Source organism: Streptomyces sp. JW3, from assembly GCF_052216785.1.
Taxonomy (GTDB): domain Bacteria; phylum Actinomycetota; class Actinomycetes; order Streptomycetales; family Streptomycetaceae; genus Streptomyces.
This window is the reverse complement of sequence record NZ_JBQOUX010000049.1, coordinates 1-53945: the sequence shown is the minus strand read 5'-3', so window position 1 is coordinate 53945 and position 53945 is coordinate 1. Positions and strand designations below refer to the sequence as shown.

At 71.1% G+C, this 53945-nt stretch carries 51 protein-coding genes, 2 tRNA genes and 1 riboswitch; of the genes, 31 read left to right on the top strand and 22 right to left on the bottom strand.

From position 1 onward, the window contains the following. Positions 1–154: 154 nt before the first annotated feature. Positions 155–397, bottom strand: a complete 243-nt coding sequence (locus ACTT8P_RS20765) for a mycoredoxin (protein WP_161168532.1) — start codon at positions 395–397, stop codon at positions 155–157. A 180-nt stretch (positions 398–577) separates the two neighbouring features. Between ACTT8P_RS20765 and ACTT8P_RS20760 the strand changes: the two genes are divergently transcribed. The 4 genes from ACTT8P_RS20760 (at position 578) to ACTT8P_RS20745 (ending at position 4129) form a co-directional block, all read left to right on the top strand. Continuing rightward, positions 578–2788, top strand: a complete 2211-nt coding sequence (locus ACTT8P_RS20760) for an ATP-dependent DNA helicase UvrD2 (RefSeq protein WP_442833179.1) — start codon at positions 578–580, stop codon at positions 2786–2788. 164 nt (positions 2789–2952) lie between these two features. Next, positions 2953–3270, top strand: a complete 318-nt coding sequence (locus ACTT8P_RS20755) for a hypothetical protein (RefSeq protein ID WP_442833178.1) — start codon at positions 2953–2955, stop codon at positions 3268–3270. Positions 3271–3440: 170 nt separating this feature from the next. Further along, positions 3441–3809, top strand: a complete 369-nt coding sequence (locus ACTT8P_RS20750; protein ID WP_361161301.1) for a WhiB family transcriptional regulator — start codon at positions 3441–3443, stop codon at positions 3807–3809. Continuing rightward, complete coding sequence (locus ACTT8P_RS20745; protein WP_442833177.1) at positions 3806–4129, top strand: hypothetical protein; 324 nt, start codon at positions 3806–3808, stop codon at positions 4127–4129. The genes ACTT8P_RS20750 and ACTT8P_RS20745 overlap by 4 nt, the downstream gene beginning before the upstream one ends. 171 nt (positions 4130–4300) lie before the next feature. On the opposite strand, the gene ACTT8P_RS20740 is transcribed toward ACTT8P_RS20745, so the two are convergent. Together ACTT8P_RS20740 and ACTT8P_RS20735 are read right to left on the bottom strand one after the other, a co-directional pair. Then, positions 4301–5731, bottom strand: coding sequence for an ABC1 kinase family protein (locus ACTT8P_RS20740; RefSeq protein ID WP_442833176.1), 1431 nt, complete (start codon positions 5729–5731; stop codon positions 4301–4303). Beyond that, a complete protein-coding gene (locus ACTT8P_RS20735; protein WP_442833175.1) occupies positions 5724–7055 on the bottom strand; it encodes a ThiF family adenylyltransferase in 1332 nt (443 codons plus the stop codon). Before ACTT8P_RS20735 ends, ACTT8P_RS20740 begins: the two co-directional genes overlap by 8 nt. Positions 7056–7299: 244 nt before the next feature. On the opposite strand from ACTT8P_RS20735, the gene ACTT8P_RS20730 reads away from it, so the two are divergent. The 4 genes from ACTT8P_RS20730 to ACTT8P_RS20715 all read left to right on the top strand — a co-directional run bounded on the left by ACTT8P_RS20730 (position 7300) and on the right by ACTT8P_RS20715 (position 11210). Further along, positions 7300–7899 carry a M48 metallopeptidase family protein gene (locus ACTT8P_RS20730; RefSeq protein WP_442833174.1) on the top strand — a complete coding sequence of 200 codons (600 nt, stop codon included), beginning with the start codon at positions 7300–7302 and terminating at the stop codon, positions 7897–7899. A 138-nt stretch (positions 7900–8037) separates the two neighbouring features. Further along, positions 8038–9744, top strand: a complete 1707-nt coding sequence (locus tag ACTT8P_RS20725) for a TerD family protein (protein ID WP_442833173.1) — start codon at positions 8038–8040, stop codon at positions 9742–9744. A 13-nt stretch (positions 9745–9757) separates the two neighbouring features. Beyond that, positions 9758–10438 carry an AIM24 family protein gene (locus ACTT8P_RS20720; RefSeq protein WP_442833172.1) on the top strand — a complete coding sequence of 227 codons (681 nt, stop codon included), beginning with the start codon at positions 9758–9760 and terminating at the stop codon, positions 10436–10438. A gap of 16 nt (positions 10439–10454) precedes the next feature. Continuing rightward, positions 10455–11210, top strand: coding sequence for an AIM24 family protein (locus ACTT8P_RS20715; protein ID WP_442833171.1), 756 nt, complete (start codon positions 10455–10457; stop codon positions 11208–11210). A gap of 105 nt (positions 11211–11315) precedes the next feature. On the opposite strand, the gene ACTT8P_RS20710 is transcribed toward ACTT8P_RS20715, so the two are convergent. Continuing rightward, entirely contained in the window at positions 11316–11831 is a 516-nt protein-coding gene (locus ACTT8P_RS20710) for an NUDIX hydrolase (protein WP_442833170.1), read from the bottom strand. Further along, entirely contained in the window at positions 11828–13267 is a 1440-nt protein-coding gene (locus ACTT8P_RS20705; RefSeq protein WP_442833169.1) for a zinc-dependent metalloprotease, read from the bottom strand. Before ACTT8P_RS20705 ends, ACTT8P_RS20710 begins: the two co-directional genes overlap by 4 nt. 192 nt (positions 13268–13459) lie before the next feature. On the opposite strand from ACTT8P_RS20705, the gene ACTT8P_RS20700 reads away from it, so the two are divergent. The 4 genes from ACTT8P_RS20700 to ACTT8P_RS20685 all read left to right on the top strand — a co-directional run bounded on the left by ACTT8P_RS20700 (position 13460) and on the right by ACTT8P_RS20685 (position 16710). Continuing rightward, positions 13460–14581 (top strand): SDR family oxidoreductase, encoded by a 1122-nt coding sequence (locus ACTT8P_RS20700; protein ID WP_442833168.1) that lies wholly within the window; start codon positions 13460–13462, stop codon positions 14579–14581. A 127-nt stretch (positions 14582–14708) separates the two neighbouring features. Then, positions 14709–15167: a molybdenum cofactor biosynthesis protein MoaE gene (locus ACTT8P_RS20695; RefSeq protein ID WP_442833167.1), complete on the top strand. Its 459-nt coding sequence runs from the start codon at positions 14709–14711 to the stop codon at positions 15165–15167. 220 nt (positions 15168–15387) lie between these two features. Continuing rightward, positions 15388–15552 (top strand): hypothetical protein, encoded by a 165-nt coding sequence (locus tag ACTT8P_RS20690; protein ID WP_442833166.1) that lies wholly within the window; start codon positions 15388–15390, stop codon positions 15550–15552. A 63-nt stretch (positions 15553–15615) separates the two neighbouring features. Beyond that, complete coding sequence (locus ACTT8P_RS20685) at positions 15616–16710, top strand: YlbL family protein (RefSeq protein ID WP_442833165.1); 1095 nt, start codon at positions 15616–15618, stop codon at positions 16708–16710. A 3-nt stretch (positions 16711–16713) separates the two neighbouring features. Here ACTT8P_RS20685 and ACTT8P_RS20680 read toward each other — a convergent pair whose 3' ends face one another. Next, positions 16714–17256 (bottom strand): PPA1309 family protein, encoded by a 543-nt coding sequence (locus tag ACTT8P_RS20680; protein WP_442833164.1) that lies wholly within the window; start codon positions 17254–17256, stop codon positions 16714–16716. A gap of 166 nt (positions 17257–17422) precedes the next feature. Here ACTT8P_RS20680 and ACTT8P_RS20675 point away from each other — a divergent pair, with 166 nt between their 5' ends. The 4 genes from ACTT8P_RS20675 to ACTT8P_RS20660 all read left to right on the top strand — a co-directional run bounded on the left by ACTT8P_RS20675 (position 17423) and on the right by ACTT8P_RS20660 (position 22646). Continuing rightward, positions 17423–20374: a UPF0182 family membrane protein gene (locus ACTT8P_RS20675; RefSeq protein ID WP_442833183.1), complete on the top strand. Its 2952-nt coding sequence runs from the start codon at positions 17423–17425 to the stop codon at positions 20372–20374. A gap of 52 nt (positions 20375–20426) precedes the next feature. Then, a tRNA-Met gene (locus ACTT8P_RS20670) sits at positions 20427–20500 on the top strand. A 207-nt stretch (positions 20501–20707) separates the two neighbouring features. Further along, positions 20708–22519 carry a tetratricopeptide repeat protein gene (locus ACTT8P_RS20665; protein WP_442833163.1) on the top strand — a complete coding sequence of 604 codons (1812 nt, stop codon included), beginning with the start codon at positions 20708–20710 and terminating at the stop codon, positions 22517–22519. Between the two features lie 53 nt (positions 22520–22572). Next, positions 22573–22646 (top strand) — tRNA-Met (locus ACTT8P_RS20660). A 119-nt stretch (positions 22647–22765) separates the two neighbouring features. Here the strand turns inward: ACTT8P_RS20660 and ACTT8P_RS20655 are convergent. Beyond that, complete coding sequence (locus ACTT8P_RS20655) at positions 22766–23182, bottom strand: Fur family transcriptional regulator (protein WP_442833162.1); 417 nt, start codon at positions 23180–23182, stop codon at positions 22766–22768. 143 nt (positions 23183–23325) lie between these two features. On the opposite strand from ACTT8P_RS20655, the gene ACTT8P_RS20650 reads away from it, so the two are divergent. Continuing rightward, on the top strand, positions 23326–24777 hold the full coding sequence (locus tag ACTT8P_RS20650; RefSeq protein WP_442833161.1) for a catalase: 1452 nt from the start codon (positions 23326–23328) through the stop codon (positions 24775–24777). 74 nt (positions 24778–24851) lie between these two features. Here the strand turns inward: ACTT8P_RS20650 and ACTT8P_RS20645 are convergent, their stop codons facing one another. Together ACTT8P_RS20645 and hisN are read right to left on the bottom strand one after the other, a co-directional pair. Then, positions 24852–25238 carry a CBS domain-containing protein gene (locus ACTT8P_RS20645; protein WP_442833160.1) on the bottom strand — a complete coding sequence of 129 codons (387 nt, stop codon included), beginning with the start codon at positions 25236–25238 and terminating at the stop codon, positions 24852–24854. A gap of 104 nt (positions 25239–25342) precedes the next feature. Further along, entirely contained in the window at positions 25343–26143 is an 801-nt protein-coding gene (gene hisN / locus ACTT8P_RS20640; protein ID WP_442833159.1) for a histidinol-phosphatase, read from the bottom strand. Positions 26144–26324: 181 nt separating this feature from the next. Here hisN and ACTT8P_RS20635 point away from each other — a divergent pair, with 181 nt between their 5' ends. Further along, complete coding sequence (locus tag ACTT8P_RS20635) at positions 26325–26972, top strand: TetR/AcrR family transcriptional regulator (RefSeq protein ID WP_442833182.1); 648 nt, start codon at positions 26325–26327, stop codon at positions 26970–26972. Positions 26973–26999: 27 nt separating this feature from the next. Here ACTT8P_RS20635 and ACTT8P_RS20630 read toward each other — a convergent pair whose 3' ends face one another. From ACTT8P_RS20630 to ACTT8P_RS20615, 4 genes are all read right to left on the bottom strand, one after another. Then, complete coding sequence (locus tag ACTT8P_RS20630) at positions 27000–27323, bottom strand: DMT family transporter (RefSeq protein WP_442833158.1); 324 nt, start codon at positions 27321–27323, stop codon at positions 27000–27002. A 123-nt stretch (positions 27324–27446) separates the two neighbouring features. Continuing rightward, positions 27447–28457 carry a ribosome small subunit-dependent GTPase A gene (gene rsgA / locus ACTT8P_RS20625; protein WP_442833157.1) on the bottom strand — a complete coding sequence of 337 codons (1011 nt, stop codon included), beginning with the start codon at positions 28455–28457 and terminating at the stop codon, positions 27447–27449. A gap of 17 nt (positions 28458–28474) precedes the next feature. Beyond that, a complete protein-coding gene (gene aroA / locus ACTT8P_RS20620; RefSeq protein WP_442833156.1) occupies positions 28475–29791 on the bottom strand; it encodes a 3-phosphoshikimate 1-carboxyvinyltransferase in 1317 nt (438 codons plus the stop codon). Between the two features lie 135 nt (positions 29792–29926). Beyond that, positions 29927–30640 carry a M50 family metallopeptidase gene (locus ACTT8P_RS20615; RefSeq protein WP_442833155.1) on the bottom strand — a complete coding sequence of 238 codons (714 nt, stop codon included), beginning with the start codon at positions 30638–30640 and terminating at the stop codon, positions 29927–29929. A 61-nt stretch (positions 30641–30701) separates the two neighbouring features. Between ACTT8P_RS20615 and ACTT8P_RS20610 the strand changes: the two genes are divergently transcribed. From ACTT8P_RS20610 to ACTT8P_RS20575, 8 genes are all read left to right on the top strand, one after another. After that, on the top strand, positions 30702–31520 hold the full coding sequence (locus ACTT8P_RS20610; RefSeq protein WP_442833154.1) for an SOS response-associated peptidase: 819 nt from the start codon (positions 30702–30704) through the stop codon (positions 31518–31520). 1 nt (position 31521) lies between these two features. Continuing rightward, entirely contained in the window at positions 31522–32160 is a 639-nt protein-coding gene (locus ACTT8P_RS20605) for an alpha/beta hydrolase family protein (RefSeq protein ID WP_442833153.1), read from the top strand. Between the two features lie 257 nt (positions 32161–32417). Continuing rightward, positions 32418–33104, top strand: a complete 687-nt coding sequence (gene sigR, locus ACTT8P_RS20600) for an RNA polymerase sigma factor SigR (protein WP_442833181.1) — start codon at positions 32418–32420, stop codon at positions 33102–33104. Beyond that, entirely contained in the window at positions 33101–33412 is a 312-nt protein-coding gene (rsrA, locus tag ACTT8P_RS20595) for a mycothiol system anti-sigma-R factor (RefSeq protein WP_442833152.1), read from the top strand. Before sigR ends, rsrA begins: the two co-directional genes overlap by 4 nt. A gap of 210 nt (positions 33413–33622) precedes the next feature. Beyond that, positions 33623–34603, top strand: a complete 981-nt coding sequence (locus tag ACTT8P_RS20590) for a tetratricopeptide repeat protein (protein ID WP_442833151.1) — start codon at positions 33623–33625, stop codon at positions 34601–34603. A 139-nt stretch (positions 34604–34742) separates the two neighbouring features. Next, on the top strand, positions 34743–35393 hold the full coding sequence (gene def / locus ACTT8P_RS20585; protein ID WP_442833150.1) for a peptide deformylase: 651 nt from the start codon (positions 34743–34745) through the stop codon (positions 35391–35393). Positions 35394–35660: 267 nt separating this feature from the next. Further along, complete coding sequence (gene cyc1, locus ACTT8P_RS20580) at positions 35661–36746, top strand: epi-isozizaene synthase (RefSeq protein ID WP_442833149.1); 1086 nt, start codon at positions 35661–35663, stop codon at positions 36744–36746. Beyond that, positions 36743–38119, top strand: a complete 1377-nt coding sequence (locus ACTT8P_RS20575) for a bifunctional albaflavenone monooxygenase/terpene synthase (RefSeq protein WP_442833148.1) — start codon at positions 36743–36745, stop codon at positions 38117–38119. Before cyc1 ends, ACTT8P_RS20575 begins: the two co-directional genes overlap by 4 nt. Positions 38120–38135: 16 nt before the next feature. On the opposite strand, the gene ACTT8P_RS20570 is transcribed toward ACTT8P_RS20575, so the two are convergent. Further along, positions 38136–39101 carry a GlxA family transcriptional regulator gene (locus tag ACTT8P_RS20570; protein WP_442833147.1) on the bottom strand — a complete coding sequence of 322 codons (966 nt, stop codon included), beginning with the start codon at positions 39099–39101 and terminating at the stop codon, positions 38136–38138. A gap of 92 nt (positions 39102–39193) precedes the next feature. Here ACTT8P_RS20570 and ACTT8P_RS20565 point away from each other — a divergent pair, with 92 nt between their 5' ends. Beyond that, positions 39194–39409, top strand: coding sequence for a hypothetical protein (locus ACTT8P_RS20565; RefSeq protein WP_442833146.1), 216 nt, complete (start codon positions 39194–39196; stop codon positions 39407–39409). Here the strand turns inward: ACTT8P_RS20565 and ACTT8P_RS20560 are convergent. The 8 genes from ACTT8P_RS20560 to ACTT8P_RS20525 all read right to left on the bottom strand — a co-directional run bounded on the left by ACTT8P_RS20560 (position 39322) and on the right by ACTT8P_RS20525 (position 48779). Then, positions 39322–40335: a ribonucleotide-diphosphate reductase subunit beta gene (locus tag ACTT8P_RS20560; protein ID WP_442833145.1), complete on the bottom strand. Its 1014-nt coding sequence runs from the start codon at positions 40333–40335 to the stop codon at positions 39322–39324. The genes ACTT8P_RS20565 and ACTT8P_RS20560 overlap by 88 nt on opposite strands. Then, on the bottom strand, positions 40335–42707 hold the full coding sequence (locus tag ACTT8P_RS20555; RefSeq protein ID WP_442833144.1) for a ribonucleoside-diphosphate reductase subunit alpha: 2373 nt from the start codon (positions 42705–42707) through the stop codon (positions 40335–40337). The genes ACTT8P_RS20560 and ACTT8P_RS20555 overlap by 1 nt, the downstream gene beginning before the upstream one ends. Positions 42708–42832: 125 nt before the next feature. After that, a riboswitch (cobalamin riboswitch) is annotated at positions 42833–42991 on the bottom strand. Continuing rightward, positions 42986–43504 (bottom strand): GNAT family N-acetyltransferase, encoded by a 519-nt coding sequence (locus ACTT8P_RS20550; RefSeq protein WP_442833143.1) that lies wholly within the window; start codon positions 43502–43504, stop codon positions 42986–42988. (Overlaps the previous riboswitch by 6 nt.) A 129-nt stretch (positions 43505–43633) precedes the next feature. Beyond that, positions 43634–45244, bottom strand: a complete 1611-nt coding sequence (gene mctP, locus ACTT8P_RS20545; protein WP_442833142.1) for a monocarboxylate uptake permease MctP — start codon at positions 45242–45244, stop codon at positions 43634–43636. Continuing rightward, entirely contained in the window at positions 45241–45498 is a 258-nt protein-coding gene (locus ACTT8P_RS20540) for a DUF3311 domain-containing protein (protein ID WP_442833141.1), read from the bottom strand. The genes mctP and ACTT8P_RS20540 overlap by 4 nt, the downstream gene beginning before the upstream one ends. Before the next feature lie 119 nt (positions 45499–45617). Further along, positions 45618–45797 (bottom strand): YbdD/YjiX family protein, encoded by a 180-nt coding sequence (locus ACTT8P_RS20535; RefSeq protein WP_442833180.1) that lies wholly within the window; start codon positions 45795–45797, stop codon positions 45618–45620. Beyond that, positions 45790–47916, bottom strand: coding sequence for a carbon starvation CstA family protein (locus ACTT8P_RS20530; protein WP_442833140.1), 2127 nt, complete (start codon positions 47914–47916; stop codon positions 45790–45792). Before ACTT8P_RS20530 ends, ACTT8P_RS20535 begins: the two co-directional genes overlap by 8 nt. Positions 47917–48014: 98 nt before the next feature. Beyond that, entirely contained in the window at positions 48015–48779 is a 765-nt protein-coding gene (locus tag ACTT8P_RS20525; protein WP_442833139.1) for a GntR family transcriptional regulator, read from the bottom strand. A gap of 460 nt (positions 48780–49239) precedes the next feature. On the opposite strand from ACTT8P_RS20525, the gene ACTT8P_RS20520 reads away from it, so the two are divergent. The 4 genes from ACTT8P_RS20520 (at position 49240) to ACTT8P_RS20505 (ending at position 53909) form a co-directional block, all read left to right on the top strand. Beyond that, positions 49240–50502, top strand: coding sequence for an extracellular solute-binding protein (locus tag ACTT8P_RS20520; protein ID WP_442833138.1), 1263 nt, complete (start codon positions 49240–49242; stop codon positions 50500–50502). Positions 50503–50605: 103 nt separating this feature from the next. Next, on the top strand, positions 50606–51589 hold the full coding sequence (locus ACTT8P_RS20515) for a carbohydrate ABC transporter permease (RefSeq protein ID WP_442833137.1): 984 nt from the start codon (positions 50606–50608) through the stop codon (positions 51587–51589). Then, positions 51586–52416 carry a carbohydrate ABC transporter permease gene (locus ACTT8P_RS20510; protein ID WP_442833136.1) on the top strand — a complete coding sequence of 277 codons (831 nt, stop codon included), beginning with the start codon at positions 51586–51588 and terminating at the stop codon, positions 52414–52416. Before ACTT8P_RS20515 ends, ACTT8P_RS20510 begins: the two co-directional genes overlap by 4 nt. An 8-nt stretch (positions 52417–52424) precedes the next feature. Beyond that, a complete protein-coding gene (locus ACTT8P_RS20505) occupies positions 52425–53909 on the top strand; it encodes a glycoside hydrolase family 3 protein (RefSeq protein WP_442833135.1) in 1485 nt (494 codons plus the stop codon). Positions 53910–53945 lie beyond the last annotated feature (36 nt).

The following is a 53945-nucleotide window of genomic DNA, read 5'->3' as shown; positions in this document are numbered from 1 at the left end:
GATGCCTGGATCACCGGAACACCCCGAGCCGGAACCCGCGTCTCTCGGTTCGAACGACTGCGTCCCGCTGCCTGACGGCAGCGGGACGCAACAAGGAACCATTTACCAACAGTGTCCGCCCGGGACGGCCCCCTCAGCCACGCGTGGGCCCCGCTCAGGCGCCGATCTTCTGCTTCACCTGCGCCAGCGACGGGTTGGTGAGCGTCGAGCCGTCGGGGAAGAGCACGGTCGGCACCGTCTGATTGCCGCCGTTCGCCTTCTCCACGAACGCCGCCGAGTCCGGGTCCTGCTCGATGTTGATCTCGGTGTACGCGATGCCCTCCCGGTCCATCTGGCTCTTCAGCCGACGGCAGTAGCCGCACCACGTGGTGCTGTACATCGTCACAGTGCCCGGCATGTCCCTCATTCTCCTTCAGCGGCTCGGGGTGCGTTCGCTCGCACTCCACCAACGTCCGTGACGGCGCCCCCATTCCCATGCGACGCCCGACCCGAACCAGTCCCCGCATTAATACGACCGCGAGGGCCCGCCTGTGGACAACCGGCGCACCCGTCCCGGCCGACCTGGCAGCATGGCTGTGTGACAGCAGCAACGCACTCCTCCCTCTTCCCGCGGGTACCGGACTCGGCCGACGCGGTGCTCGACGGACTCGATCCCGAGCAGCGCGAAGTGGCCACTGCCCTGCGCGGCCCGGTGTGCGTACTGGCGGGCGCGGGCACCGGCAAGACCCGGGCCATCACCCACCGCATCGCCTACGGGGTGCGGGCCGGCATCCTCCAGCCCACCACCGTGCTCGCCGTCACCTTCACCAACCGCGCCGCCGGGGAGATGCGCGGCCGGCTGCGCCAGCTCGGCGCCGCCGGTGTCCAGGCCCGCACCTTCCACTCGGCGGCGCTGCGCCAGCTCCAGTACTTCTGGCCGAAAGCGATCGGCGGCGCCCTGCCCCGGATCGTCGACCGCAAGATCCAGCTGGTCGCCGACGCCGCCGCGGCCTGCCGCATCCGCCTGGACCGGGGCGAGCTGCGGGACGTCACCGCCGAGATCGAGTGGTCCAAGGTCACCCAGACCGTGCCGGACGACTACGCCCCTGCGGCGGCCAAGGCCGGCCGTGAGACGCCCCGCGACCCCGCCGAGATCGCGCAGCTCTACCTGGCCTACGAGGAGCTCAAGCGCGGCCGCGGGTTGATCGACTTCGAGGACGTGCTGCTGCTGACCGTGGGGGTCCTCCAGGACCGGCAGGACGTGGCCCAGCAGGTCCGCGCCCAGTACCAGCACTTCGTGGTCGACGAGTACCAGGACGTCAGCCCGCTCCAGCAGCGGCTGCTGGATCTGTGGCTCGGCGACCGCGACGACCTGTGCGTGGTCGGCGACGCCAGCCAGACGATCTACTCGTTCACAGGAGCAACCCCCGACCATCTGCTCGACTTCCGGCTCCGCCACCCCGGTGCCACGGTCGTCAAGCTGGTCCGTGACTACCGTTCCACGCCCCAGGTCGTGCACCTCGCCAACGGCCTGCTCGCCCAGGCCCGGGGCCGCGCCGCCGACCACCGTCTGGAGCTGCTCTCCCAGCGCCCGGCCGGACCCGAGCCCGGCTACACCGAGTACCCCGACGAGCCCGCCGAGGCCGAGGGCGCCGCCCGCCGCATCCGCGAACTGATCGACTCCGGCGTCCGGCCCGCCGAGATCGCCGTGCTGTTCCGCACCAACTCCCAGTCGGAGATCTACGAGCAGGCCCTCGCCGACGCCGGGGTGCCCTACCAGCTGCGCGGCGCGGAACGGTTCTTCGACCGCCCTGAGGTGCGCAGAGCCGGCACGGCCCTGCGCGCCGCGGCCCGCTTCGGCGGCAACGACGCCCTCCTCGACGACACGGTCGACCTGCCGTCCCAGGTCCGTGCCGTGCTGTCGGGGGAGGGCTGGACCACCGAACCGCCGGCCGGCTCCGGCGCGGTCCGCGAGCGCTGGGAGTCACTGGCCGCCCTGGTGAACCTCGCGCAGGACTTCGCCGCCGCCAAGCCCGGCGCCACCCTCGGTGACCTCGTCGCCGAACTCGACGAGCGGACGGCCGCGCAGCACGCCCCCACCGTGCAGGGCGTCACCCTCGCCTCCCTGCACTCGGCCAAGGGCCTGGAGTGGGACGCCGTCTTCCTGGTCGGCCTGGCCGAGGGCATGATGCCGATCACCTACGCAAAGACCGACGAACAGATAGAGGAGGAGCGCCGCCTCCTTTACGTCGGTGTCACCCGCGCCCGCGAACGCCTGCACCTGTCCTGGTCACAGGCCCGCTCGCCCGGCGGCCGGGCGAGTCGCCGCCCCAGCCGTTTCCTCGACGGACTGCGCCCCGGTTCGGTCGGCGCCGGCGGACGGGTGGCGGCCGGCGGCGCCGGGGGAGTGGAACACGGCCGCGCCAGCCTCACAAGCCGCTCCGCGCTCGCTCCGGCGCCACGGCGCACCCAGCGCGCCCCGGCCCGCTGCAAGGTCTGCGGGCGCACGCTCACCGACGCCGGCGAGATGAAGCTGATGCGCTGCGAGGACTGCCCCTCCGACATGGACGAGGGTGTCTACGAGCGGCTGCGCGACTGGCGCGCGGTGCAGGCGGGGCTGAGCGGCCAGCCCGCCTACTGCGTCTTCACCGACAAGACGCTGATGGCGATCGCCGAGAACGTCCCGGAGGACGCACGGGAGCTGGCCCGCATCCCGGGCGTCGGAGCCCGCAAGCTCACCCGCTACGGAGCCGATGTCCTGGCCATCTGCGCCGGTCAGGAGGTCGACGGGCCGGACGGCGACGACTGATCCCAACTCGTCGAAAAAATAGTTTGCGCATGCCCCGGCAATCCCCATAGGTTCTTGGACACGGGAGCAGCGGCCTTCCCGAAGGCCCTGAATCCGTGTTGTACTTGCATATCCGCGGATCGGTTCACGCCGATCCCCCGAGACGCCGAGAGGAGGCGAGTCCAGTGATCAGCATCAACACCATCTCTGTCAGCAAATTGACCGATCGCTCGACCGTCTCCCTGTCCATGCTCGGCGCCTCCGGCTCGGGCACCGGTCTGTGCGGCATTCCTGCCGTCCGTCCGGCGTCCTCCCCTGTTCTCTCGGACCTGCCCGTCCGTGAGCGCAATGAGCGACCGACCAAGGCACTGGAAGCGGCAGTAATGGCACAGGCACATGCCTATGCCTTTGCGGCGGCCGGTGCCGGATTCCGGAAGCAGACGACGCAGCAGCACCTGATGTGGGCCTTCCGTGGGCCAGAACCCTGGAGTGATCCAGCCTGATTCGATCAGGCCGGCGCCTTCAGGGCCGCGGAACCCCACCCGGGATCCGCGGCCCTTCTGTTTGTCCCGAACGGGGACGACAGCGCGAAGGGGCCTCGGGACAACCAGAGAACCCGGTACCAAGCCGCCCCGGCCGACCGGCCGGACCGACCAGACGAGGAAGACGAACCGTGCAACTCGAAGCGCACGCCCCGTCCGTACCACCTTCCGGCACCATCCCCAAGCCCGGCTCCACGGAGGACCCCGCCTTGACCCCGCTCACCGCGCTCACCGCGCTCGACGAAGCCATCGAGAACCTCGGCGTGCCCGTCCCGTGCCGTTCCTACGACCCGGAGGTCTTCTTCGCCGAGTCGCCGGCGGACGTCGAGTACGCCAAGTCCCTCTGCCGTACCTGCCCGCTGGTCGAGGCCTGCCTCGCCGGTGCCAAGGAGCGGCGTGAGCCCTGGGGTGTCTGGGGTGGGGAGCTGTTCGTCCAGGGTGTCGTCGTCGCCCGGAAGCGGCCCCGTGGCCGCCCGCGCAAGAACCCGGTCACGGCATGAACACCGCAGGCACGATCGACCGTCCCCTCACGTACGACCCCACGAAGCAGGCCCCGATGAAGCCGTCCACCCACGAGCCCGCAGGCTCCGCGCCCGAAGACCTCACCACCAGTGGTGCGAACGACTCGCGCCAGAACAGGACCCGAGAAATGCAACTCATCCCAGAAGCCCTGGCTCGTGCGCATATGCACGAGCGACTGCGAGAGGCCGAGCGGGAACGCCGGGCGGTGCGCCTGGCGACCGCCCGCCGGATGCAGCGCCGGGCGGAGCGCGCCTCGATGCGTGCCCGGCGTGCGCTCGCCATGGCCGTGATGCAGTAACCGATCGCACCTAAGCGGTGGCCTCCCGGCCGACTGGCCGGGGAGGCGAAGCTCTCCTCGCGGGGGCCGGTCCGTCCGAACGGGCCGGCCCCCGCGGCGTGCGGTCCGGGTACCTCGAACGGGCGGGGGCCGGTTGGCGCCGGTTGGGTCGGGGCCCGATGGGCCGGGTGTCTATGCCTCCGCCGCCGTCTCCTTTGCCTCCAGTTCGTCCAGCTCCTCCAGCTCCTCCAGTTCGTCCAGCTCCTCCAGACGTTCCGTCTCCGTAGGGTCCGCCGCCACGAACCCCGGCAGCCACGCCTCCAGTTCCTCGCGCAACCGCACCGTCGCGCCCAGCTGGCACAGCACGCCGATGGTGCTCAGCGTCACCCGGTGGATCAGGAGGTAGGCCGGCGGCAGGTTGAGCTGCTTGCCCAGCTGGTACGCGGGGGAGCGGATGTCACCGATGCGGGCGGCCTGGCCGCGCATCCAGCCGCGGCTGAAGGTGAACTCGTCGACCTGGGCCGGTTCGATGATCGGCAACAGGTAGTCGAGGACCGCCTCGGGGTCCAGCTCCACTGTCTCCTTGACGAAGCCCTCCGTGCGCAACTCCTCGTAGACGGCTTCCGCCCGGCCGTCGAGGGTCATGCGCAGGCAGGTGCCGATGGTGACCGGCAGGCCGCCCGGGAGACGGTCGACCGTGCCGAAGTCCAGTACGCCCAGCCGCCAGTCGTCGTCGCCGTCCGGACCGCCGGGCAGCAGCCGGAAGTTGCCCGGGTGCGGGTCGGCGTGCAGCAGGCCGGTGCGGGCCGGGCCGGCGAACAGGAAGTGGGCCAGGAGCTGGCCGGCCCGGTCCCGCTGCTCCGGGGTGCCGTCCGCGACGATCTCCGACAGCGGGACCCCGTCGATCCACTCGGTGATCAGGACCTGCTCGCACTGGTGGACCACATCCGGCACCAGGATGTCCGGGTCGTCCGCGAACTCCTCGGCGTGGGTCCGCTGGGCCTCGGCCTCCAGACCGTAGTCGAGCTCCTCCGCGACCCGGTCCTTCAGCTCCGTGATCAGCGGCTTGATGTCGAGGCCGGGGATGAGCGGGCCCAGCAGGCGGGCGAAGCGGCCGAGCTGGTTCAGGTCCGACAGCAGGGCCTCGCCCGCCCCCGGATACTGGACCTTGACCGCCACCTCGCGGCCGTCGTGCCACACTCCCCGGTGCACCTGGCCGATGGAGGCCGCGGCCGAGGGCTTGTCCTCGAACTCGAGGAACAGCTCCTGCCAGTCCTCGCCGAGCCGCTCGGCGAGCACGCCGTGCACCGTGCGGGACGGCATCGGCGGGGCCGCCTCCTGCAACTTGGTCAGGGCCGCCCGGTAGGGACCGGCGATCTCCTCGGGCAGCGCCGACTCGAAGACGGAGAGGGCCTGGCCGAACTTCATGGCCCCGCCCTTCAGCTCCCCGAGCACCTTGAACAACTGCTCGGCGGTGCGCTGCTGCAACTGCTGGCCGACCAGCTCCGCGGACTCGCCCACGATCCGTTTGCCGAGTCCCCAGGTCGCCCGCCCGGCGAAGCCGAGCGGGAGCGCGGCGAGCTTGGCGGTCCGGGTGACCGCCTTCCGGGGAAGATCAGACATGCGCCCTCCAAGTCCCAGCCGGCCGCGCCGACCGCACCGTACGTGCTTCACGTCGTACTCGTGCCGACGGCCGTTGCCCCGCCATTGTCGCGCGCTGCTCCCCCGGTCCCGAGGCGTGTTCCCGCTCACCTTTCCGCTCGCTCTGCCAGTTGCTCACCCCGCCGCTCACCCGGTCGCTCTCTTCGCCGCTCTCTTCGCCACCCCTTTCATGGCCCTTCTTGGTGTTCTGCTCCTCGTTTCTCGCCGCTGCCGCGCAGGGGCAGGCGGGATGGGCCGGGACCGGCCGCGTGTGCCAGTGCAGTCCGGGCAGGGCGGCCTCCCAGCGGGCGCCGGCGCTGGAGGGCAGGTGGCCGTCGAGGAAGGCCAGGGCGTGCGCGGCGGCCAGGCCGGCGACCGTGGTGGCCAGCGCGAGATCGCACGGCCGCACCCGCCGCTGCGAGCCCGAGCGCCACTGGGTGATCAGCCGGGGCCAGGTCGGGTCCCGGTCGGTGCGGCCCTCGTGCAGACAGCCCGCGCAGCCCGTCTCGCCCGGCAGCACGAAGGGACCGACGACACCGGTGCCCTCCACCACACCGGCATAGAGGTGGGGGGTGCCGGAGGCCATGAAGGGTTCGGTGGCGGACGCCTGGGGCGCGTGCACGGCGATGTCGTCGCGCGGGGCGAGGACCACCAGGCTGAAGCCCGGGCCGCCGCCCTCGGGCGGTGCCGTGGGGCCGCGGCGCGGTGCGCGGCCGGGGGCGGCCCGGCGGACGGCGCGGCGGGCCGACTCGTCCCGGCGGTCACCGACCGCCTCGGCGGGGAGTCCGCCCGGGGCGACGTCCCACGGCTCGACGCGACCGCCGTCGAGCACGTCGACCTCGCCGACCCCGGCGGCCGACAGCAGCGAGGCCAGGACGGCACCGACCCGGCCGGCGCCTCTGACCTGCACGCGCTGCGTGCGCCGGGCGGCCAGCCGGCCGATGGCCGCGCCCGGCTCGGAGGTGGTCAGGGAGAGGGAGGCCAGGTCCGGGCGGAGCCGGTCGAGGGCCGCCTTGTTGCCGCGGAGGGCGTCGGCGGCGGGGCCGCCGCCCCGGGCGTCGTCGAGCAGCCCGGCCCCCGCCAGCCGCTTCACCAGCCGGTCGACATGGCCGTCGGGCAGGTCCATCCGGCGAGCCTCCTCGCGCAGCAGCGGCAGCCCCCGGGTGCCGTTGAGCAGTTCGAGGAAGCTGCCCGTCGCCGTGTCCACCGGCCCCAGCGTCAGCGCGTGCGCCGGGGTCATCCCGAACTGGACGGTGTTGAGATCGCGCCAGCCGCGCCGCAGCGCGGGTTTCACCATCGGATGCATGCCAGGCCCCCGTACGTTCCGGTACTCCCCGTGTTGCCGGCTCGGTGGTCATGACCGCGTGGCCATGGCTGCGCCGACGAGTGCCAGCATGCCCGGTCCCGTCTCCGGGCGCCGAAAGTTATCCACAGGCGGTGGGTATTCGTCGTACTGGTCATACCGGGCGCGGTCGCGGTCGAAGGCACGGAGGTGCATCCAACCCTCCCGGAACCGGGACTTCCCCGGGTGCAGCGGGTAACGTCGGGGCGTGTCCTCCGCCGACCCACTGCACCGCGCCGGAACGCCACAACGCCTGCCGACGAGCCCGCCGCCCAGCGGCTCCGGGGCGCGCGCGATCGAGGTCCGCAGAAGCAGCCGTCGTCGCCGGACGGTCTCCGCGTACCGCGAGGGCGATCGCACCGTCGTGCTGATCCCCGCCCGGATGTCCGAGGCGGAGGAGCAGCGCTGGGTGAGCGTCATGCTCGACAAACTGGAGGCCCAGGAGAGCAAACGCGTCCTGGGCGACACCGAGCTGGCACAGCGCGCCGAGCGGCTGTCCGCCCAGTACTTCGAGGGGCGTGCCCGCCCCGCCTCGGTGCGCTGGGTCACCAACCAGAACACGCGCTGGGGCTCGTGCACCCCGGCGGAGGGCAGTATCCGGCTCTCGCACCGTCTCCAGGGTATGCCCGAGTACGTGGTCGACTACGTCCTCCTGCACGAGCTGGCGCACCTGCTTGTTCCCGGGCACGGGCCCCGTTTCTGGCGCCTGCTGGAGGCGTACCCCCGCACCGAGCGGGCCCGGGGCTACCTCGAAGGAGTGGTGGCCGCCGACCGGCTCCCGCACGTGCCCGGCGCGCGCGAGCGCTGAGCCTCCCCGGCCAGGCCCCCGTCGGCTCCTCCCGACACCGGTGTCTGTACCGGGTCCGTACCGACTTCGGGCGGTGTCGGACTTTGCCGTTAGCCTGGCGCGACGCACTTACATTCGGGATGGGGGACGGTCGTACGCATGGCCAGGGAATTCCAACGCGGCCACAAGGCCAGGATCAGTGATCTCACCGCGGGCACGGATCTGTACGTAGGTGTGCAGATCTCCGGTCCCGGGCTGACCTTCGACATCAGTTGCTTCGGACTGGACGCCGAGGAACGGCTCTCGGACGACCGGTACTTCGTCTTCTTCAACCAGCCGAAGTCCCCCGAGGAGGCCATTCAGCTCCTGGGCGCGCAGGCCGGCGACACGGAGTCCTTCCGGGTCACGCTGGACCGGATTCCGCCGCAGATCCAGAAGCTGTCCTTCACGGCGACGCTCGACGGCGCCGGGCAGATGTCGCAGGTCGGCCCCGGCTACCTCCGCATCGTCGCGGGTGGCGAGGAAGTGGCCCGCTACCCGTTCGACGGCTCGGAGTTCTCCACCGAGCGGGCCGTGATGCTGGGCGACTTCTACCTGAAGGACGTGTGGCGGTTCGCGGCCGTCGGGCAGGGCTTCGACGGCGGCCTGGACGCGCTGCTGCGGAACTTCGGCGGCGAGGTGGCCGAGGAGGAGACCCCCGAGCCGCAGCAGCCGACCGCCGGTGCCGGTGCCGGGGCCGTTCCGGGGTTCGCCCCGCCGGCCGCGCCCGCCCCGGCTCCGCAGCCCCCGGCGTTCGGCGCCCCCGCCGCCCCGGCATCCGCGCCCCAGCCCGCCATGCAGGGCTTCGCCCCGCCGCCCGCACCCACGCCGCCCGCGGCGCCCGCGCCCGCCTCGCCGTACGGCCAGCCGCCGGCTCCGCAGCAGTCGTATCCCCAGGTCCCCGGCCAGCCGGGTCAGCCGGCCCAGACCGCACCGCTGCCCCCGGGCTACGGTCAGCCGCAGGCCCCGCAGGCCCCGCAGGCCCCGCAGGCCCCGCAGGCCCCGCAGGCCCCGCAGGCCCCGCAGGCTCCGCCCGCGCCCCCTGGTTACGGTCAGCAAGCCCCCCATGGCATCCCGCCCCATGGCATCCCGCCGCAAGCCACGCAGCCGCCCCCGGGCATCCCCCAGACCCCGGTCCCGCCCCCGGCCGCGGGCACCCCGCAGGCCGCCGGTGTCACCGCCGCGCTGCTGAAGTTCCGCGAGACACCCACCGGCCAGCGTTGGACGCGGCAGAACGAGAAGCTGGTCCGGGTCGATCTCGGCCTCGGCGACCAGCCCGTGCTGGCCCGGCAGGGCAGCATGGTGCTCTACCAGGGCAAGGTCGACTTCGGCTACAAGGGCGCCGGCTTCACCGGCCGCATCGTCGGCAACGCCACCGGCCAGGAGATGCAGCTGATGCGCTGCACCGGCAAGGGTCAGGTGTTCTTCGCCGACCAGTCCACGATGCTGCACCCCATCGAGCTCCAGGGCGACGCGATCTGCGTCTCCGCCGAGAACGTCCTGGCGTTCGACGAGAGCCTCCAGTACGAGGTCCGCCGCATCGAGGGGCACGGCATCCCGGGTGGCGCGCTGTTCACCATGCAGTTCCAGGGCACCGGCACGATCGTCGTCAAGACGCACGGCACGCCCGTGGTCCTGCCGGTCACCCCCACCACGTTCGCCGACTGCAACGCGGTCGTCGCCTGGTCGGCCGCCGCCCAGGTCATCGTCTCCAGCCAGGTGCGGATGCGCCGCAACTCCTACGCCGGTGACACCGGCGAGAGCGTCAACCTCCAGTTCCGGGCGGCGCCCGGCAGCTTCGTCGTCGTCCAGCCGTACGAGATCTGAGGGAGAGCCCGACATGAACCAGCCGCTCGCGGGCTACGCCCCCGCCCCGGTCACCGCCCGGATGGAGAACCACGGCGAGCACATGCTCAAGGTCGCCATGCAGACCGGCAACGACCTCTTCGCGCGCGTGGGCTCGATGGTCGCCTACGAGGGATTCGTGCAGTACGAGCCCAACCCGCCCGCCGTCCGCCAGATCGCCAAGGACTGGATGACCGGCGAGGGCGCGCCCCTGATGAAGTGCTCCGGCGACGGACTGCTCTACCTCGCCGACTACGGCGCGGACGTCGTCGTGATCCAGCTCGACGGCGACGGGATCTCCGTCAACGCCACCAACCTGCTGGCCTTCGACGCCCACCTCACCTGGGGGGTGGAGCGGGTCAAGGGGCTGGCGAAGTTCGCCGGCCAGGGGCTGTGGAACACCAGGATCACCGGACAGGGCTGGGTGGCGCTCACCTCGCGGGGCAAGCCGATCGTCGTCGACTGCGGCGGCGGCGAGGACGAGACGTACGTCGACCCGGACGCGCTCGTCGCCTGGTCGCCGAACCTGAAGGTGAAGGGCAAGCGCAGCTTCAAGGCCGGGGCGCTGATCGGCCGCGGCAGCGGCGAGGCCTACCAGATGGCCTTCTCCGGTCAGGGCATCGTCGTCGTCCAGCCCAGTGAGGACAGCACCGACCGTCTCCGGGTCCGGGGCTGAGGGGGAGCAGAACATCATGCAGAGCCCGCTTTTCGCCTACCACGACCAGCAGACCTCGGAACGCTGGAGCCTTCAGAACAAGCAGTTGCTCCGGGTCGCCCTGGAGGGACACGACGACATCCTGGCCCGCAAGGGCACGATGGTCGCCTACCAGGGGCTCGTCGAGTTCGACGCCGAGTACCAGGGCCACGGCCAGGCACGCGCGCGTGCGCACACGGGTGAGGGCCTGGACCTGATGCGCTGCCACGGGCAGGGCACGGTCTACTTCGCCAATCTCGCCCAGCGGATCCACGTGATGGAGGTGGAGCAGGAGGGCCTCACCGTCGACAGCGCCTACGTGCTGGCGATGGACTCCTCCCTGCACCACGAGGTCATCGCCGTGGACAGCCTCTACGGCATCTCCGGCTCCGGGAAGTACCAGCTCAACATCACCGGGCGCGGCCGGGTCGCGCTGATGACCTCGGGCGCCCCGCTGCTGATGCGGGTGACGCCCGAGACGTACGTCAACTGCGACGCCGACGCGATCGTGGCCTGGTCCACCGGGCTGCGGGTGCAGATGCAGGCCCAGACGCACTCCTCGGGCGTGTTCCGGCGCCGCGGCAACACCGGTGAGGGCTGGGAGCTGAGCTTCATGGGCAGCGGTTTCGCCCTGGTGCAGCCGAGCGAGCTGCTGCCGCCGCAGAACGCGGGGATCGGCTCCGGCCTGGCCGCGCAGTACGGCGTGGGCCAGCAGGGGGCCCGGGGCCAGAACCAGGGCAACGTCTGGAGCTGACCCGAGGCGTACGGGTAAGGGGCGAGCACCCAGGTGCTCGCCCCTTACCCGTACGCCGTCCGGCCTACTACCCGTACGCCGTCCGGGCCTGCCGCCCGTACGCCGTCAGAGTCTGGTCCGGGTGGCCGCCACCAGCCGGACCACCGAGTCGTCGGCCACCTCCGCCACCTCGTCGTACCCGAACCAGCGCAGGTCCAGCGACTCGTCGCTGATCGCCTCGACGGCACCCGGCGGGGCGATCGCCGCGTACTGGACGTCCAGGTGCCAGGCACAGGGCGTGTGATGGCGGTCCAGCCGCACCGGGCCGTCGGGCAGCAGGGTGAGGCCGGCGATGCCGGACTCCTCGGTGGCCTCGCGCAGGGCGGCCGCGGCGAGCGTGGCGTCCTGCGGCTCGCAGTGGCCGCCCATCTGGAGCCACATGCGCAGCTTGCGGTGCAGGGTGAGCAGGACCCGGCCGCGCGCCGGGTCGACCACCAGGGCGCTGGCCGTGATGTGCCCGTCGCCGCAGGCCTTCCACATGCCGTCCGGGTGGGCCGCCAGATGGTCCAGGTACAGCCGGCGTACCTCGTCCTGGTCCTCGTACCCCTTCAGTACGAGGACCGCGTCGTCGTACAGGCTCACTCGGCGTCGTCGCCCTTGGCGTCGCCCTCGTCCTCGCCCTTCTTGCGCAGGTCGGGCTTGCCGGCCGCCTCGCCGAGCATCTTGTCCAGCTCGGAGAAGTCCAGCTGCTCGCGGTGGACGAAGCCGTCCGGGTCGTCCAGGTCGGTCGCGGTCGGCAGCATGTCCGGGTGGGCCCACAGGCCGTCCCGGCCGTCCACGCCGCGCGCGTCGGTCAGCGACGCCCACAGCCGGGAGGCGTCCCGCAGCCGGCGCGGACGCAGCTCCAGGCCGATCAGCGTGGCGAAGGTCTGCTCGGCCGGGCCACCGGAGGCGCGGCGGCGGCGCAGCGTCTCGCGCAGCGCGTCGGCCGACGACAGGCGCGGCTTGGCGGCGGCGTGCACCACCGCGTCCACCCAGCCCTCGACCAGCGCCAGGGCCGTCTCCAGGCGGGCCAGGGCGGCCTTCTGCTCCGGGGTGTCCTCCGGCTGGAACATGCCCTGCTGGAGCGCCTCCTGCAACTGCTCGGGATTCTGCGGGTCGAACTGGCCGACCACGTCCTCCAGCTTGGCGGTGTCCACCTTGATGCCGCGCGCGTAGCCGTCGACCGCGCCGAACAGGTGCGAGCGCAGCCATGGCACATGCGCGAAGAGGCGCTGGTGGGCGGCCTCGCGCAGGGCGAGGTACAGCCGCACCTCCTCCAGCGGGACGCCCAGGTCCTTGCCGAACCGCTCGATGTTGGCCGGCAGCAGGGCGGCCTTGCCGGCCGGGCCCAGCGGCAGACCGATGTCGGACGAGCCGACCACCTCACCGGCGAGCACGCCGACGGCCTGCCCGATCTGCGTGCCGAACATGGCGCCGCCCATCGAGCGCATCATGCCGATCAGCGGGCCGGCCATGGCCTGCATCTCCTCCGGCAGCACGTCGCCCATGGCGTTGCCGACGCGCTCGGCGACCGGGTCGACCAGCTCCTTCCAGGCGGGCAGGGTCGCCTCGACCCACTCCGCGCGGCTCCAGGCCACCGCGGAGCCCGCGCCGGAGGGCAGCGCGGTCGCGTCGTCGAGCCACAGGTCCGCCAGCCGGACGGCTTCCTGGACGGCGCTGCGCTCGGCGGGGCCGACGCTCGCGTCCTTGGTGCCGTCCGGGGCGCCCTGGGCGACCGTCTGGCGGGCGATCTGCTTGGCCATGTCCCAGTTCACCGGGCCGCCCTCGTAGGAGAGCATCTGGCCCAGCTGCTGGAACGCGGCGCCCAGGTCGTTGGGGTTCATGGAACCGAACATGGCGGCGAACGGATTGTCGGCGCCGGGGCCACCAAAGCCCCCGGCTCCGGGCAGGCCGCCGAAACCGAACGGGTTGGCCGGTCCCTGACCACCACCGCTCTGCTGGTCCTTCTTCTTGCCCTCGTCGCCGTCGTCCGGCTCCTCCGGCGGAAGGCCGAATCCGAATGGGGTGTCACTCACGGGGTTCCTCGGCTGGTAGGGCCGCCGGTTCTTTCCGGCGGCACGGCTGCCCGACATTCACCACCCAGCGTAGACACCCGGGGCGGATCGGGCCTCGGTGCTTCGCCGACTGACGGCCTGCGGCAGGATGGATGCCACCTGGTACGTACGCGTCACCGCGTGCGTACTGAAGACAACCGCTGGAGACGCCCGGTGAGTTCCCCAGATCCGCAGGTTCGCGCAGCGCGAAACCAGTCAACCAGTCCCGCCGGCTCCGTGGCGCGAGGTCCCGTCGTGGCGGTGACCGGTGCCGCGTCCGGGACCGGCGCGCTGCTCACCGCGCGGCTCGCCGCGTCCGACGAGGTCAAGCGGGTCGTGGCGATCGACGAGCGGCGCGGCGAGTGCGCCGAGGCGCACTGGCACCTCCTGGACGTGCGGGATCCGGCCATCGCCGACAAGCTGCGCGGCGCCGACGTCGTGGTGCACCTCGCGCTCGACCTCGACCTGGAGACCGACGCCGCCGCCCGGACGGCTTACAACGTCCGGGGGACGCAGACCGTCCTGACCGCCGCCGCGGCCGCCGGTGTGCACCGCGTGGTGCTGTGCACGTCCGCGATGGTCTACGGCGCGCTGCCGGACAACGAGCTGCCGCTGTCGGAGGACGCCGAGCTGCGGGCCACGGCCGAGGCCACCGGCGTGGGCGACCTGCTGGAGATCGAGCGGCTCGCCCGGCGCGCTCCCCGCGCGCACCCCGGCCTGAACGTCACGGTGGTCCGCCCGGCCACCCTGGTTGGCGGCACCGACACCGCGCTGACCAGGTACTTCGAGTCCCCTCGGCTGCTGGTGGTGGCCGGGTCGCGGCCCGCCTGGCAGTTCTGCCACGTCGACGACCTGTGCGGGGCGCTGGAGTACGCCGCCCTGGAGAAGGTCGAGGGCGAGCTGGCCGTCGGGTGCGACGGGTGGCTGGAGCAGGAGGAGGTCGAGGAGCTCAGCGGCATCCGGCGGATGGAGCTGCCCTCCGCGGTCGCCCTGGGCGCGGCGGCCCGGTTGCACCGCATCGGACTCACGCCGTCCCCGGCCGGCGACCTGGCGTACACGATGTACCCCTGGGTGGTGAGCGGCAGCCGGCTGCACGATGCCGGGTGGCGGCCCAAGTACACCAACGAGGAGGTGCTCGCCGAACTCCTGGAGGAGGTGTCCGGGCGGCACACGGTGGCCGGGCGGCGGCTCGGCCGCAAGGACGCCACGGCGGCGGGCGCGGCGGGCGCGACGGTGGCGCTGCTGGGCGCGGCGGCGGTGGTCCGCCGGGCCCGCAAGGCGCGGCGGCGCATCTGAGCCGCGGACCGCGCTGACAAGAGCCTGCTGGTGGGAGCCCGCTGGTAGGAGCCTCCGAAGCGGTACGCGCGCGTACCGGCCGACCGTACGGTTCCGCGTCGTCCGCGCGGTGCGGCACGATGGACACATGGCAGCCATGAACGATCACCCCGGCGAGCAGGCCGCGCAGGACCCCGTGAAGCTGATCGCGATCCGGGACACACCGCTCTCCGTGGACGAGGTCTTCCGCGCCGTAGGGGACACCTCGGCCGGCGGGACCGCCCTGTTCGTGGGCACCGTGCGGGACCACGACGGGGGAGCGGACGTCGACCGGCTCGGCTACTCCTGCCACCCGAGTGCCGAGGCGGAGATGCGGCGGATCGCCGAGAAGGTCGTCGCCGGGCACCCGGTGCGCGCCCTGGCGGCCGTGCACCGGGTGGGTGACCTCCAGGTCGGTGACCTCGCCGTGGTCGTGGCCGTCTCCTGCCCGCACCGGGGCGACGCGTTCGAGGCGTGCCGGCAGCTGATCGACGACCTCAAGCACGAGGTGCCGATCTGGAAGCACCAGACGTTCAGCGACGGCACGGAGGAGTGGGTCGGCGCGTAGCGCCGTCGTTGAGGGGTGGTGGTCGGGCGACGGGAGGGCGGGTCGGCGCGTAGCGCCGTCGTTGAGGGGTGGTGGTCGGGCGACGGGAGGGCGGGTGGGGGCCTGCTGAGCCGCCGCGCGGTCGTCCGGTTGCGTAACCGCACCCCCGGCACGACCGTTGACCTTGCGGATGGTTAATCTGCTGATCAGTCAGTCGCGTACACGGGGTCGGGAGGTCGGCATGGGGGCGCTCGCCTGGTTGCTCATTCCACTGGTGGCCGCGATCGTCGCGGGTCTGTGGGGAAGTTGGGCCAACCGGACCCGCAAGGTACGCAGCGACGGTCCCGAGCTGGACGGGTACGCGCGCTTTCGCGAAGCCATGGAGAAGCAGCACAGCCGTTCCTAGGGCGATGCCCTGCCCGGACCGCCCTGACGGTGCGCTGACAGGACCGTCCCGTACTGTCGTTCCATGCCACGCCGCACCGCGACGATGCTCGCCTCCACCCTGATGCTGATCGCGCTCCTGTGCGCGGGGGTGTTCATCCCCGTGCCGTACGCGGAGATGTCGCCGGGGCCGACGGTGAACACGCTGGGTGATCATGACGGCGAGCCGGTGCTCCAGATCTCCGGGCACAAGACGTACGAGGCGAGCGGGCACCTCAACATGACCACGGTCCGTGTCACCAGCGCCGACTACAAGATGAACCTGGTCGAGGCCGTGTACGGCTGGCTCGCGCACGACAACAAGGTGGTGCCGCACGACACGCTCTACCCGGACGGCAAGACCGAGGAGCAGTCGACCCAGGAGAACGCCGAGGAGTTCAGCCAGTCCCAGGAGAGCGCCAAGGTCGCGGCGCTCAAGGAGCTGGACATCCCGGTGAAGTCCTGGGTGGTGGTCTCCACCGTCGTCAAGGACTCCCCGGCCGAGGGCCGGCTGCACGCCGGTGACGTCATCAAGTCGGTCGACGGCACGGCGGTGAGGCAGCCCGCCGATGTCGCCGAACTCGTCACCGAGCACAAGCCCGGCGAGGACGTGACGTTCACGGTGGTGCCCGCCAAGGAGCAGGCCGCCGCCGAGAAGGAGAACCGGACGGCGACCACCACCGAGAAGGTCACCATCACCACGGCCGCCTCCGACGACACCGGCGAGAAGCGCGCCATCGTCGGGATCTCGGCCGGGACCGACCACACCTTCCCGTTCAGCATCGACATCAAGCTCGCCGACGTCGGCGGGCCGAGCGCCGGCCTGATGTTCTCGCTCGGCATCTACGACAAGCTGACGCCCGGCGACCTCACCGGCGGCAAGTTCGTCGCGGGCACCGGCACCATCGACGACGACGGCAAGGTCGGCCCGATCGGCGGCATCGAGATGAAGACGGTCGGCGCCCGCGACAAGGGCGCCCAGTACTTCCTGACGCCCGCCGACAACTGCGCCGCCGCCGCGAAGGACACCCCCGACGGGCTCACCCTGGTCAAGGTGGGCACCATCGACGACGCCCTGGCCGCGCTGAAGGACATCCGCTCCGGCGACACCGACGCGCTGCCCTCCTGCACGGCGAGCTGACACCTACTCGGCGAACGTCGCCGCCAGCGCCTCCGCCAGCCCCGGCACCAGATCGGAACCGGTGAGCACCTCCGTCGGCGTGTCCTTCGCGCGCAGCCGCAGCGCCGACTCGCGCGCCCCGTCGCGCAGCACGGCCACCGTCATCCGGACCTCCTGCCGGTCCGGGTGGTCCGCCACCCACTTCGCCAGCTCGGCCTCGCCCAGGCCCTCGGGCACCTGCGCCTCGGCGGACGGCGGCAGCATCAGCCGCTCCACCGCGAGCGCGCAGCCGGCCACCGCGTCCGGCCAGGCGATGGTGCCCAGGAACTCGTCCAGCGGCCGGTCCGTTGGTACTTCGTCCTGCTCGATCGGGGTGAGACCGGCCGACTCTCCCTCGTCGGCGAGACCGAGCCGGTTCGCGAGCGTGGGCTGTTCGGCCTGGAGCCGTGCGGTGTCTACGAGGGCGAAGAGGCGGGCGGGCTGGTCCCAGCCGAGACCGGCGACGTACTCGTCGATCTCGAGTACGGACCGGGTCAGCGGGCTCGCCGCCATGGGGGTGTTGGACATGGTCACAATCCTGCCTCGTTCGGGGCCGGAATCGGGAACCGAGTAAACGATGAGTAAGTTGCATAAGTGTGGGCCCACGAGCACGGGGGCGCACGAAGGGCCCGCGAACCCGGGGGTCTGAGGACATACGACAGCGAACTTCGAGGTGCTCACCTTGGCTTTCCAGATGCCGGACCGCGGCGGAGGCCCGACGGGGCCACGGATCAGAGTGGGACGACCGTCCCGGCGGGTCCGGACCCTGCTCCTGACGCTGGGCGTCCTGGCCGTGCTGGCCATGGCGTTCACCATGTTCGCGGGCTTCTGGACGGACTGGCTGTGGTACCGGTCGGTCCACTACTCGTCGGTGTTCACCACGACCCTGTGGACGAAGATCGGACTCTTCTTCGTCTTCGGACTGCTGATGGCCCTCGCCGTCGGGTTCAACATCTGGCTGGCCCACCGGATGCGCCCGCCGCTGAGCGCCATGTCGATGGAGCAGCAGAACCTCGACCGGTACCGGATGGGCATCGCGCCCTACAAGAAGTGGCTGCTGTTCGGCATCACCGCCCTGGTGGGCCTGATCGCCGGCGCCTCCGCGTCCAGCCAGTGGCGCACCTGGCTGATGTGGGTCAACGGCGTGCCCTTCGGCCAGAAGGACCCGCAGTTCAAGCTCGACGTCTCCTTCTACGCCTTCGACCTGCCCTGGTACCGGTTCCTGCTCGGCTTCGGCTTCGCCGCCGTGATCATCTCGGTGATCGCCGCCGCGCTCACCCACTACCTGTACGGCGGCCTGCGCGTCACCAGCCCCGGCGCCCGCGCCACCGGAGCGGCCACCGGCCACCTCTCCGTGCTGATCGGCGTCTTCGTCGCCCTGAAGGCGGTGGCGTACTGGCTGGACCGGTACGGACTGGCGGTGAAGTCCAGCGACTTCAAGGCCACCGACAACTGGACGGGCCTGCGGTACGTCGACGCCAACGCCTATCTGCCGGCCAAGACGATCCTGTTCTGCATCGCCGTCATCTGCGCCCTGCTGTTCTTCGCCACCATCTGGCGGCGCACCTGGCAGCTGCCGGTGATCGGCTTCGGCCTGATGGTGCTGTCCGCGATCCTGATCGGCGGTCTCTACCCGGCGATCGTGCAGAAGTTCCAGGTCCAGCCGAACGAGCAGGCCAAGGAAGCGCCGTACGTCGAGAAGAACCTCAAGGCGACCCGGGACGCCTACGGCATCGACGGCACCAAGGTCAGCGAGTACGACGGCAAGAGCGACACCAAGGACCTGACCCAGCTGCGGGACGACGTCGACGACGCCGCCAGCGTCCGGATCATGGACCCGAACATCGTCTCGCCGACGTTCCAGCAGCTCCAGCAGATGCGGAAGTACTACGCCTTCCCGACCAACCTGGACGTGGACCGCTACAGCACCGAGGACGGCGCCGACCAGGACACCGTCATCGGCCTGCGCGAGCTGAACCTCGCCGGTGTGGACAAGCAGAACTGGATCAACAACCACTTCCGCTACACCCACGGCTTCGGCGTGGTCGCCGCCAAGGGCACCGAGGTCGACGCCGAGGGCCGCCCGGTGTTCACCGAGTCCAACCTGCCGTCCAAGGGTGACCTCGGCACGTACGAACAGCGGATCTACTACGGCGAGAAGACCAACACCTACTCCATCGTCGGCGGTCCCCAGAAGGAGATCGACTACTCCGACGACAACGGGGAGAAGACCACCAGCTACAAGGGCGACGGCGGGGTCAACCTCTCCAACCCGGTCAACCGGGCCGCGTACGCGGTGGCGTTCAACGAACCGCAGATCCTGTACTCCGGGGCGATCGGCGACGGTTCGCGCATCCTGTACAACCGCACGCCCAAGGACCGCGTCGAGGCCGTCGCGCCCTGGCTGACCATCGACGGCGACGCCTATCCGGCGGTGGTGGACGGCCGGATCCAGTGGATCGTGGACGCCTACACGACCACCAACGGCTATCCGTACGCCTCCCGCACCACGCTCGGCGACACCACCGCCGACTCGCTGACCGCGACCAACGACAACCGCGCGGTGGTCGCTCAGCAGAACCAGGTCAACTACATCCGCAACTCGGTGAAGGCGACCGTCGACGCGTACACCGGCGACGTCAAGCTCTACCAGTGGGACACCGAGGACCCGGTCCTGAAGACCTGGATGAAGGCGTTCCCGGACACGGTGCAGCCCAAGTCGGAGATCTCCGACGCCCTGATGGCCCATCTGCGCTACCCGCAGGACCTGTTCAAGGTCCAGCGCGAGCTGCTCAGCCGCTACCACGTGGACGACGCCGAGACGTTCCTCAGCGGCAGCGAGGTGTGGCAGGTGCCGGAGGACCCGACCAACAAGTCGGGCGACGCGGTGCCGCCGTACTACCTGAGCATGAAGATGCCCGACCAGGACCAGCAGGCGTTCTCGCTGACGACCACGTTCACGCCCAACGGGCGGGACAACCTCAGCGCGTTCATGGCGGTCGACGCCGAGGCCGGCACCAGCGGCTACGGCAAGATCAGAATTCTGAAACTGCCGACCAGCACGACCGTCGACGGTCCTAAACAGGTGCAGAGCCAGTTCAACTCCGAACAGGACATCGCCGAGTCCATCAGGCTGCTCAGAGGCGGCGACTCGGAGGTGGAGTACGGCAACCTGCTGACGGTGCCGCTGGACGGCGGACTGCTCTACGTGGAACCGGTCTACGTGCGCGGCGGCGGCCTCAAGTACCCCCTGCTGCGCAAGGTGCTGGTGACCTACGGCGGTCAGACGGCCTTCGAGGACACCCTGGACGAGGCCCTCAACAAGGTGTTCGGGGACGGCGGTACGACCGCCGAGCCGCCGGACGAGGGCGACGACACCACCCAGCCACCGCCGACCTCGAGCGATCCCACGGTCCAGGAGGCGCTGAACGACGCCCAGGAAGCCTTCGAGGCCGGCCAGAAGGCCCTGAAGGAGAACGACTGGACGGCGTACGGCGAGGCCCAGAAGGACCTCGAGGACGCGCTGAGCCGGGCCGAGGAGGCCCAGGCGGAGGCCGACAAGAACAGCAGCGGTGGCAGCGACAAGAACGGGGACGACGGCACGGCCAGTCCGAGTCCCGGCGCCAGTGCCGGGGACAGCGGCTGACCCGCCCTGGTCAGGCTCCCTCCCGCGCCGTGATAGGTTGAGATCACAACGGCGCGGGGTGGAGCAGCTCGGTAGCTCGCTGGGCTCATAACCCAGAGGTCGCAGGTTCAAATCCTGTCCCCGCTACTGACAGCGAAGGCCCGGATCCCATCAGGGATCCGGGCCTTCGTCATGTGCGAACTCATGTGTCGGTCCGGTGTGACGGCCGTGCCGGGCGCGGGAGTTGGGCGATATGTGTTTGACTTGTCTCTCTGTGGGCATGTCGACAAAACGCTGAAGTGACCTCACTGACTGCGGTATACCGGGTGTACGCAGGTTGCAGGTGGTGCGACGATGGACGTTATGGGGGACATGGCAACTCTGTTCGAGACGGGGCGATTTGTGCAGCCATCCGGTCCCGACGGGGTCCGGGACGAGGCCGGGGAGGCCGCCGACGAGGCGGCCGAAGAGGTGCGCCGGCGGTTCGCCGCCGAGGCCGGTGACGTCGAGGCGATGAGCGTGCTCGGGTCCATGCTGCTGCGCCGCGGTGATCTCGACGGGGCCGAGCCGCATCTGCGGGCCGCCACCGCGGCCGGGGACCGGGCCGCCGCCAACAACCTGGGTGTCCTGCTGCATCAGCGCGGGTACGCCGACGAGGCCGCCGGGTGGTGGCGGATCGCCGCCGTCGCCGGATCGGCCGCGGCCGCGCACGCGCTGGGGCGGCACTTCCGCGAGCGCGGCGACGAGCCCGCTGCCGAGTACTGGCTGCGCCAGTCCGCCGAGCAGGGCCATGTCCTGGGCGCCTATGCCCTCGCCGACCTGCTGGAGCACCGCGGCGACAGCGCGACCGAGCGCTGGATGCGGGTGGCCGCCGAGCGGGGGCACCGGGAGGCCGCGTACCGGCTGGCCCGGACCCTGGACCCGCGCACCAGCGACACGATCGGGGACGACGAGCGGGCCGCCGAGGAGGCCGAGCGCTGGTACCGGCAGGCGGCGGCCCGCGGCCACCGGCGGGCCGCGCTGCACCTCGGGGCGATCCTGGAGCGCCGGGGCGAACTGAAGGAGGCCGGGCGCTGGTACCTGACCTCCGCCAAGGACGGCGAGGCGCGCGCCGCCTGCGCGCTGGGCTTCCTGCTGCGCGACGCCGGGGACACCGAGAGCGCCGCGGTGTGGTGGCTGCGCGCCGCCCAGGAGGGCGACGGCAACGCCGCCAACGCGCTGGGCGCGCTGCACGCCGAGCGGGGCGAGCCGCAGACCGCGGAGCGCTGGTACCGGGCGGCGATGGACGCGGGCGACGACAACGGCGCGTACAACCTCGGGCTGCTCTGCGCCGCGCAGGGCCGTGTCCAGCAGGCCGAGCAGTGGTATCGGCGGGCGGCCTACGCCGGCCACCGGGAGGCCGCCAACGCGCTGGCCATCCTGCTGCTTCAGGGCGGCGACCGGACCGGTGCCGAGCCCTGGTTCTCCAAGGCCGCCGAGGCGGGCAGCGTGGACGCCGCCTTCAACCTGGGCATCCTGTACGCCGGGCGCGGACAGGACGCGGCGGCGCTGCGCTGGTACGAGCGGGCCGCCTCGGCCGGGCACGCCGAGGCCGCGCTCCAGGTCGGGATGGCCCGGCTGCGGGACGGCGACGAGCAGGAGGCCGAGCGGCACCTGCGGTGCGCGGCCGGCGGCGGCAGCGCGGAGGCCGCTTACCGGCTGGCCACGCTGCTCGACGCGCGCCGGCCGCCGGAGCCGGCGCACGAACTGGGCGAGCCGGCGCACGAGAAGACCGAGTGCGAGGAGTGGTACGAGCGGGCGGCCGGGCAGGGCCACCGCCGCGCCCAGGTGCGGGTCGGGATGCTGGCCGCGGCCCGCGGCGACGTCATGGAGGCGGCCCGCTGGTACCGGGCGGCGGCCGAGGCGGGCTCCCGCAACGGCGCCTTCAACCTCGGGCTGCTGCTGGCCCGTGAGGGCAGCGAGCCGGAGGCGGCCCTGTGGTGGACCCGGGCGGCCGACGCCGGCCACGGCCGGGCGGCACTCCGCCTCGCTCTGGTCTGTGCCCGCCGCGGGGAGCTCGCCGAGGGCCAGCGCTGGGCCGACCGCGCGGTCAGCCTGGGCCCCACCGAGGTGGCCCGCCGGGCGGCCCGGCTGCGGGACGCGCTGCGGGAGGAGCTGTCGGCCTGACGGCACGCGATTTGCCTCCGCGCGCGACCTTGACGTAACGTTGCATTCATCGCCGCGGGGTGGAGCAGCTCGGTAGCTCGCTGGGCTCATAACCCAGAGGTCGCAGGTTCAAATCCTGTCCCCGCTACTGATGGTCGAGGGCCGGAATCCGAAAGGGTTCCGGCCCTCGACGCGTTGCCCGGCGCACGGACGTGGACGGACGTGAAAAATCCCCGGCACCGCGAGGGTGCCGGGGGAAGTGGACGGTCAGCCCGCCGCGCAGTTCGGGCAGACGCCGCGGTAGGTCACCTCGACGTCCGACACCGTGAAGCCGAAGCGCTCCGAGTCGGGGAGGTCGGCCAGCGGGTTGCCCGCGGGGTGGACGTCGCGGATCGCGCCGCACTGGGCACAGACCAGGTGGTGGTGGGGCTGATGGGCGTTCGGGTCGTAGCGCTTGGCGCGCTTGTCCGTCGCCACTTCCAGCACCTCGCCGAGCGAGACCAGCTCGCCCAGCGTGTTGTACACGGTGGCCCGGGAGATCTCCGGGAGTTTCGTGACGGCCCGCGCGTGCACCTCGTCGGCCGTCAGGTGGACGTGCTCGCCGTCCAGGACCTCGGCCACGACGCGCCGCTGGGCGGTCATACGCCATCCACGTCCACGCAGCCGTTCCAGTAGGTCACTCATGCGAACCAGCCTAACAGCCAGGGGAGCCGTGTCCCGAACCAGTGTGACTTTGGAGCCTTACTTGACTTAGACATTGTCCATTGTAGGATCGGCAACGGCTTAGGCCAAGGGACAGGAACAGCAAGAATGGCCAGGAGGCCCACGTGACTCAGGGACCGCTTACTACGGAGGCCGGCGCTCCGGTCGCCGACAACCAGAACAGCGAGACGGCCGGTGTCGGTGGCCCGGTGCTCGTCCAGGACCAGCTCCTTCTGGAGAAGCTGGCCCACTTCAACCGCGAGCGCATCCCGGAGCGTGTCGTGCACGCCCGCGGCGCCGGTGCCTACGGCACCTTCAAGGTCACCGCGGACGTCACCAAGTACACCCGCGCCGCCTTCCTCTCCGAGGTCGGCAAGGAGACGGAGGTCTTCCTCCGCTTCTCGACCGTGGCCGGCAACCTGGGTGCGGCGGACGCCGTCCGTGACCCGCGCGGTTTCGCGGTGAAGTTCTACACCGAAGAGGGCAACTACGACCTCGTCGGCAACAACACCCCGGTGTTCTTCATCCGGGACGCGATCAAGTTCCCCGACTTCATCCACACCCAGAAGCGCGACCCGTACACCGGCTCGCAGGAGGCGGACAACGTCTTCGACTTCTGGGGGCTGAGCCCGGAGAGCACCCACCAGGTGACCTGGCTGCACGGCGACCGCGGCATCCCGGCCTCCTACCGGCACATGGACGGCTTCGGCTCGCACACGTACCAGTGGAACAACGAGGCCGGCGAGGCCTTCTGGGTGAAGTACCACTTCAAGACGGACCAGGGCATCAAGAACCTGACCGCCGAGGAGGCCGAGGTCCTCGCGGGCAAGGACCCCGACTCGCACCAGCGCGACCTGCGCGAGGCCATTGAGCGCGGCGACTTCCCGTCCTGGACCGTCGGTGTGCAGATCATGCCGGTGGCCGAGGCGGCGACGTACCGCTTCAACCCGTTCGACCTGACCAAGGTGTGGCCGCACGCGGACTACCCGATCGTCTGGTTCGGCAAGATGGAGCTCAACCGCAACCCGCAGAACATCTTCGCCGAGGTCGAGCAGTCGATCTTCTCCCCGGCGCACTTCGTGCCCGGCATCGGCCCGTCCCCGGACAAGATGCTCCAGGGCCGGCTCTTCGCCTACGGCGACGCCCACCGCTACCGCGTCGGCATCAACGCCGACCACCTGCCGGTGAACCGCCCGCACGCCACCGAGGCGCGCACCCACGCCCGTGACGGCTACCTGTACGACGGCCGCCACAACGGTGCGAAGAACTACGAGCCGAACAGCTTCGGCGGCCCGTTCCAGACGGACCGGGCGCTGTGGCAGGGCGTCCCGGTCACCGGTGTCACCGGCGAGACCGTGACCCCGGTGCACACCGAGGACAACGACTTCGTCCAGGCCGGCAACCTCTACCGCCTGATGTCCGAGGACGAGAAGGAGCGCCTGGTCAACAACCTGGCCGGCGGTATCGCCAAGGTCTCGCGCGAGGACATCCGCGAGCGCGCGATCAACAACTTCCGCCAGGCGGACGGCGACTTCGGCAAGCGGCTGGAGGCCGCGGTCCAGGCCCTGCGCGGCTGACAGCACTGGACCGCTTGTCGTGGCGGCGGGCCGGGCACCTCGTTGGTTCGAGGGGCCCGGCCCGTTTCGCGCGTTCAGACCGGTACGCGGTCGGGGACCCAGCAGCGGATGATGTCGCGGACCGAGACGATGCCGGCCGGCTCGCCGCGGTCCAGGACGATGAGATGGCGGAAGCCGCCGTGCGTCATCGCCCGCGCCGCCTCCTGAAGCGTCCAGGACGGCGTGGCGAACACGACGTCGCCGGTGGTGTGGGCGTGGGTGCGCTCGGCGTCCGGGTCCTGGCCCCGGCCGACGGAGTTGAGGATGTCGCGTTCGGTGAGGATGCCGATGCCCTCGGCGTCGGGGTCGTGGACGACGGCCGCGCCCACCCGCCGGGCGGCCATCAGGGCGGCGGCCTGGCGCAGCGTGTGGTCGGGGCCGATGGTGAGGACGACCGTGCTCATGGCGTCGCGGACGAGCATGGGTGGAGCCACCTCCTGAACCATGATTAGTTCATGGATTCACAAATTCACAAGTGAGGGGGCTCCCAGAGTGACAGGTAAAGCGGAGGCAAACAAGGGTGCGGTCAGTGCCGCGCTTCCAGGTGGCGCAGCAGTTCGTCGTGGAGCAGGCCGTTCGACGCCGCCGCGTTGCCGCTGTGCGGTCCCGGGCGGCCGTCCAGGCCGGTGAAGGTGCCGCCCGCCTCGGTGACGACGATCGCGGGGGCGGCCATGTCCCACAGGGACAGCTCCGGCTCCGCGCACAGGTCGACCGAGCCCTCCGCGACCATCATGTACGGCCAGAAGTCGCCGTACGCGCGCGTGCGCCACACCTTGCGGGTCAGGTCCAGGAAGCCGTCCAGCCGGCCCTGCTCCTCCCAGCCGCTGAGCGAGGAGTACGCGAAGGAGGCGTCGGAGAGCCCGGACACCTGGGAGACGTGCAGCCTGGAGGCGGAGGTCAGGCTGCGGCCGGTGAAGGCGCCGTGGTCCTTGACGGCCCACCAGCGGCGGCCCAGGGCGGGTGCCGAGACGACACCCACGACCGGCTGGTAGCCCCCCTCGCCCGCCTCCATCAGGGAGATCAGCGTGGCCCAGACCGGCACGCCGCGCACGTAGTTCTTGGTGCCGTCGATCGGGTCGATCACCCAGCGGCGCGGACCGGTGCCCTCCACACCGTACTCCTCGCCGAGGACCGCGTCCCGGGGGCGGGCCCGCTGGAGGTGGCCGCGCACCAACTCCTCGGCCGCCTTGTCCGCTTCGCTGACCGGCGTCATGTCCGGCTTGGTCTCGACCTTGAGGTCGAGCGCCTTGAAGCGCTCCATGGTGGTCGCGTCGGCGGCGTCCGCGAGGACGTGGGCCAGGCGGAGGTCGTCCAGGTAGTCGGGCATGCGGCAACCGTATCGGCCGGGAGCCGCGGCGGGCCAACAGGGTGACCGGCCCGCGAGTGGCGCGCGGTGCTTCCGGGGCGGGTACGGCGTACGGGCGCACGGTCGTCGCGCACACCCTTGACAGTGCCCCGGAGCGCGTCAAATCTGGGCCGCAGAGCCGCTCGCCGCTGGGGAGGCGATGATGCCTGGAGCGCGGGAATCCCTGCTCGACGCCGCCCACCGGGCGCTGTCCCGGCGGCCCTGGTCCGCCGTGCGCATGGTGGACGTGGCCGCCGCGGCCGGGGTGTCCCGGCAGACCCTGTACAACGAGTTCGGCAGCAAGGAGGGGCTCGGGCGGGCGCTGGTGCGCGGGGAGGCGGACGCTTTCCTCGCCGGGATCGAACGCGCCCTCGCCGGCCCCGGCGGCCCCTGCGAACAGCTCACCGCCGCCGCCGAGTGGACCACGTCGGCCGCCCGCCGCAGTCCGTTGGTACGGGCCCTGCTCACCGGCTGCTGGGAGGCGCGGCTGCCGGCCCCGGCGCTGGCGGCGGTGGAGTCCACCGCCGCGGTCCCGGCCCAGCGCCGGGCGGACGGACCGCTGCCCTCGCCCGGCGAGTTCGTGGCCCTGGTCCGGGACCGGGCGGCGGCGACGATGTCAGGACGGGGGTCGGGGTCCGGGGCTGACGCGGGGGCCGGTGACGGCCGCCCCGAGCAGCCGGACGCCGTCGACCTGACCCGGGTATGCGAGCTGGCCGTCCGGCTGGCCCTGTCCTGTGTCGCCGCGCCGCCGGGCGAGGGCGGGGTGGCCGACCTGGTACGGACCGCGCTGCCGCGGCGGCTGACGCACTGACGGCCCGATGACCGCCCGGGCCGGTGATCAGTGGGAGGAACCCGACAGCTGGAGTCCGATGACGCCCAGGATGACCAGGCTGATCGAGACGATCTTCAGGGTCGACACCAGGTCGCCGAGGAAGATCATGCCGTAGATGGCGGTGCCCGCCGCGCCGATGCCGGTCCACACGGCGTAGGCCGGGCCCACGTCGAGCTTCTTCAGGGACAGGGTCAGCAGGCCGAAGCTGCCCAGCGCGAAGGCGGCGAAGGCGATGGTCGGCCACAGCCGGGTGAAGCCGTGCGACAGCTTCAGGCACACGGCGAAACCGGTCTCCAGCACCCCGGCCACTATGACCAGCAGCCACGCCATGTGTTCGTCCTCCCGTAGGTCCAGCCGCAGTCCCGGGCACCGTGACCGCTTTGCTCGGGCTTGGGTCCGGCTTGGTGCGATTATGCACTTACCGGTGCCCCGCCCTCGCAAACAACGCGAAGGTCAGTCGCCTTCCGTCCGCTCCCGCGTCGCCAGCAGCCGGCGCAGCGAGTACAGCCGCGCCGGGTCCGCGTGGCCCTCGGCCACCCAGGCGTCCAGCGCGCAGTCGGGCTCGTCGTGACTGCACGCGCGCGGACAGCCCTCCGTACCCGGCGCCAGGTCGGGGAAGGCGTGGATCACGCGCGACGGGTCGACGTGGTTGAGCCCGAACGACCGTACTCCCGGGGTGTCGACGACCCAGCTGTCGGGGGCCGCCAACGGCAGCGCGAGCGCCGAGGTGGTGGTGTGCCGGCCGCGTCCCGTCACCGCGTTGACATGCCCCGTGGAGCGCCGCCGGTCGTCCGGGACCAGCGCGTTGACCAGCGTGGTCTTGCCGACACCGGAGTGGCCGACGAACGCGGTGATCTTGCCGGTGAGATGGTCCCTGACCCGGTCGGCCGCGTCCCCGTCGGCCAGCTCCTCGCGGCTGGTGACCACGTAGGGGATGTCCAGGGCGCCGTACAGCTCAAGGAGTTCGTCCGGCGGGGCCAGGTCCGACTTGGTCAGCACCAGGAGCGGGGTGAGGCCGCCGTCGAACGCCGCGACCAGGCAGCGGTCGATCAGCCGGGGGCGCGGCTCGGGGTCGGCCAGGGCGGTGACGATGGCCAGCTGGTCGGCGTTGGCGACGACCACCCGCTCGAAGGGGTCGTCGTCGTCCGCGGTGCGGCGCAGCACCGAGGTGCGCTCCTCGATGCGGACGATCCGGGCCAGCGTGTCCTTCGCGCCGGACATGTCGCCGACCAGGGCGACCCGGTCGCCGACCACCGCCGCCTTGCGGCCCAGTTCGCGGGCCTTCATCGCCAGGACCGTACGGCCCTCGACCAGGCAGGTCAGCCGCCCCCGGTCGACGGTGAGGACCATGCCCTCGGCGGCGTCCTCGTGCTTGGGGCGGATGTTGGTCCGGGGCCGGGTGTTGCGGCGGCCCGGCCGGGTGCGGATGTCGTCCTCGTCGGTGTGCTTGCCGTAGCGGCGCATGGCGTTTCCCGAGTCCCCTACGCGCCGAGCATCCCGGTCCACAGGCCGGGGAAGTCCGGCAGGGTCTTCGCCGTCGTCGCCACGTTCTCGATCACCACGTCCTTCACCGCCAGGCCGAGGATCGCGCCGGCGGTGGCCATGCGGTGGTCCTCGTAGGTGTGGAAGGTGCCGCCGTGCAGCTGGCGCGGGCGGATGTGCAGGCCGTCGGCGGTCTCGGTGACGTCACCGCCGAGTTCGTTGATCTCCTTGGTGAGCGCGGCCAGCCGGTCCGTCTCGTGCAGCCGCAGATGGGAGACGCCGCGCAGGGTCGAGGGGGAGTCGGCGAGGGCGGCGACCGCCGCGATGCCCGGGGTCAGCTCGCCGACCTCGGAGAGGTCCACGTCGATGCCGTGCACCGCGCCCGAGCCGGTGAAAACCAGGCCGTAATCGGTCAGTTCACAGGAACCGCCCATCTCGGTGAAGATCTCCCGCAGCCGGTCGCCGGGCTGGGTGGTGCGGGCCGGCCATTCCGGGATCGTCACCTTGCCGCCGGTGACCAGCGCCGCCGCGAGGAACGGCTGCGCGTTGGACAGGTCCGGCTCGATGGTGAGGTCGCGGCCGAGCAGCGCGCCCGCCGTCACCCGCCAGACGTTGGGCTCGCCGCCCGACTCCGGGGTGTCGACCTGGGCGCCGACCGCGCGCAGCATGTCGACGGTCATCCGGATGTGCGGCATGGAGGGCAGCGCGGTGCCGGTGTGCCGGACCTCGACGCCCTGGTTGAAGCGCGGCCCGGAGAGCAGCAGGGCGCTGACGAACTGCGAGGACGAGGAGGCGTCGATCGCCACCGGCCCGCCCTCCAGAGCGCCGCCGCCGTGCACGGTCAGCGGCAGCGCGCCGCGGCCGTCGTCGTCGATCCGGGCGCCCAGCGCGCGCAGCGCGTCGATCACGCCGTGCAGCGGACGCTCGTAGGAGCGCGGGTCGCCGTCGAAGCGGACCGGGCCGTCGGCGAGGGTGGCGACCGGGGGCAGGAAGCGCATCACGGTGCCGGCGTTGCCCACGTCGACGGTGGCCGGGCCGCGCAGGCCGGCCGGGATGACCCGCCAGAACTCGCCGGTGCCGTCCGGGCCGACGCCCTCCTCGATGCCCACGCCCAGCTCGCGCAGCGCGCCCGCCATCAGCAGGGTGTCGCGGGAGCGCAGCGGGCGGCGCAGCCAGCCGGGCTCGGAGGCCAGGGCGGCGAGCACCAGGGCGCGGTTGGTGACCGATTTCGACCCGGGCACGTGGACGGTCGCGTCCACGGCTCCGCTCGCGTGCGGGGCGGACCAGAGGGCGGTGTGCGCGGGGTTCAGCGTCATGGGGCCCACTTTAGTGGCTGAGCGCGACCGGAGATCTTGATCAAAAGTGGCGAAACCAGACCGAAACACCGTCATGGTACGTGCCGTGCATATATGCGTTCGATCTCACCGGGAAGGTGCCTCGGACGGCCCGGTTCACAGCTCCAGCAGCCACCGCCCCCCGCCGAGCAGCGAGCACAGCGACACCATGTGGAACAGGAAGAACCACACCCCGGCCGGGGCATGGGTGAGCCGCGCCAACTGGTCCGCGTCCGAGTCCCCGGCACCCCCGCGGGACCGCTTCGCCTGGAGCTCGAACGCCGGCCGCACCCCGCCGAGCAGCAGGAACCACACCACCGCGTACGCGAACGCCGCCTGCACCTGCGGACCGGTCAGCCACGACACCAGGACGAAGGCGCCGCCGGTCAGCACGACCGTCAGCGCCCCGTAGGCGTTGCGGATCATCACCAGCAGGGCGAGCAGCAGCGCGGTGGCCAGCCACAGCAGCAGTGTGATGCGGCCCGCGCCCAGCAGCGCGGCGCCGCCGAGGCCGAGCAGCGGGGGAGCGGTGTAGCCGGCCGCCGCGGTCAGGATCATGCCGAGGCCGGTCGGCTTGCCCCGGCTGACGGTCAGGCCGCTGGTGTCCGAGTGCAGCCGGATGCCGGTGAGCTGCCGGCCGGTGAGCAGCGCCACCAGCCCGTGCCCGCCCTCGTGGGCGATGGTGATGGCGTTGCGCGCTATCCGCCAGGGCCGGTGCGGCACGACGACCACCAGCGCGGCGACCGCGGCGGCGATCACCACCCACAGGTCGGGGTCGGGCTGGATACCGGTGACCTCGTCCCAGAGCGAGGTGGCTGTGGTGCTGGCCATATGAAGATCCATACGAGGTGTGGCCCCTCCCGGACCGGCGGAATCTGGCAGTGTTGCACGTATGTGCGGTAGGTATGCGGCGAGTCGTGGACCCGAGGATCTCGCAGGAGTCTTTGAGATCGAGAAATGGGAGCCCCAGGAGACGAATCTGGAGCCGGATTACAACGTGGCCCCTACAAAAGAGGTCTACGCCGTCCTCGACCGCCCTCTCAAGGACGCCGGCGACCCCCGGCCGGTTCGCCAGTTGCGCAAGCTGAAGTGGGGGCTGGTGCCCTCCTGGTCCAAGACGCCCGAGGGCGCCGCGCGGATGATCAACGCCCGCGCGGAGACCGTGCACGAGAAGCCCTCCTTCCGCCGCGCCTTCGCCACCCGGCGCTGCGTGCTGCCCGCCGACGGCTACTACGAGTGGGTCACCGGCAAGCAGGAGCGGGACCTGGAGGTCGAGGGCAGGAAGAAGCGGCCCCGCAAGCAGCCCTACTTCGTCACCCCGGCCGACGGGTCGGTCTTCGCGATGGCCGGGCTGTACGAGTTCTGGCGCGACCGCACCCTGCCGGACGACCACCCCGGCGCCTGGTGGGTGACCTGCTCGGTGATCACCACGGAGGCCGAGACCGCCCCGCTGGCCGTCGCGCCCGCCGAGGGCCCGCACGCGCTCGCCGAGATCCACCCCCGGATGCCGCTGATGCTCACCCCGGACCGCTGGGACGCCTGGCTCGACCCGGCCCGCACCGACCCGGACGAACTGCGCGCGCTGCTCGCCCCGCCCCCCGAGGGCCTGATGCGGGCGTACCCGGTCACCACCGCCGTCAGCAACGTCCGCAACGACGGCCCGGAGCTGCTGAAGGAGCTGGAGGGGCCGGAGGAGGGCACACTCTTCTGATGTGAACCACTCAAGGCAGCAGACCGTCGAGACGGACGCCGGGACCGCCCGCGTCACCTGGTACGAGGCCCCGGACCCCCGGCTGGTCCTGGCCGTCGGCCACGGCGCCGGCGGCGGCGTCGAGGCCCGCGACCTGGTGGCCCTGGCCGCCGCCGTCCCCGCGCACGGCGTCACCGTCGCCCTCGTCGAGCAGCCCTGGCGGGTGGCGGGCAGGAAGCTGGCGCCCGCGCCGAAGACCCTGGACACCGGCTGGCGGGGCCTGTGGCCCGCGCTCGCCCGCCCCGGCCTGCCGGTGATCTCCGGGGGCCGCAGCGCCGGCGCCCGGGTGGCCTGCCGTACCGCCGCCGAACTGGGCGCCCGCGCCGTCCTCGCGCTCAGCTTCCCGCTGCACCCGCCGGGCAAGCCGGAGAAGTCCCGGGCCGAGGAACTGCTCGGCGCCGGCGTGCCCACCCTGGTCGTCCAGGGCGGCAACGACCCCTTCGGGAAACCCGCCGAGTTCCCGGCCGGCCCGTACGAACTGACCGGGATCCCCGGCGGCGATCATGGCTTCGCCGTCCCGAAACGGGCCCCGCTCACCCAGGACGAAGCCCTGGCCCAGCTCACGGAGGCGGTCGTGAAGTGGACCGGGTCACTGGAGTGAACTCCAGGGAATGACCGGCGCCCGACGGCTGTTGTGAGGGTCGTACGTGCTGGCGTCCCAGCACCGCAGCCGTAGGAGAGGAAGTCCACCGCATGGGTTCCACCTTCTGCCCCGCCCGCGGCAGTCGCCCAGACCTTGAGTGGTCGGTGCTGCACGCGGCGAAGACCGCCCCGGTCCGGGCGGCGGGCGGACCGGGAAGTCGTCTATCCTCCGATTCGAGCGGGGCCGGACTCGGTCCCGTGACGGCATTGGAGGAGGTGGGTCCGGTCACCGGTACCGACGCAGGGACCGACAACGGCCAGGCGGAGCAGCCCGAGGGCCGGGGCGGCACGAGCACGGAGACGACCGCGGAGCGCAGCGCGCGCTTCGAGCGGGACGCGCTCGAGTTCCTCGACCAGATGTACTCGGCCGCGCTGCGCATGACGCGCAACCCGGCCGACGCCGAGGACCTGGTGCAGGAGACGTACGCGAAGGCGTACGCGTCCTTCCACCAGTTCCGCGAGGGCACCAATCTCAAGGCGTGGCTCTACCGGATTCTCACCAACACCTTCATCAACTCGTACCGCAAGAAGCAGCGCGAGCCGCAGCGCAGCGCGGCCGAGGAGATCGAGGACTGGCAGCTCGCCCGCGCCGAGTCGCACATGTCGACCGGTCTGCGCTCCGCCGAGTCGCAGGCGCTCGACCACCTGCCCGACTCGGACGTGAAGTCGGCGCTCCAGGCGATCCCCGAGGAATTCCGCATCGCCGTGTACCTGGCCGATGTAGAGGGCTTTGCCTACAAGGAGATCGCGGACATCATGGGGACACCCATCGGGACCGTGATGTCACGGCTGCACCGTGGGCGCCGCCAGCTGCGCGGCATGCTGGAGGACTACGCCCGCGACCGCGGACTGGTCCCGGCCGGCGCCGGAGAGTCGAACGAAGCGAAAGGCTCGGGGTCATGAGCTGCGGAGAGCCGCACGAGACGGATTGCAGCGAAATCCTCGATCATCTCTACGAGTTCCTCGACAAGGAGATGCCGGACACGGAGTGCTCCAAGTTCGAGACGCACTTCGAGGAATGCTCGCCGTGCCTGGAGAAGTACGGCCTGGAGCAGGCGGTGAAGAAGCTGGTCAAGCGGTGCTGCGGACAGGACGACGTGCCCGGTGACCTCCGCTCCAAGGTCATGGGCCGGCTGGAGCTGATCCGCTCCGGGGAGACCGTCCCCGATCACGACATCGCGACTGCCCCCTCTCAGTCGCGGGATGCCTGAGCGACGTACCGCGTCACTCGATCGTGCTAACCGGCGGGACATGGCGAGGTGGTTCGCCGTGTCCCGCCGCTGTCTTACCTCCCGCACGGCTGGGTAACCCATGGGTAATGAGCGCCTCTCCAGCCGTACGTGGTTTGATGCGCAGGAGAGGGTGTCCGGGGGGCAAAAAGGCACAGCCAGCCCACAGAACGGAACTGGCAGGCGGGAATCGTGAGGATCTTCGGCAAGGGACGGCACCGGCCCTCCGCCTCCTGGCGGCAGGCCACCGACCGTGCGTTCACCCTGATCGGTGACGGCAGGTACGAGGACGCGGGGGCGCTGCTGACGCGGGCCGCCGACCTCGAGCCCTGGCTGTCGGAGTCGTGGTTCAACCTCGCCCTGCTGCACAAGTTCCGGCACGACTGGGAGCAGGCCCGCACGGCCGGCCTCAGAGCCGTCGCCCTGCTCGACCGGGACACCGGGGCCCCCGACTGGTGGAACGTCGGCATCGCCGCGACCGCCCTCCAGGACTGGCCGCTGGCCCGCCGGGCCTGGCAGGCGTACGGGCTGCGGCCCCCCGGCGACGCGACCGACTCCGGTGAACCGCTCGGCATGGAGCTGGGCAGCGCGGCGGTGCGGCTCTCTCCCGAGGGGGAGGCCGAGGTGGTGTGGGGACGGCGGCTGGACCCGGCCCGCATCGAGGTGCTGTCGATCCCGCTGCCGTCGTCCGGACGGCGCTGGGGCGAGGTCGTGCTGCACGACGGCGTCCCGCACGGCGAGCGGACCACCGCCGCCGGACATGCCTACCCGGTCTTCGACGAGATCGAGCTGTGGGCGCCCTCGCCGGTGCCGACCTGGGTGGTCCTGCTGGAAGCGGCCACCGAGTCCGACCGGGACGCGCTGGAGCAGCTCGCCGCCGACGCCGGGTTCGCGGCGGAGGACTGGTCGTCGTCGGTGCGGCTGCTGTGCCGGATGTGCTCGGAGTCCCGGATGCCGTCCGACGAGGGCGACGGGGAGCATCTCGACCCGCACGATCACAGTGAGCCGGGGCATCCGGGACCGCTGGGACACCGGACGGACGGGCAGCTGTGGGTGCCGGAGCGGGAGTGCGGGGTGGCTGCGCCCGCCTCTTTGGTTCGGGGGCTGCTGGACGGGTGGGTCGCGGACAGTCCGGACTCCCGGGACTGGCGGGATCTTGAGGAAGTCTGTTAGGCGCGGCGCCGTCGTGGCTTGTCGCGCCCACGCGGCGGAGCCGCATAGGGACACAGTCCCGCGCCCCTCACGGGGCGCGTTGCCCGTAACCTGTATCGAGCATCGAGCCCGGTTTCACTGAGGAAGGCGTACGTCCGTCATGGCGCAGCAGGACACCGATCAGCAGCACGTGGGCGTGCTCCCTGTGGACGACGAGGGGTACGTCGTCGACACGGAGGACTGCGAGGAGCGCGAGGCCGCCTGGCGGGGGCGCGGGACCTCGCGGCCGATCACGGTGGTCGGGAACCCGGTGCTGCACAAGGAGTGCCGGGACGTCACCGACTTCGGCGACGAGTTCCAGCAGCTGGTCGCGGACATGTTCGCCAGCCAGCGCACCGCCGAGGGCGTCGGCCTGGCCGCCAACCAGATCGGGGTGGACCTGAAGGTCTTCGTCTACGACTGCCCCGACGACGAGGGTGTCCGGCACGTCGGCGTGGTCTGCAACCCCAAGCTGGTCGAGCTGCCGGCCGAGTCGCGCCGGCTCGACGACAGCAACGAGGGCTGTCTGTCGGTGCCCACCGCCTACGCGCCGCTGGCCCGCCCCGACTACGCCGAGGTGACCGGGCAGGACGAGCGGGGCAACCCGGTCAAGGTGCGCGGCACCGGCTACTTCGCACGGTGTTTGCAGCACGAGACCGATCACCTGTACGGGTACCTGTACATCGACCGGCTCTCCAAGCGGGAGCGCAAGGACGCGCTGCGGCAGATGGCCGAGAACGAGCCGCGCTACCCCGTGGTCGCCAACGACTGAACGACGACCGAAACGGACCATCGGTCCCTCCCTTCGCTTTCGAACGGCGGCTGTCCCGGAACACCCTCCGGAACAGCCGCCGTTCGCGCGCGTGTTCCCCAAAAGCCGCCACACACCAGGAGAATTCCGGCGCCGTGGGCAGCGAATGCGGCAAATCCGTTCCCAAATCGGTCAGTTGTAGGGCTGAATGGGAGTGCGGGGATACGCAAGAGCGCGCGCTCGGCTTGCGGGAGGCGCGCGCCACCGGCGGCTGAGAGGGGCTAGTTCGTGCTTGCTTTCCCATCCGGCACCACATCGACACCGACCGCGATCGCGGTCCCACCGTCGCTCTCCCTCCCTCTGATCGAAGCGGCATTTCCGCGCCGCCTCCACGAGTATTGGCCAAAGCTTCAGGAGAAGACCCGTGCCTGGCTCCTGGAAAAGCGGCTGATGCCCGCGGACAAGGTGGAGGAATATGCCGATGGTCTGTGCTACACGGACCTCATGGCCGGGTACTACCTGGACGCGCCCGACCAGGTGCTCCAGGCGATAGCGGACTACAGCGCCTGGTTCTTCGTCTGGGACGACCGGCACGACCGCGACATCGTGCACGGCCGGACGGCCGCCTGGCAGCGGCTGCGGGACCGGCTGCACACGGCCCTCGACTCCCCCCGGGACCATCTGCACCACGAGGATGCCCTGGTGGCCGGGTTCGCGGACAGTGTGGAGAGGCTGTACTCGTTCCTGCCGGCGACCTGGAACGCCCGGTTCGCCCGACACTTCCACGCGGTGATCGACGCCTACGACCGGGAGTTCCACAACCGGACGCACGGCGTCGTGCCGCGCGTCGACGACTACCTCGCCCTGCGCCGCCTCACCTTCGCCCACTGGATCTGGACCGATCTGCTGGAACCGAGCGCGGGATGCGAACTCCCGGACGCCGTGCGAAAACACCCGGCATACCGGCGGGCAGCGCTGCTGAGCCAGGAATTCGCCGCCTGGTACAACGACCTCTGTTCGCTGCCGAAAGAACTGGCGGGAGCCGAGGTGCACAATCTCGGAATCAGTCTCATCGTGCACGAGGAAATGACGCTGGAGGAGGCGACAACCGAACTCCGGCGGCGCGTACAGCACTGCGTGCTGGAATTCATCGCAGCCGAACGGGACGCGCTGCGGTTCGCCGACGAACTCGCCGACGGGACCGTACGCGGAAAAGAACTCGGCATCGCCGTGCGCACCTGTGTGAGCAATATGCGGAACTGGTTCAGTTCGGTCTACTGGTTCCACCACGAGTCCGGTCGCTACGCCGTCGACAGCTGGGACGACCGGTCCACACCCCCGTACGTCACCAACGCAGCGGCAGGTGAGAAATGACCGTCGAGTCGGTCAACGAGTCAGCGAACCCCCGCACCATCGCGGCGGCGACCGAGCCGCCCCTGGCCGGTGGCGGCCTGCCGCTGCTCGGCCACGGCCTGAAGCTGGTCCGCGACCCGCTGGCCTTCATGGCCCGGCTGCGCGACCACGGCGACGTGGTCCGCCTCCGCCTCGGCCCCAAGACGGTGTACGCCGTCACCGCCCCGCACCTCACCGGCGCGCTGGCGCTCAGCCCCGACTACGTCATCGCCGGACCGCTCTGGGAATCCCTGGAGAGCCTGCTCGGCAAGGAGGGCGTGGCCACCGCCAACGGCCCGATGCACCGGCGCCAGCGGCGCACCATCCAGCCCGCCTTCCGGCTCGACGCGATCCCCGCCTACGGGCCGATCATGGCCGAGGAGGCGTACGCGCTGGTGCGCCGCTGGAGCGGCGGCCAGGTCCTCGACATCACCTCGGAGTCCTTCCGGGTGGCCGTCCGGATCTCGGCCCGCTGCCTGATGCGCGGCAGCTACATGGACGACCGTGCCGAACGGATATGCGCGGACCTCGCCACGCTGTTCAGCGGTATGTACCAGCGCATGGTCGTCCCCCTCGGGCCGCTTTACCGGATACCCCTCCCGAGCAACCGGGAATTCAACCGGGCACTGGCTGATTTGCATCTCCTGGTGGACGAGATCGTCGCCGACCGGCGGGCGAGCGGGCGGAAACCGGACGATTTGCTGACGGCTTTGCTGGAGGCGACGGACGAGAATGGCGAGCCCATCGGGGAACAGGAGATCCACGACCAGGTCATCGCGATACTCACCCCCGGCAGCGAAACCGTCGGCTCCGTGCTCATGTCGTTGCTGCTGGTGCTCACCGAGCACCCGGAACTGGGCGACAAGATCCGCGCCGAGGTGAATAGCGTCGCGGCCGGTCGGCCGCTCGCATTCGAGGACGCCCGGCGGCTGACGTACACCGCGAATGTGGTCGTCGAGACAATGCGGCTGTATCCCGCCGTGTGGATTCTGACCCGCCGGACGGTGGCCGAGACGGAGCTGGGCGGGTATCGCATTCCGGTCGGGGCGGACGTCATCTACAGTCCGTACGCCGTCCAGCGCGACCGGCGGTCCTTCGAGCGGCCCGAGGAGTTCGACCCCGACCGGTGGCTGCCCGGCCGGGGCGGGGACGTACCGAAGTACGCGATGGCCCCGTTCAGCGTGGGCAACCGCAAGTGCCCCAGCGACCACTTCTCGATGGCGGAGCTGACCCTGGTCACCGCGGTGATCGCGGCCGCCTTCCGGTTCGAGCACGCGCCGGGGTCGGACACCCGGCCGCGGATCGGCATCACGCTGCGGCCGCGCCGGCTGCGGCTGCGGGCGCTGCCGCGGTGAGATCGGCCCGGCACGTTCAGGCGGCCCGCGGGCCCCTGAACGTGCGCCGGTAGCCCTGCGGGGTGGTGCCCAGCACCCGGGTGAACTGGTACCGCAGCGCCGCCGCCGTGCCGAACCCGGTCCGCCGGGCGATCGTGTCCATCGTCTCGTCCGTCCCCTCAAGGAGTCGCTGGGCCAGCAGCACCCGCTGGCGCAGCAGCCAGCGGTAGGGCGTCGTGCCGGTCTCCTGCTGGAAGCGGCGGGCGAAGGTGCGCGGGGACATGGCGGCACGGGCGGCGAGCTGCTCGACCGTGATCTCCTCGTCGAGGTGCTGCTCCATCCAGGCCAGCACCCCGCCGACGGTGTCGCACGACGAGCGCGGCAGCGGACGCTCGATGTACTGCGCCTGCCCGCCGTCCCGGTGCGGCGGCACCACCATCCGCCGGGCGATCCGGTTGGCGACCTCCGGTCCCTGCTCCTTGCGGACGAGGTGCAGACAGGCGTCGATCCCGGCGGCCGTGCCGGCCGAGGTGATCACCGGGTCCTCGTCGACGTAGAGCACGTCCGCCTCGACCGCCGCCCGCGGATACCGCCGGGTCAGCTCCTCGGCGTGGTGCCAGTGCGCCGCGCAGCGCCGTCCGTCCAGCAGACCGGCGGCGCCCAGCACGAAGACCCCGGAGCACACGCTCAGCACCCGCGTCCCCCGCGCCACCGCCCGCCGCAGGGCGTCGAGCAGCTCCGGCGGAAAGCTCCGGTGCAGGAACTCGTTGCCCGCCGGTACGGCGATCAGATCGGCGTCGTCGAGCCGGTCGAGGCCGTACGGCGTGCCGACGGTCAGTCCGCCGACGTGGGTGGTCAGCGTCGGGCCCTCGGCGGAGACCACCGCGAAGTCGTACCCGGGCAGTCCCTCGTCGGCGCGGTCGATGCCGAACACCTCGCAGACGACGCCGAGTTCGAAGGGATGCACTCCGTCCAGCAGCACCGCGGCCACGTTTTTCAGCATGCCGTCAGTGTGCCCCGTGAGTGGCAGGAATTCGAGGGCCTGCGGCAGTCCTGCCACTCGCGGTCAGCAGTCACCGGCGCGACAGTGGTGTCATGACCGGAGAACAGACAGAAGCACTGATCGGCATGGGCCTGGCCTTCGCCGTCCTCGTCGTCATGATCCTCCCCTCACTGTTCGGCATCGTGCGCGAGCGGCGCGTCGACCGGCAGATCGCACGGGCTCAGAAGTCCTCGGACAGGTCGACGGTGCCCTCCACCGCCACCTGGTACGCCGAGGGGCGCCGCTCGAAGAAGTTGGTCAGCTCCTGAACCCCCTGCAGCTCCATGAAGGAGAACGGGTTCTCCGAGCCGTACACCGGGGCGAAGCCGAGGCGGGTGAGCCGCTGGTCGGCCACGCACTGGAGGTACTGCCGCATGGAGTCGGTGTTCATCCCCGGGAGGCCGTCGCCGCACAGGTCGCGCGCGAACTGCAGCTCGGCCTCGACGGCCTCCCGCAACATGTCGGTGACCTCGCCGCGCAGTTCGTCGTCGAAGAGGTCCGGCTCCTCCTTGCGGACGGTGTCGACCACGTCGAAGGCGAAGGACATGTGCATGGTCTCGTCGCGGAACACCCAGTTGGTGCCGGTGGCCAGGCCGTGCAGCAGGCCCCGGCCCCGGAACCAGTAGACGTAGGCGAAGGCCCCGTAGAAGAACAGGCCCTCGATGCAGGCGGCGAAGCAGATGAGGTTGAGGAGGAAACGGCGGCGGTCGGACCTGGACTCCAGACGGTCGATGGACTCCACCGAGTCGATCCACTTGAAGCAGAACTCGGCCTTCTCGCGGATCGAGGGGATGTTCTCCACGGCCGCGAAGGCGGCGGCGCGGTCGTCCGGGTCCGGGAGGTAGGTGTCCAGGAGCGTCAAGTAGAACTGGACGTGGACGGCCTCCTCGAAGAGCTGGCGGGAGAGGTAGAGCCGCGCCTCGGGGGAGTTGATGTGCTTGTAGAGGGTCAGCACCAGGTTGTTCGCCACGATCGAGTCGCCCGTCGCGAAGAAGGCGACCAGGCGGCCGATGAGGTGCTGTTCCTCGGGGGTCATCCTCGCGAGGTCGGTGACGTCCGAGTGGAGGTCGACCTCCTCCACGGTCCAGGTGTTCTTGATGGCGTCCCGGTAGCGCTCGTAGAAGTCGGGGTAGCGCATGGGGCGCAGGGTGAGCTCGAAGCCGGGGTCGAGGAGATTCTTGACGGCGGTGGTCATCACTGGCAGGCCTCGCAGGACTCGGGGTTTTCCAGGGAGCAGGCGACGGCGTCTTCGGCGGCCGGCGCGGACTGTGCCCGCGCGGCGCGGGCGATGCGGGTCGCCGGGCGGGAGCGCAGGTAGTACGTGGTCTTCAGGCCCTGCTTCCAGGCGTACGCGTACATCGAGGAGAGCTTGCCGATGGTGGGCGTCTGGAGGAACAGGTTCAGGGACTGGCCCTGGTCGAGGTACGGGGTGCGGGCGGCGGCCAGGTCGATCAGGGCGCGCTGCGGGATCTCCCACGCCGTGCGGTAGAGGCGGCGGACGTCCTCGGGGATCCAGTCGAAGTCCTGGACCGAGCCGTTCGCCTCGCGCAGCGCCTCGCGGGTGCGGGCGTCCCAGACACCGAGCCGCTTGAGGTCGTCCACCAGATAGGCGTTGACCTGGAGGAACTCGCCGGACAGCGTCTCGCGCTTGAACAGGTTGGACACCTGCGGCTCGATGCACTCGTAGACGCCCGCGAGGGACGCGATGGTGGCGGTGGGGGCGATGGCGAGGAGGAGGGCGTTGCGCAGTCCGGTCCGCGCGACGCGCTCGCGCAGCGCGGCCCAGCGCTCCGGCCAGGCCGGCGTCACCCCGTAGTGGTCGGGGTGCAGGACACCCCGGGCGGTACGGGTCTTCTCCCAGGCCGGCAGTGGGCCGCTGCGTTCGGCGAGATCCGCGGAGGTCTCGTAGGCGGTGAGCATGACGCGCTCGGCGATGCGGGTGGAGAGGGCCTTGGCCTCGGGGGAGTCGAAGGGCAGGCGGAGCCGGAAGAAGACGTCCTGGAGGCCCATCGCGCCGAGGCCGACGGGACGCCAGCGGGCGTTGGAGCGGCCCGCCTCCTCGGTCGGGTAGTAGTTGATGTCCACGACCCGGTCGAGGAAGGTGACGGCGGTGCGGACGGTCTCGTCCAGCCGCTCCCAGTCGATGCCGCCGCCTGTGCCGTGCACGCCGTCTGTGCCGTCCGTGCCGTCCACGACGAACGCGCCCAGGTTGAGCGAGCCCAGGTTGCAGACCGCCGTCTCGCCGTCGTCCGTGACCTCCAGGATCTCCGTGCAGAGGTTGGAGGAGTGGATGACGTGGCCCGGTTCGGCGGTCTGGTTGGCGGTGCGGTTGGCGGTGTCCTTGAAGGTCATCCAGCCGTTGCCGGTCTGCGCCAGGGTGCGCATCATGCGGCCGTACAGCTCGCGGGCGGGCAGGGTCCTGCGGGCCAGTCCCTCCGCCTCGGCCGCGCGGTAGGCCGCGTCGAACGCGTCGCCGTGGAGGTCGGGCAGCTCGGGGACGTCGGCGGGGGAGAAGAGGGACCAGTGCGCGTCCGTGTCGACGCGGCGCATGAACTCGTCCGGGATCCAGTGCGCGAGGTTCAGGTTGTGGGTGCGGCGGGCGTCCTCGCCGGTGTTGTCCCGCAGTTCGAGGAACTCCTCGATGTCGGCGTGCCAGGTCTCCAGGTAGACCGCCGCGGCGCCCTTGCGCCGGCCGCCCTGGTTGACGGCGGCGACGGAGGCGTCGAGCGTCTTCAGGAACGGGACGACACCGTTGGAGTGCCCGTTGGTGCCGCGGATCAGGGAACCCCGGGCGCGGATACGGGAGTAGGCGAGGCCGATGCCGCCGGCGTGCTTGGAGAGGCGGGCGACCTGGAGGTAACGCTCGTAGATCGAGTCCAGCTCGTCCTTCGGGGAGTCGAGGAGGTAGCAGGACGACATCTGGGCGTGCCGGGTGCCGGAGTTGAAGAGGGTCGGGGAGGAGGGGAGGTAGTCGAGGCGGCTCATCAGGCGGTAGAGCGCGGCCACTTCGTCGAGGGACCGGGGCGTCTCGTCCTCGGCGAGGCCGGCGGCGACGCGGAGCAGGAAGTGCTGGGGGGTCTCGATCACCTTGCGGGTGTGCGGGTGGCGCAGCAGGTAGCGGCTGTGCAGGGTGCGCAGGCCGAAGTAGCCGAAGCGGTCGTCGGCGGCGGGGTCGACGAGCGCGTCGAGGCGGTCCGCGTGCCGGCGTACGAACGCGGCCGTACGGTCGGCGATCAGGCCCTCGCGGTGGCCGGTGGCGACGGACCCGGTGAAGACGGTCACACCCTGGGAGGCGGCCTCGGCGCGCACGGTGAGCGTCAGCAGCCGGGCGGCCAGCCGCGAGTACGCCGGGTCCTCGGAGATCAGGCCGGCCGCGGCCTCCGTGGCCAGTTCCCGCAGCTCCGACTCGTCGGCCCGCGCGGAGCGGCCGCGCAGCGCGGCGGCGGCGACCCGGCCGGGGTCGGCGTCGGGGAGGTCGGCGGTCAGCGCGGTCAGGGTGCGCAGCAGGGCGGCACCGGGGCTGTCCGCGGGGGTGGCTGAGGCTGGTTCCGCTGGCGCGATGGTCATGTGGGGCACTCCCTCGCTCGGCACGGGGCCTGGCGGAGGAGGGCGGGAGGCAGCTCACGAGCGCGCGCGGCGTCGCGTCCACCGGCCCATTCCACGAGGCCCGGACGTCAGGCGCCCGGACCGGATGGCCGGGCGCACCGTCGGCAGGTACTCGGACTGGACCGGTGCGCGCAGGCACGCCGGTACACCGTTGCGGGACAGTTCCGGATTCGCACCGGATTCCCCTGCGGCGACAGCGAGCATGAGCATACATGTTGTGCCGTGCCGCTGACGCGACCCTAGATGTTGTGTCGGAGCTCCAGTTCGTAGGTGAGGAGCTTGATGTCGTCGAGCTCCGGGAGGGGGTTCCAGTCGCGGTGGGGGGTGCGGACGAAGCCGAGGCGTTCGTAGACGCGGTGGGCCGCGCGCATCGTCGCCTGGGTGGAGAGGATCAGGCGGTGGCAGCCGTCGGTCGCGCGGGCGCGGACCACGCAGGCGCGGACGAGGGCCTCGCCGATGCCTCGGCCGCGGGCCTCGTGGGCCACCGCGAGCATCCGTATCTCGGCCTCTCCCTCGCGGGCGAGGTCGGCCATCGGGCCGGGGGACGGGACGAAGGTGACGCCGCCGAGCACCTGGTCGTTCACCGCCGCGACCAGTACGTGTGCGGCGGCGGCGCGTTTCGCCACGTCGCGGAGTTCCGTCAGGTAGGCGTCGGACTCGCCGAAGTCCAGGAGGCCGTCGTGGAGATAGGCATGGGCGGTGAGGTCGCCGAGGGTCCGGTATTCGGTGGGATGGGCGGAACGGATCACGAAGTCCATGGCGGGAGTGTGCAGGGCAGCGGGCCGCCGTTTCGGTTCTTTTCGGCGGCCCGCCGCGGATTGCCTGTGGCTGGTCGCGTCCACGCGGCGGAGCCGCGGATCGACACAGCCCGCGTCCCGGGGAGCCTCTCAGTGGGCGGAGCCCGCGGTCGCCGGCGGCAGTTCCACCTCCACCCCCGGGTCGCCCGCGTCCGCCGTGTAGTCCTCCGGCCGGGTCTCGTCGACGCCGTCGGGGGCCTTGGCGGCGCGCAGGACGAAGGTGAGGACGACCGTCACCAGCACGTTCAGGACGAACGCCGTCGTACCGATGTAGCCGATCTCGCCGATGCCCGGGATCTCCTTGGAGGAGCCGCCGAAGTGCGCCTGCGTCGGCGAGGCGACGCCGTACGCCGCGAGCGTGCCGTAGACCATGCCGACCGCCCAGCCGGCCAGCAGCGCCCAGCGGTGGAACCAGCGCGTGAACAGACCGCCGACCAGGGCCGGGAAGGTCTGGAGGATCCAGATGCCGCCGAGCAGCTGGAAGTTGATCGCGACCGTCTTGTCCATGCCGAGGACGAAGACCAGCGCGCCCACCTTGACCAGCAGCGACACCAGCTTGGAGACCTTGGTCTCCTGCTCCGGCGTGGCGTCGGGCCTGAGGAAGTCCTTGTAGATGTTGCGGGTGAAGAGGTTGGCGGCCGCGATGGACATGATGGCCGCCGGGACCAGCGCGCCGATGCCGATCGCCGCGAACGCCACGCCCGCGAACCAGTCCGGGAACATGGTCTCGAACAGCTGCGGGATGGCGAGCTGGCCGTTCTCCACCTTGATGCCGGCCGCGATCGCCATGAAGCCCAGCAGCGCGAGCAGGCCCAGCATCAGGGAGTACAGCGGCAGGATCGTGGTGTTGCGGCGGATCACCTCACGGCTGCGCGAGGACAGCGTCGCGGTGATCGAGTGCGGGTACATGAACAGGGCGAGCGCCGAGCCGAGGGCCAGCGTGGCGTACGTCCACTGGCCGCCGTGGTCGGGGGTCAGCCCGCCCGCCCCCGCCGCCTCGAACTTGTCGCCGGCCGCCGCGAAGATGTCGTCGAACCCGCCCAGCTTGATCGGGATGTAGATGATGGCCACCGCGATCACGAGGTAGATCAGCGTGTCCTTGACGAACGCGATCAGCGCGGGCGCCCGCAGACCCGAGGAGTAGGTGTACGCGGCCAGTACACCGAAGGCGATCAGCAGCGGCAGGTCCTTGACGAACCAGTGGGTGTCCTCGCCGCCGCCGACGCCCATCACGTCCAGCACGGCCTGGATGCCGACCAGTTGCAGCGCGATGTACGGCATCGTCGCGAGGATGCCGGTGACGGCGACCGCCAGCGACAGGCCCTTCGAGCCGAACCGGCCGCGCACGAAGTCCGAGGTGGTCACGTACCCGTGCTTGTGCGAGACCGACCACAGCCGGGGCAGGAAGGTGAAGATCAGCGGGTAGACCAGGATCGTGTACGGCACCGCGAAGAAGCCGGAGGCGCCCGCCGCGTAGATCGCCGCCGGGACGGCGACGAAGGTGTACGCCGTGTAGAGGTCGCCGCCCAGCAGGAACCAGGTGACCCAGGTACCGAAGGAGCGTCCGCCCAGGCCCCATTCGTCGAGGCTGTGCTCGTTCTCGGCCCGGCGCCAGCGCGCGGCCAGGAAGCCCATCGCGGTGACGAGGACGAAGAAGAGGATGAAGACGGCGAGTGCCACGCCGTTCACGCCGTCGTTCACCTGCCCGCACCTCCCCGGCGGGCACGCTGGTCACGCTGCCGGAGCTTGTACGCGGTCATCGTCAGCGCCGTGGAGATCAGCACCCACGCCATCTGGTACCAGTAGAAGAACGGGATGCCGATGAAGGCCGGGTCGGTCTTCGCGTACGAACCGACCCACAGCATGGCCACGAACGGTGCGACGAGGCAGACGCCGATGACGACGCGCACCGGCGTCACCACCGGCTCTCTGCCCGTCCGAGCTGGTTGCGACATACGGCGGCTCCGTCCCCTCGTTGATCACCTGAAGTAACGCGCAGGCAATCTAGGTGACGGTGACACGACAGCGGAAGACCTCGTCCGTATATCGGTCCCGCGCCGGTCCGCGCGCGGTCTCAGCAGCAGCGGAAGCCCGTACGCGGGTCCGCCTCCCGCTGGTCCGTGCGCATGCGCTCGAAGTCGCGCCGGGACGGGATCCCGGCGTCCGGGCGGTGTGCGCGCAGGTGGGCGATGTAGCGGTCGTACGCCGACTCGTCGGTCAGCTCCCGCAGGTACCAGCGCACGGCCCTATACAGACGTCGCACGGCGGGCCTCCTCCTTCTCCTCGCGGGTCGGGATCAGTCCGGCCGGCGCCACGATGCCCGACTCGACGTGCGGTGCCTCGCTGAGGGTGGACAGCGCGGGGCGGCGGACATGCCATACGCAGACCCGCAGGGCGTCCGCGATCACGACCACGATCAGCAGGGCCAGTACGGCGGTCAGGACGCCGTCCACCGTGGAGTTGGTGACGACGGTGCGCATGTCGGCCATGGACTGGGCGGGGGCCAGCACCTCACCCCGGTCGATGGCGTCCTGGAAGACCTGGCGCTGCGTGAAGAAGCCGACCCTGGGGTCGCCGGAGAAGACCTTCTGCCAGCTCGCGGTCAGCGTCACCGTGGCGTCCCAGGCCAGCGGAATACCGGTGATCCAGGCCCACTTCAGGCGGCCGGACTTCACCAGCAGGGTGGTGCAGACGGCCAGCGCGACCGCCGCGAGGAGCTGGTTGGCGATGCCGAAGATCGGGAACAGCTGGTTGATGCCGCCGAGGGGTTCGTGGACGCCGACCCACAGGAAGTAGCCCCAGGCCCCGCAGACGAGCGCGCTGGTGATGACCAGGCCCGGCTTCCAGCTCACGTTCCGGAAGGACCGGTGGACGTTGCCCAGCATGTCCTGGAGCATGAACCGGCCCACCCGGGTGCCGGCGTCCACCGCGGTCAGGATGAACAGCGCCTCGAACATGATGGCGAAGTGGTACCAGAAGGCGCGCAGGCTCCCGCCCGTGACGTCGGAGAAGATCTGCGAGATGCCGATCGCGAGCGTCGGGGCGCCGCCCGTGCGGGAGAGCAGGCTCGACTCCTCGACGTCCTTCGCCGCCTGCGCCAGGTCGCCGGGGGAGATGGAGTAGCCCCAGCCGGTCACCACCTGCGACGCGTTCTGCACCGTGTCGCCGATGACGCCCGCCGGCGCGTTCATCGCGAAGTACAGGCCCGGGTCGATGACGCTCGCCGCCACCAGCGCCATCACCGCGACCGACGACTCCATCAGCATGGAGCCGTAGCCGATCATCCGGACCTGCGTCTCCTTCTGGATCATCTTGGGCGTGGTGCCCGAGGAGATCAGCGCGTGGAAGCCGGACAGCGCGCCGCAGGCGATGGTGATGAAGACGAACGGGAAGAGGGAGCCCGCGAAGACCGGGCCGTCGCCGCGCGAGGCGAAGTCGGTGACCGCGTCCATCTTCAGCGTCGGCAGCGAGATCACCACACCCAGCGCGAGCAGCGCGATGGTGCCGATCTTCAGGAAGGTGGAGAGGTAGTCGCGCGGCGCGAGCAGCATCCACACCGGCAGGATCGAGGCGATGAAGCCGTACGCCACCAGCCACACGACCAGGGTGGAGGGCGCGAGAGTGAAGGTGTCCGCCCAGGACGACTCGGCGACCCAGCGGCCCGAGACCAGCGCGAACAGCAGCAGCGCCACACCGATCAGCGAGACCTCCACGACCCGGCCGGGGCGCAGGACCCGCAGGTAGCAGCCCATCAGCAGGGCGATCGGGATGGTCATCGCGATGGAGAAGGTGCCCCACGGGGAGCCGGCCAGCGCGTTGACGACGACCAGGGCCAGCACCCCGAGCAGGATGATCATGATGGCGAACGCGGCGACCAGCGCCGCCACCCCGCCGAACGGACCGATCTCCTCCCGCGCCATCTGGCCCAGCGAACGGCCGTCCCGGCGGGTCGAGAAGAACAGCACGATCATGTCCTGCACCGCGCCCGCGAAGATCACGCCGACGATGATCCAGATGGTGCCGGGCAGATAGCCCATCTGCGCGGCGAGCACCGGCCCGACCAGCGGCCCGGCGCCCGCGATGGCGGCGAAGTGGTGGCCGAGCAGCACCCGGCGGTCGGTGGGGTGGAAGTCGATTCCGTTGTCCAGCCGTTCGGCCGGGGTGGCCCGCGTCCGGTCGACCTTGAGCACGCGGTGCGCGATGAACCTGGCGTAGAAGCGGTAACCGATGGCGTACGAGCCGAGAGCCGCCGCCACCATCCAGGCGGCGGACACCTCCTCGCCCCTGGACAGCGCGAGCACCGACCAGCCCGCCGCGCCGACCAGCGCGACCAGGGCCCACACGACGACCGTACGAGGGTTCGCGGTACGCACTGGGGGAGCCCTCCCGTCCACGCGGCGACGGGAGGAACGTAGAACAGCGAGCGCCGTTCGGCTAGGCGTGCGGACGCCTCAACAAAGCTTCAACCGCCTTATTCGACCGGCCGCTTGAGCCGGGCCACGAACTTGTACCGGTCCCCCCGGTACACCGACCGCACCCACTCCACCGGCTGGCCGGTCCGGTCCCGGGAGTGCCGGGAGAGCATCAGCATCGGCAGCCCCACGTCGGTGCCGAGCAGGCCGGCCTCGCGCGGGGTGGCCAGCGAGGTCTCGATGGTCTCCTCGGCCTCGGCCAGGCGGACGTCGTAGACCTCGGCGAGCGCGGTGTACAGGGACGTGTACTTGACCAGCGAGCGGCGCAGCGCCGGGAAGCGCTTGGCGCTCAGGTGGGTGGTCTCGATGGCCATCGGCTCGGCGTTGGCCATCCGCAGCCGCTCGATGCGCAGCACCCGGCCGCCGGCGGTGATGTCGAGGAGGGCGGCGATCCGGTCGTCGGCGGTGATGTAGCCGATGTCGAGGAGCTGCGAGGTGGGCTCCAGGCCCTGGGCGCGCATGTCCTCGGTGTACGAGGTCAGTTGCAGCGCCTGCGAGACCTTGGGCTTGGCGACGAAGGTGCCCTTGCCCTGGATGCGCTCCAGGCGCCCTTCGACCACCAGCTCCTGGAGGGCCTGGCGGACCGTGGTGCGGGAGGTGTCGAACTCGGCGGCCAAGGTGCGCTCCGGCGGGACCGGAGTGCCGGGCGCCTGGGTGCGCACCATGTCCAGCAGGTGCTTCTTCAGGTGGTAGTACTTGGGCACGCGCGCGGTACGGACACTCGCCCCACCCTCGTTCTCCGCACTGCTGACGTCGGTGCTCATCGCTGCCTTCCCGGCTCCGGATGCCGAAGCGGCCGACGTCCCCGGTCGGCCACGGCTCACATCGTGGCACGGCTCGCTACCGGGTGACCCCGCACGCTCCGTGACCCACTCTGTATACCTGCGCGACCCCCGTTGGTCTAGTCCACCGCGCCGTCAAGACCCGGTGGTACGCGCCCGCGGAGCCCCTTCGGGCCGGTCTCCGCGGCGGTCTGGTACAGGCGCCGGGCGGGGTTCGGGCGGGGTCCGGGCGGCGGCTCGCGGAATGAAGGAACCCTGCATATCTCGGTCGCATCACGGAGGCCCGGAGGGTGGTGGAACACCCTTGACAGTCTTATTGGTCTGGGCCAGTCTCCCCGTACTGGTCTACACCATTGGTCCAGTCCCGGCCCCAAGGGCGGTCACGCGTCGGCGAGTTACCGCGGGGAGGCAGGGGGGTTGTGGCATCCCTGAGGAGGGTGGCGTGAAGCGCAAGCTGATATCCGCGATCGGTGTCGCGGGCATGATGGTCTCCATCGCGGCGTGCGGGGGCGACGGCGGCGACAGCGAGGCCGGGACGAAGGGCCAGACCCTCACCGTGTGGGTGATGGACGGCTCCTCCCCGGACAAGTGGCAGAAGGACCTGGGCGCCGCCTTCGAGAAGCAGACCGGATCGAAGGTCAAGTTCGAGATCCAGCAGTGGAACGGCATCCAGCAGAAGCTGACCACCGCCCTTTCCGAGGAGAACCCGCCGGACGTCTTCGAGATCGGCAACACCCAGACCCCGGCCTACGCCAAGACCGGCGGCCTCGCCGACCTCGGCGACCTCAAGTCGGAGATCGGCGGCGACTGGACCGAGTCCCTCAACGCCTCGTCCGTCTACGAGGGCAAGCAGTACGCGACGCCCTGGTACTTCGCCAACCGCGTCGTCGTCTACAACAAGAAGGTCTGGGCCGACGCGGGCATCAAGGACACGCCCAAGACCCGGGACGAGTTCTACGACGACCTGAAGACCATCGGCGACAAGACCGACGCCGAGCCGATCTACCTGCCCGGCCAGAACTGGTACCACTTCGTCGGCCTGGTGGTCGGCGAGGGCGCCGAACTGGTCAAGAAGGACGGCGACAAGTACGTCTCCAACCTCGACGACCCCAAGGTCACCGCGGCGATGGAGACCTACCAGAAGTTCCAGGCCCTCTCCGACGCCCCCAAGGACAAGGACGAGGCCACCCCGCAGCAGGCCGAGGTGTTCGCCAAGGGTGACGTCGGCGCCTTCATCGGCATGGGCTGGGAGGCCGCCACCGCCATCCAGGCCAACCCGAAGATCGAGCAGGACATCGGCTACTTCACCGTCCCGGGCGCCACCGCCGACAAGCCCGAGGGCGTCTTCCTCGGCGGCTCCAACCTGGCCGTCGCGGCCGGTTCCAGCAAGCAGGACCTGGCCAAGGAGTTCCTGAAGCTCGCCCTGTCCGACAAGTTCGAGGGCCAGCTCGCCAAGGAGAACGGCGTCATCCCGAACAAGGAGTCGCTCCAGACCAACCTGAAGGGCAACGCCCCGGCCGAGGCCGCCGCGCCGGCCGCCGCCGTCGGCGGCACCACGCCGCTGATCCCGGAGTGGGCCGCGGTGGAGAACGCGCCCAACCCGATCAAGACGTACATGACCGCCGTGCTCAACGGCAAGAGCCCGGCCGAGGCCGCCAAGCAGGTCGAGGGCGAGTTCAACAAGCGTCTGGCGCAGCAGCAGTAGGACGCTCCGGCGACGGCGGGGGACGGCCACCGGCCGGCCCCCGCCGCCCCAGCCTCCCACTGGCGACGATCAGGCGATCAGGCCGAGAAGAGAGATCGCGAGCATGACCGTGCAGACCGAACGGCCGCCCTCCGGCCCGGCTGACGTCCGCAAGACGGCCGGGGCGGCCGGCGGGCCGGGCCCGCGAGGCGCGTCGCGGGCCGGCGCCCTCACCCCCTACCTGTTGCTGCTGCCCGCCGTCGCGGCCACCGTGCTGCTGCTCGGCTGGCCGCTGCTGAAGGACCTGCTGCTGTCGTTCCAGAACCTCAACATGGCGCAGCTGATCCAGCACGCCACCGAGTGGAACGGCGTCGAGAACTACAGACAGGTCCTGACCGGCGAGGACTTCTGGCGGGTCACCCTGCGCTCGATCCTGTTCACGGCGGTCAACGTCGCCCTGATCATGATCGCGGGCACCCTGGTCGGCCTGCTGCTGGCCCGGCTCGGCAAGCGGATGCGGGTCACCCTGCTGATCGGCCTGGTGCTGGCCTGGGCGATGCCGGTGGTCGCGGCCACCACCGTCTACCAGTGGCTGTTCGCCCAGCGCTTCGGCGTCGTCAACTGGGTGCTGGACCAGCTCGGCTGGCACTCGATGGCCGACTACTCCTGGACCAGCAGCCAGCTGTCGACGTTCTTCGTCGTCACCCTGCTGATCGTCTGGATGTCCATCCCGTTCGTCGCGATCAACCTCTACGCGGCGACCACCACCATCCCCGGCGAGCTCTACGAGGCCGCGGCCCTGGACGGGGCCGGGGTCTGGCGCAGCTTCACCACCGTGACCATGCCGTTCCTGCGGCCGTTCTTGTACGCGACGACGTTCCTGGAGATCATCTGGGTCTTCAAGGCGTTCGTCCAGGTCTTCAGCTTCAACGGCGGCGGCCCGGACCGGCTCACCGAGATCCTGCCCGTCTACGCCTACGTCGAGGGCGTCGGCAACCAGCACTACGGCATGGGCGCGGCGATCGCCGTCCTGACCATCCTGATCATGCTCGTCCTGACCGCGTACTACCTGAGGATCGTGCTCAAGCAAGAGGAGGACGAGGCGTGAAGCGCTCGCTCTTCGGCCGCCTGTGGCCCAACGTCACGGCCGTCGTGTTGTTCATCGGCTTCGTCTTCCCGGTGTACTGGATGTTCGCCACGGCGTTCAAACCGACCGGCGACATCATCTCGGAAACCCCGGTCTGGTTCCCGACCGAGGTCACCTTCGACCACTTCAGGACGGCGATCGACGCCGACCACTTCTGGACGATGGTCGCCAACTCGCTGATCGTCACCGTCCTCGCGGTGGTCTTCTCCCTGGTCGTCGCGCTGCTCGGCGCCTTCGCCCTGGCCCGGATGCGGTTCAAGGGCCGGCGCGGCTTCATCATCGGCTTCATGTGCGCCCAGATGGCGCCCTGGGAAGTCATGATCATCGCGATCTACATGATCGTCCGGGACGCCTCGATGCTGAACAGCCTGGTCCCGCTGACGCTCTTCTACACGATGATGATCCTGCCCTTCACCATCCTGACGCTGCGCGGCTTCGTCGCCGCCGTGCCCAAGGAGCTGGAGGAGTCCGCGCTGGTCGACGGCTGCACCCGCCCGCAGGCGTTCCGGCTGGTCATCCTGCCGCTGCTCGCCCCGGGCCTGATGTCCACCTCGATGTTCGGCTTCATCACCGCCTGGAACGAGTTCCCGCTGGTCCTGGTGGTCAACAAGGAGGCCGGGGCGCAGACCCTGCCGCTGTGGCTGTCCAGCTTCCAGACCGTCTTCGGCGACGACTGGGGCGCGACCATGGCCGCCTCCTCGCTCTTCGCCATCCCGATCCTGATCCTGTTCGTCTTCCTCCAGCGCCGGGCCGTCAGCGGCCTGACCGCCGGTGCCGTGAAGGGCTGACGCCACCGATGACGACACTCACCAGCGGCACCGACACCCTCACCCGCGACGCGCTCGCCGTCCTCCAGCCCGGCTTCACCGGCACCACCGCCCCGGACTGGGTGCTGCGCCGGCTCGGCGAAGGACTGGCCGCCGTCGCCCTGTTCGGCCGCAACATCCGTGACCCCGAGCAGGTCGCCGCGCTCACCGCGCAGGTCCGCGCCGAACGCGACGACGTACTGATCGCCATCGACGAGGAGGGCGGCGACGTCACCCGCCTGGAGGTGCGCACCGGCTCCTCCTTCCCCGGCAACAACGCCCTCGGCGCGGTCGACGACACCGGCCTGACCCGGGCGGTCGCCGCCGAACTCGGCCGCCGGCTGGCCGCCTGCGGCGTCGACTTCGACTGGGCCCCGGCCGCCGACGTCAACGCCAACCCCGACAACCCGGTGATCGGCGTCCGCTCCTTCGGCGCCGACCCGGCCCTGGTCGCCCGGCACACCGCCGCCTATGTCACCGGCCTCCAGTCGGCGGGCGTGGCGGCGTGCACCAAGCATTTCCCGGGCCACGGCGACACCGCCGTCGACTCGCACCACGCGGTGCCCCGCATCGACGCGGACGCCACGGTGCTGGCGGAGCGCGACCTGGTCCCGTTCCGCGCCGCCATCGCGGCCGGCACCCGCGCGGTGATGAGCGCCCACATCCTGGCCCCGGCCCTGGACCCCGACCTCCCCGGCACCCTCTCCCGGCGCGTCCTGACCGAACTGCTCCGTGAGGAACTCGGCTACGACGGCCTGATCGTCACCGACGGCATCGAGATGCGGGCCATCGCCGGCACCTACGGCATCGAACGCGGCACCGCGCTGGCCATCGCGGCCGGCGCCGACGCCATCTGCGTGGGCGGCGGCCTCTCCGACGAGGACACCGTACGGCGGCTGCGGGACGCCCTGGTCGACGCCGTCCGCGCCGGCGAACTGCCCGAGGAACGCCTCGCCGACGCCGCCGAGCGGGTCCGCTCCCTGGCCCGCTGGACGACGGCCGCCCGCCGCTCCGGTACCCGGCCCGCCCCCGACGAGGAGGTCGGCCTGCGCGCCGCCCGCCGCGCCCTGCGCGTCACCGGCGCCCCCTTCACGCCCCTCACCACCCCGCCCTACGTCGCCCAGCTCACCCCCGCCCCGAACATCGCGGTTGGCGACGAGACCCCCTGGGGCGTCGCCGCCGAGCTGTTCCGGCTGCTCCCGGGGACGGAGACGGGCAGCTTCACCGGTCCGGCGGCCGGCGCCGAGGTGCTGCGGGCGGCCGGGTCGCGCCGAGTGGTGGCCGTGGTCCGTGACGAACACCGCCACCCCTGGATGGCGACGGCCCTGGACACCCTGCTGGCCGCCCGCCCCGACACGATCGTGGTCGAGATGGGCATCCCCCAGGCCCCGCCCCGCGGCGCCCTCCACCTGGCCACCCACGGCGCGGCCCGGGTCTGCGGCCGGGCGGCGGCGGAGGTCGTCGCGGGGGTGTAGTGGTACGTATGTGAAGGCGCCGGCCCCTTTCAAGGG

Bases quoted from the DNA above. Each gene is read 5' to 3' on its own strand.
- ACTT8P_RS20505 (WP_442833135.1), top strand. From the start codon at position 52,425: ATGACGACACTCACCAGCGGCACCGACACCCTCACCCGCGACGCGCTC.
- def (WP_442833150.1), top strand. From the start codon at position 34,743: ATGGCGCAGCAGGACACCGATCAGCAGCACGTGGGCGTGCTCCCTGTG.
- rsrA (WP_442833152.1), top strand. From the start codon at position 33,101: ATGAGCTGCGGAGAGCCGCACGAGACGGATTGCAGCGAAATCCTCGAT.
- ACTT8P_RS20665 (WP_442833163.1), top strand. From the start codon at position 20,708: ATGGACGTTATGGGGGACATGGCAACTCTGTTCGAGACGGGGCGATTT.
- ACTT8P_RS20720 (WP_442833172.1), top strand. From the start codon at position 9,758: ATGAACCAGCCGCTCGCGGGCTACGCCCCCGCCCCGGTCACCGCCCGG.
- rsgA (WP_442833157.1), bottom strand. From the start codon at position 28,457: ATGCGCCGCTACGGCAAGCACACCGACGAGGACGACATCCGCACCCGG.
- ACTT8P_RS20645 (WP_442833160.1), bottom strand. From the start codon at position 25,238: ATGCTCGTCCGCGACGCCATGAGCACGGTCGTCCTCACCATCGGCCCC.
- ACTT8P_RS20690 (WP_442833166.1), top strand. From the start codon at position 15,388: ATGGGGGCGCTCGCCTGGTTGCTCATTCCACTGGTGGCCGCGATCGTC.
- ACTT8P_RS20655 (WP_442833162.1), bottom strand. From the start codon at position 23,182: ATGAGTGACCTACTGGAACGGCTGCGTGGACGTGGATGGCGTATGACC.
- ACTT8P_RS20540 (WP_442833141.1), bottom strand. From the start codon at position 45,498: ATGTCGCAACCAGCTCGGACGGGCAGAGAGCCGGTGGTGACGCCGGTG.
- ACTT8P_RS20725 (WP_442833173.1), top strand. From the start codon at position 8,038: ATGGCCAGGGAATTCCAACGCGGCCACAAGGCCAGGATCAGTGATCTC.
- ACTT8P_RS20575 (WP_442833148.1), top strand. From the start codon at position 36,743: ATGACCGTCGAGTCGGTCAACGAGTCAGCGAACCCCCGCACCATCGCG.
- ACTT8P_RS20740 (WP_442833176.1), bottom strand. From the start codon at position 5,731: ATGTCTGATCTTCCCCGGAAGGCGGTCACCCGGACCGCCAAGCTCGCC.
- ACTT8P_RS20635 (WP_442833182.1), top strand. From the start codon at position 26,325: ATGCCTGGAGCGCGGGAATCCCTGCTCGACGCCGCCCACCGGGCGCTG.
- ACTT8P_RS20680 (WP_442833164.1), bottom strand. From the start codon at position 17,256: ATGTCCAACACCCCCATGGCGGCGAGCCCGCTGACCCGGTCCGTACTC.
- ACTT8P_RS20675 (WP_442833183.1), top strand. From the start codon at position 17,423: ATGCCGGACCGCGGCGGAGGCCCGACGGGGCCACGGATCAGAGTGGGA.
- ACTT8P_RS20735 (WP_442833175.1), bottom strand. From the start codon at position 7,055: ATGCATCCGATGGTGAAACCCGCGCTGCGGCGCGGCTGGCGCGATCTC.
- ACTT8P_RS20565 (WP_442833146.1), top strand. From the start codon at position 39,194: ATGACCGGAGAACAGACAGAAGCACTGATCGGCATGGGCCTGGCCTTC.
- ACTT8P_RS20765 (WP_161168532.1), bottom strand. From the start codon at position 397: ATGCCGGGCACTGTGACGATGTACAGCACCACGTGGTGCGGCTACTGC.
- ACTT8P_RS20685 (WP_442833165.1), top strand. From the start codon at position 15,616: ATGCCACGCCGCACCGCGACGATGCTCGCCTCCACCCTGATGCTGATC.
- aroA (WP_442833156.1), bottom strand. From the start codon at position 29,791: ATGACGCTGAACCCCGCGCACACCGCCCTCTGGTCCGCCCCGCACGCG.
- ACTT8P_RS20550 (WP_442833143.1), bottom strand. From the start codon at position 43,504: ATGGACTTCGTGATCCGTTCCGCCCATCCCACCGAATACCGGACCCTC.
- ACTT8P_RS20630 (WP_442833158.1), bottom strand. From the start codon at position 27,323: ATGGCGTGGCTGCTGGTCATAGTGGCCGGGGTGCTGGAGACCGGTTTC.
- ACTT8P_RS20515 (WP_442833137.1), top strand. From the start codon at position 50,606: ATGACCGTGCAGACCGAACGGCCGCCCTCCGGCCCGGCTGACGTCCGC.
- ACTT8P_RS20560 (WP_442833145.1), bottom strand. From the start codon at position 40,335: ATGACCACCGCCGTCAAGAATCTCCTCGACCCCGGCTTCGAGCTCACC.
- ACTT8P_RS20525 (WP_442833139.1), bottom strand. From the start codon at position 48,779: ATGAGCACCGACGTCAGCAGTGCGGAGAACGAGGGTGGGGCGAGTGTC.
- ACTT8P_RS20610 (WP_442833154.1), top strand. From the start codon at position 30,702: ATGTGCGGTAGGTATGCGGCGAGTCGTGGACCCGAGGATCTCGCAGGA.
- ACTT8P_RS20555 (WP_442833144.1), bottom strand. From the start codon at position 42,707: ATGACCATCGCGCCAGCGGAACCAGCCTCAGCCACCCCCGCGGACAGC.
- ACTT8P_RS20570 (WP_442833147.1), bottom strand. From the start codon at position 39,101: ATGCTGAAAAACGTGGCCGCGGTGCTGCTGGACGGAGTGCATCCCTTC.
- ACTT8P_RS20715 (WP_442833171.1), top strand. From the start codon at position 10,455: ATGCAGAGCCCGCTTTTCGCCTACCACGACCAGCAGACCTCGGAACGC.
- ACTT8P_RS20615 (WP_442833155.1), bottom strand. From the start codon at position 30,640: ATGGCCAGCACCACAGCCACCTCGCTCTGGGACGAGGTCACCGGTATC.
- ACTT8P_RS20745 (WP_442833177.1), top strand. From the start codon at position 3,806: ATGAACACCGCAGGCACGATCGACCGTCCCCTCACGTACGACCCCACG.
- ACTT8P_RS20695 (WP_442833167.1), top strand. From the start codon at position 14,709: ATGGCAGCCATGAACGATCACCCCGGCGAGCAGGCCGCGCAGGACCCC.
- hisN (WP_442833159.1), bottom strand. From the start codon at position 26,143: ATGCCCGACTACCTGGACGACCTCCGCCTGGCCCACGTCCTCGCGGAC.